Origin of the sequence: Sandaracinobacteroides sayramensis, assembly GCF_022014495.1 — a bacterium.
In the GTDB taxonomy this organism is placed as follows: domain Bacteria; phylum Pseudomonadota; class Alphaproteobacteria; order Sphingomonadales; family Sphingomonadaceae; genus Sandaracinobacteroides; species Sandaracinobacteroides sayramense.
On sequence record NZ_JAKLSQ010000010.1, the window covers coordinates 1 to 56,320 of the forward strand.

51 protein-coding genes and 1 pseudogene (1 of these 52 cut by a window edge) are annotated in these 56,320 nt (G+C 68.2%); 18 read left to right on the forward strand and 34 right to left on the reverse strand.

What is annotated here, in order from left to right; translation table 11 throughout:
• Positions 1-62: 62 nt before the first annotated feature.
• Positions 63-1,463, reverse strand: coding sequence for a helix-turn-helix domain-containing protein (locus tag L6Q21_RS08240; protein ID WP_237830270.1), 1,401 nt, complete (start codon positions 1,461-1,463; stop codon positions 63-65).
• A gap of 145 nt (positions 1,464-1,608) precedes the next feature.
• On the opposite strand from L6Q21_RS08240, the gene L6Q21_RS08245 reads away from it, so the two are divergent.
• Positions 1,609-3,204 (forward strand): isocitrate lyase, encoded by a 1,596-nt coding sequence (locus L6Q21_RS08245; protein WP_237830271.1) that lies wholly within the window; start codon positions 1,609-1,611, stop codon positions 3,202-3,204.
• Between the two features lie 353 nt (positions 3,205-3,557).
• Here L6Q21_RS08245 and L6Q21_RS08250 read toward each other — a convergent pair whose 3' ends face one another.
• From L6Q21_RS08250 to lepB, 10 genes and pseudogenes are all read right to left on the reverse strand, one after another.
• Complete coding sequence (locus L6Q21_RS08250; RefSeq protein WP_237830272.1) at positions 3,558-4,568, reverse strand: alpha/beta hydrolase; 1,011 nt, start codon at positions 4,566-4,568, stop codon at positions 3,558-3,560.
• Positions 4,565-5,893, reverse strand: coding sequence for a metal-dependent hydrolase family protein (locus tag L6Q21_RS08255; protein WP_237830273.1), 1,329 nt, complete (start codon positions 5,891-5,893; stop codon positions 4,565-4,567). The genes L6Q21_RS08250 and L6Q21_RS08255 overlap by 4 nt, the downstream gene beginning before the upstream one ends.
• A gap of 8 nt (positions 5,894-5,901) precedes the next feature.
• Positions 5,902-7,233, reverse strand: a complete 1,332-nt coding sequence (locus tag L6Q21_RS08260) for a metal-dependent hydrolase family protein (RefSeq protein ID WP_237830274.1) — start codon at positions 7,231-7,233, stop codon at positions 5,902-5,904.
• Positions 7,234-7,245: 12 nt separating this feature from the next.
• Entirely contained in the window at positions 7,246-8,052 is an 807-nt protein-coding gene (locus tag L6Q21_RS08265; protein ID WP_237830275.1) for a hypothetical protein, read from the reverse strand.
• A 61-nt stretch (positions 8,053-8,113) separates the two neighbouring features.
• Positions 8,114-10,375: a DNA topoisomerase IV subunit A gene (parC, locus tag L6Q21_RS08270; protein ID WP_237830276.1), complete on the reverse strand. Its 2,262-nt coding sequence runs from the start codon at positions 10,373-10,375 to the stop codon at positions 8,114-8,116.
• Positions 10,376-10,417: 42 nt separating this feature from the next.
• The gene (gene recO / locus L6Q21_RS08275) at positions 10,418-11,134 is read right to left on the reverse strand and encodes a DNA repair protein RecO (RefSeq protein ID WP_237830277.1); all 717 of its coding nucleotides are present in this window, start codon (positions 11,132-11,134) and stop codon (positions 10,418-10,420) included.
• 66 nt (positions 11,135-11,200) lie between these two features.
• Positions 11,201-11,296, reverse strand: a pseudogene (locus tag L6Q21_RS18230) (PEPxxWA-CTERM sorting domain-containing protein); the annotation flags it as partial.
• A 605-nt stretch (positions 11,297-11,901) separates the two neighbouring features.
• On the reverse strand, positions 11,902-12,822 hold the full coding sequence (gene era / locus L6Q21_RS08285) for a GTPase Era (RefSeq protein WP_237830279.1): 921 nt from the start codon (positions 12,820-12,822) through the stop codon (positions 11,902-11,904).
• Positions 12,812-13,516 carry a ribonuclease III gene (gene rnc, locus L6Q21_RS08290; protein ID WP_418895814.1) on the reverse strand — a complete coding sequence of 235 codons (705 nt, stop codon included), beginning with the start codon at positions 13,514-13,516 and terminating at the stop codon, positions 12,812-12,814. Before rnc ends, era begins: the two co-directional genes overlap by 11 nt.
• On the reverse strand, positions 13,470-14,219 hold the full coding sequence (gene lepB, locus L6Q21_RS08295; protein ID WP_237830280.1) for a signal peptidase I: 750 nt from the start codon (positions 14,217-14,219) through the stop codon (positions 13,470-13,472). The genes rnc and lepB overlap by 47 nt, the downstream gene beginning before the upstream one ends.
• 123 nt (positions 14,220-14,342) lie before the next feature.
• Here lepB and pgi point away from each other — a divergent pair, with 123 nt between their 5' ends.
• Entirely contained in the window at positions 14,343-15,866 is a 1,524-nt protein-coding gene (gene pgi, locus L6Q21_RS08300) for a glucose-6-phosphate isomerase (protein WP_237830281.1), read from the forward strand.
• A 121-nt stretch (positions 15,867-15,987) separates the two neighbouring features.
• Here pgi and L6Q21_RS08305 read toward each other — a convergent pair whose 3' ends face one another.
• The 3 genes from L6Q21_RS08305 to ykgO form a co-directional block, all read right to left on the reverse strand.
• Complete coding sequence (locus L6Q21_RS08305) at positions 15,988-16,290, reverse strand: hypothetical protein (protein WP_237830282.1); 303 nt, start codon at positions 16,288-16,290, stop codon at positions 15,988-15,990.
• An 82-nt stretch (positions 16,291-16,372) separates the two neighbouring features.
• On the reverse strand, positions 16,373-17,002 hold the full coding sequence (locus tag L6Q21_RS08310; RefSeq protein WP_237830283.1) for an HAD family hydrolase: 630 nt from the start codon (positions 17,000-17,002) through the stop codon (positions 16,373-16,375).
• Between the two features lie 7 nt (positions 17,003-17,009).
• Positions 17,010-17,135 (reverse strand): type B 50S ribosomal protein L36, encoded by a 126-nt coding sequence (ykgO, locus tag L6Q21_RS08315; protein ID WP_004210176.1) that lies wholly within the window; start codon positions 17,133-17,135, stop codon positions 17,010-17,012.
• Positions 17,136-17,260: 125 nt separating this feature from the next.
• Between ykgO and L6Q21_RS08320 the strand changes: the two genes are divergently transcribed.
• From L6Q21_RS08320 to L6Q21_RS08340, 5 genes are all read left to right on the forward strand, one after another.
• Positions 17,261-18,397, forward strand: coding sequence for a M14 family metallopeptidase (locus tag L6Q21_RS08320; RefSeq protein ID WP_237830284.1), 1,137 nt, complete (start codon positions 17,261-17,263; stop codon positions 18,395-18,397).
• Between the two features lie 14 nt (positions 18,398-18,411).
• On the forward strand, positions 18,412-19,098 hold the full coding sequence (gene gpmA / locus L6Q21_RS08325; RefSeq protein ID WP_237830285.1) for a 2,3-diphosphoglycerate-dependent phosphoglycerate mutase: 687 nt from the start codon (positions 18,412-18,414) through the stop codon (positions 19,096-19,098).
• A 157-nt stretch (positions 19,099-19,255) separates the two neighbouring features.
• Entirely contained in the window at positions 19,256-19,735 is a 480-nt protein-coding gene (gene purE, locus L6Q21_RS08330) for a 5-(carboxyamino)imidazole ribonucleotide mutase (protein WP_336246235.1), read from the forward strand.
• Positions 19,735-20,802 carry a 5-(carboxyamino)imidazole ribonucleotide synthase gene (locus tag L6Q21_RS08335; protein ID WP_418895815.1) on the forward strand — a complete coding sequence of 356 codons (1,068 nt, stop codon included), beginning with the start codon at positions 19,735-19,737 and terminating at the stop codon, positions 20,800-20,802. Before purE ends, L6Q21_RS08335 begins: the two co-directional genes overlap by 1 nt.
• A 173-nt stretch (positions 20,803-20,975) precedes the next feature.
• A complete protein-coding gene (locus L6Q21_RS08340) occupies positions 20,976-21,548 on the forward strand; it encodes a tetratricopeptide repeat protein (RefSeq protein ID WP_237830286.1) in 573 nt (190 codons plus the stop codon).
• Between the two features lie 10 nt (positions 21,549-21,558).
• Here L6Q21_RS08340 and L6Q21_RS08345 read toward each other — a convergent pair whose 3' ends face one another.
• Positions 21,559-22,620, reverse strand: a complete 1,062-nt coding sequence (locus L6Q21_RS08345; RefSeq protein WP_237830287.1) for a DUF2855 family protein — start codon at positions 22,618-22,620, stop codon at positions 21,559-21,561.
• Between the two features lie 81 nt (positions 22,621-22,701).
• Here L6Q21_RS08345 and L6Q21_RS08350 point away from each other — a divergent pair, with 81 nt between their 5' ends.
• Positions 22,702-23,052 carry a SnoaL-like domain-containing protein gene (locus L6Q21_RS08350; protein WP_237830288.1) on the forward strand — a complete coding sequence of 117 codons (351 nt, stop codon included), beginning with the start codon at positions 22,702-22,704 and terminating at the stop codon, positions 23,050-23,052.
• A gap of 76 nt (positions 23,053-23,128) precedes the next feature.
• On the opposite strand, the gene L6Q21_RS08355 is transcribed toward L6Q21_RS08350, so the two are convergent.
• On the reverse strand, positions 23,129-23,590 hold the full coding sequence (locus L6Q21_RS08355; protein WP_237830289.1) for an Hsp20 family protein: 462 nt from the start codon (positions 23,588-23,590) through the stop codon (positions 23,129-23,131).
• Between the two features lie 298 nt (positions 23,591-23,888).
• On the opposite strand from L6Q21_RS08355, the gene alaS reads away from it, so the two are divergent.
• Both alaS and ppx read left to right on the forward strand, forming a co-directional pair.
• The gene (gene alaS / locus L6Q21_RS08360; RefSeq protein ID WP_237830290.1) at positions 23,889-26,558 is read left to right on the forward strand and encodes an alanine--tRNA ligase; all 2,670 of its coding nucleotides are present in this window, start codon (positions 23,889-23,891) and stop codon (positions 26,556-26,558) included.
• A 2-nt stretch (positions 26,559-26,560) separates the two neighbouring features.
• Positions 26,561-28,105 (forward strand): exopolyphosphatase, encoded by a 1,545-nt coding sequence (ppx, locus tag L6Q21_RS08365; RefSeq protein WP_237830291.1) that lies wholly within the window; start codon positions 26,561-26,563, stop codon positions 28,103-28,105.
• Here the strand turns inward: ppx and rnd are convergent.
• A complete protein-coding gene (gene rnd / locus L6Q21_RS08370) occupies positions 27,990-29,282 on the reverse strand; it encodes a ribonuclease D (protein WP_237830292.1) in 1,293 nt (430 codons plus the stop codon). The two genes, ppx and rnd, sit on opposite strands and share 116 nt — an antisense overlap.
• A gap of 66 nt (positions 29,283-29,348) precedes the next feature.
• On the opposite strand from rnd, the gene aspS reads away from it, so the two are divergent.
• Positions 29,349-31,154, forward strand: coding sequence for an aspartate--tRNA ligase (aspS, locus tag L6Q21_RS08375; RefSeq protein WP_237830293.1), 1,806 nt, complete (start codon positions 29,349-29,351; stop codon positions 31,152-31,154).
• Positions 31,155-31,354: 200 nt separating this feature from the next.
• On the opposite strand, the gene L6Q21_RS08380 is transcribed toward aspS, so the two are convergent.
• The 9 genes from L6Q21_RS08380 to L6Q21_RS08420 form a co-directional block, all read right to left on the reverse strand.
• Positions 31,355-31,774: a hypothetical protein gene (locus tag L6Q21_RS08380; RefSeq protein WP_237830294.1), complete on the reverse strand. Its 420-nt coding sequence runs from the start codon at positions 31,772-31,774 to the stop codon at positions 31,355-31,357.
• Complete coding sequence (locus tag L6Q21_RS08385) at positions 31,771-32,115, reverse strand: hypothetical protein (RefSeq protein WP_237830295.1); 345 nt, start codon at positions 32,113-32,115, stop codon at positions 31,771-31,773. The genes L6Q21_RS08380 and L6Q21_RS08385 overlap by 4 nt, the downstream gene beginning before the upstream one ends.
• Before the next feature lie 223 nt (positions 32,116-32,338).
• Positions 32,339-32,938 (reverse strand): thioredoxin family protein, encoded by a 600-nt coding sequence (locus tag L6Q21_RS08390; RefSeq protein WP_237830296.1) that lies wholly within the window; start codon positions 32,936-32,938, stop codon positions 32,339-32,341.
• Between the two features lie 13 nt (positions 32,939-32,951).
• Positions 32,952-35,018 carry a protein-disulfide reductase DsbD family protein gene (locus L6Q21_RS08395; RefSeq protein WP_237830297.1) on the reverse strand — a complete coding sequence of 689 codons (2,067 nt, stop codon included), beginning with the start codon at positions 35,016-35,018 and terminating at the stop codon, positions 32,952-32,954.
• 278 nt (positions 35,019-35,296) lie between these two features.
• Entirely contained in the window at positions 35,297-35,881 is a 585-nt protein-coding gene (rpsI, locus tag L6Q21_RS08400) for a 30S ribosomal protein S9 (RefSeq protein WP_237830298.1), read from the reverse strand.
• Entirely contained in the window at positions 35,881-36,354 is a 474-nt protein-coding gene (gene rplM / locus L6Q21_RS08405) for a 50S ribosomal protein L13 (RefSeq protein ID WP_237830299.1), read from the reverse strand. Before rplM ends, rpsI begins: the two co-directional genes overlap by 1 nt.
• A gap of 120 nt (positions 36,355-36,474) precedes the next feature.
• Positions 36,475-37,746 carry an NAD(P)/FAD-dependent oxidoreductase gene (locus tag L6Q21_RS08410; protein WP_237830300.1) on the reverse strand — a complete coding sequence of 424 codons (1,272 nt, stop codon included), beginning with the start codon at positions 37,744-37,746 and terminating at the stop codon, positions 36,475-36,477.
• A gap of 237 nt (positions 37,747-37,983) precedes the next feature.
• A complete protein-coding gene (cutA, locus tag L6Q21_RS08415) occupies positions 37,984-38,319 on the reverse strand; it encodes a divalent-cation tolerance protein CutA (RefSeq protein WP_237830301.1) in 336 nt (111 codons plus the stop codon).
• The gene (locus L6Q21_RS08420) at positions 38,316-39,359 is read right to left on the reverse strand and encodes a COX15/CtaA family protein (protein ID WP_237830302.1); all 1,044 of its coding nucleotides are present in this window, start codon (positions 39,357-39,359) and stop codon (positions 38,316-38,318) included. Before L6Q21_RS08420 ends, cutA begins: the two co-directional genes overlap by 4 nt.
• A gap of 244 nt (positions 39,360-39,603) precedes the next feature.
• On the opposite strand from L6Q21_RS08420, the gene L6Q21_RS08425 reads away from it, so the two are divergent.
• Together L6Q21_RS08425 and L6Q21_RS08430 are read left to right on the forward strand one after the other, a co-directional pair.
• The gene (locus L6Q21_RS08425; protein ID WP_237830657.1) at positions 39,604-40,359 is read left to right on the forward strand and encodes a phosphatidylserine decarboxylase; all 756 of its coding nucleotides are present in this window, start codon (positions 39,604-39,606) and stop codon (positions 40,357-40,359) included.
• 53 nt (positions 40,360-40,412) lie between these two features.
• Positions 40,413-41,210 (forward strand): CDP-alcohol phosphatidyltransferase family protein, encoded by a 798-nt coding sequence (locus L6Q21_RS08430; RefSeq protein WP_237830303.1) that lies wholly within the window; start codon positions 40,413-40,415, stop codon positions 41,208-41,210.
• A 6-nt stretch (positions 41,211-41,216) separates the two neighbouring features.
• Here L6Q21_RS08430 and L6Q21_RS08435 read toward each other — a convergent pair whose 3' ends face one another.
• Positions 41,217-41,453: a hypothetical protein gene (locus tag L6Q21_RS08435; protein ID WP_237830304.1), complete on the reverse strand. Its 237-nt coding sequence runs from the start codon at positions 41,451-41,453 to the stop codon at positions 41,217-41,219.
• A gap of 150 nt (positions 41,454-41,603) precedes the next feature.
• Between L6Q21_RS08435 and L6Q21_RS08440 the strand changes: the two genes are divergently transcribed.
• Entirely contained in the window at positions 41,604-43,232 is a 1,629-nt protein-coding gene (locus tag L6Q21_RS08440) for a long-chain-fatty-acid--CoA ligase (protein WP_237830305.1), read from the forward strand.
• Between the two features lie 122 nt (positions 43,233-43,354).
• On the opposite strand, the gene L6Q21_RS08445 is transcribed toward L6Q21_RS08440, so the two are convergent.
• From L6Q21_RS08445 to L6Q21_RS08470, 6 genes are all read right to left on the reverse strand, one after another.
• Complete coding sequence (locus L6Q21_RS08445; RefSeq protein ID WP_237830306.1) at positions 43,355-44,626, reverse strand: MFS transporter; 1,272 nt, start codon at positions 44,624-44,626, stop codon at positions 43,355-43,357.
• A 222-nt stretch (positions 44,627-44,848) separates the two neighbouring features.
• Positions 44,849-45,445: a DUF4136 domain-containing protein gene (locus L6Q21_RS08450; protein ID WP_237830307.1), complete on the reverse strand. Its 597-nt coding sequence runs from the start codon at positions 45,443-45,445 to the stop codon at positions 44,849-44,851.
• Positions 45,446-45,630: 185 nt separating this feature from the next.
• Complete coding sequence (locus L6Q21_RS08455) at positions 45,631-48,042, reverse strand: zinc-dependent metalloprotease (RefSeq protein WP_272492459.1); 2,412 nt, start codon at positions 48,040-48,042, stop codon at positions 45,631-45,633.
• A gap of 97 nt (positions 48,043-48,139) precedes the next feature.
• Entirely contained in the window at positions 48,140-48,718 is a 579-nt protein-coding gene (locus L6Q21_RS08460; protein WP_237830308.1) for a DUF4136 domain-containing protein, read from the reverse strand.
• Between the two features lie 85 nt (positions 48,719-48,803).
• Complete coding sequence (locus tag L6Q21_RS08465; protein ID WP_237830309.1) at positions 48,804-49,913, reverse strand: SO2930 family diheme c-type cytochrome; 1,110 nt, start codon at positions 49,911-49,913, stop codon at positions 48,804-48,806.
• Complete coding sequence (locus L6Q21_RS08470) at positions 49,913-51,169, reverse strand: parallel beta-helix domain-containing protein (RefSeq protein ID WP_237830310.1); 1,257 nt, start codon at positions 51,167-51,169, stop codon at positions 49,913-49,915. The genes L6Q21_RS08465 and L6Q21_RS08470 overlap by 1 nt, the downstream gene beginning before the upstream one ends.
• A gap of 158 nt (positions 51,170-51,327) precedes the next feature.
• Here L6Q21_RS08470 and L6Q21_RS08475 point away from each other — a divergent pair, with 158 nt between their 5' ends.
• A complete protein-coding gene (locus L6Q21_RS08475; protein ID WP_237830311.1) occupies positions 51,328-51,954 on the forward strand; it encodes a TetR/AcrR family transcriptional regulator in 627 nt (208 codons plus the stop codon).
• Positions 51,955-52,088: 134 nt separating this feature from the next.
• Here the strand turns inward: L6Q21_RS08475 and L6Q21_RS08480 are convergent, their stop codons facing one another.
• On the reverse strand, positions 52,089-52,952 hold the full coding sequence (locus L6Q21_RS08480; protein ID WP_237830312.1) for an AAA family ATPase: 864 nt from the start codon (positions 52,950-52,952) through the stop codon (positions 52,089-52,091).
• A 196-nt stretch (positions 52,953-53,148) separates the two neighbouring features.
• Between L6Q21_RS08480 and L6Q21_RS08485 the strand changes: the two genes are divergently transcribed.
• The 3 genes in view from L6Q21_RS08485 to L6Q21_RS08495 are tightly spaced (each overlapping or abutting the next) and all read left to right on the forward strand, a layout consistent with a single transcriptional unit that may run on beyond the window.
• Complete coding sequence (locus tag L6Q21_RS08485; protein WP_237830313.1) at positions 53,149-54,726, forward strand: peptide MFS transporter; 1,578 nt, start codon at positions 53,149-53,151, stop codon at positions 54,724-54,726.
• On the forward strand, positions 54,726-56,123 hold the full coding sequence (locus L6Q21_RS08490) for an amidohydrolase (RefSeq protein ID WP_237830314.1): 1,398 nt from the start codon (positions 54,726-54,728) through the stop codon (positions 56,121-56,123). Before L6Q21_RS08485 ends, L6Q21_RS08490 begins: the two co-directional genes overlap by 1 nt.
• Positions 56,120-56,320: the 5' end (the start) of an amidohydrolase family protein gene (locus L6Q21_RS08495; protein ID WP_237830315.1), read on the forward strand. The gene runs 1,104 nt beyond the window's last position; 201 of the gene's 1,305 nt are visible here — the first part of the coding sequence; the start codon lies at positions 56,120-56,122; its stop codon lies off the right edge, out of view. The genes L6Q21_RS08490 and L6Q21_RS08495 overlap by 4 nt, the downstream gene beginning before the upstream one ends.

Sequence of the window (56,320 nt, forward strand, 5' to 3'; positions counted from 1 at the left end):
GGGCGGAAAGCTGGACCCCGGGTCAAGCCCGGGGTGACGGGAGAATATGATGGGTTCCCGACCTAGCCTTCCGAAAAGCCGAAGGGCGTGCTCGTCCGCCGATAGTCGTCGGGCAGCATGTCGCGGCCGATGGGCGGGGCTGCGCGCGCCGTGCATTCGGCGCGGTGGCACAGCCGGCAACTGATGCCGATGGGGGTCGCGGCTTCCGCCGCCGGCCCGGCGCGGGCATAGACCAGCCGTGCTGCATGCTCCTCGGCGCAGACCAGCGCGATGGCGCGTTCGGCGCGCGGGGAGCCGAAGCCGCCGATCCCCTGCGTGACGGTGCGGGCGACCGAGAAGAAGCGTTGCCCGTCCGGCAGCTCGATCCATTGGGTGACGATCTGGCGCGGGGTGCGGAACACCTGATGCACCGTCCACAAGGGGCAGCCGCCGCCATGGCGGGCGAAGGGGAAGCCGGCGCCGTCCAGCCGTTTCGAGACATTGCCCGCCTGGTCCACCCGCAGGAAGAAGAAGGGCACGCGCTCATGCCCCGGCTTCTGCAGCGTCGTCAGCCGGTGCGCCGCCTGCTCGAAGCTGGCGCCGAACTGCCGGCCCAGCGCCTCCACATCGTAATGCCGCTGGTCCGCCGCGCGGGCAAACGCGGTGTAGGGCATCAGGATGGCGGCGGCCGCATAGCTTGCCAGCGCCCGGTGCGTCAGCCGCTTGCCGTTGTCGGTGGCGAAATGCCCGTCGCGCAACTGCGCGTCGATCTCCGCGCGCAGTTCCAGATAGGCGACCTGCAAGGCCAGCTGGAAACTCTGGCTGGCGCTGTCCAGCTGGTCGTCCAGCTGCACCTCGCGGCCATGGTGATTGAGCCGCCGGATCGCCCCCATCATCACGTCCGAAGGCAGGCGCCGCACCCTGAGCCCGTGCCGCGCGCGCAGATAGCCGCTTAGCCCATCGGCCTCGGCGATGGTGGCCGCCAGCCGTTCCGCCGCGTCGTCCAGCGCTGGGAAGCAGTTCCGCCGCGCTGCCAGGAAGCGCCGCGAATCCGCCACCGGATCGGCCGGCTCCACACCGCCGCCTTCCCGCTCGGCGTTGCGGTCGGCCAGCGCTAGCTGCTCCTCCCGCCAGGCGGTGTGGAGGCGCAGCAGCGCTTCGGCAAAGCCGGGGTAGTTGGCCGCCACATCGGCCGCTTCCATCGGCGGCAGGTCGATGTCGGCGAAGATCGGGTCCTTCAGCACCGCCGACAGCCGCGACTGCTGCTCGGCGCCGCCATCGCCCGCCAGCCGGGCGATGTCGAGGTCGTAGGTCTGCGCCAGCCGGATCAGCAGATCGGCGGTCAGCGGCCGCTGGTTGCGTTCCAGCAGCGCCACATAGGAAGGCGAGATGTCGAGGTCGGCAGCCATATTGGCCTGCGTCAGCCCCAGATCGCGGCGGATGCGGCGCAGCCGCGGGCCGATATATTTGCTGTCCTGCGCCATGATCCGTCCTTGGGTGCAAATCCTTACAACATTACAATCCTATTTTGTAAAGTCTTACAGTTGAACGAAACGGCGATTTCCGCAGCGGTTGGCCGCGCCTACCACGGCTGTATCCGATGTTTTGAAGGGCCGAAGGAGCCAGCCGATGAAGACCTATTCCGAAAGCATTGCCGACGCGCAGAAGCTGATCGCCTCCAAGGGCGGCACCTGGGACGGGATCGGCGCCGAGGCCGTCGCCCGCATGCAGCTTCAGAACCGCTTCAACTCCGGCTTGGACATCGCCCGCACCACCGCCGCCATCATGCGCCGCGACATGGCCGCCTACGACGCAGACCCGGCGCAATACACCCAGTCGCTGGGCTGCTGGCACGGCTTCATCGGCCAGCAGAAGCTGATCGCCATCAAGAAGCATTTCGGCAGCACCAGGCGCCGCTACCTCTATCTGTCGGGCTGGATGGTCGCCGCGCTGCGCTCCGATTTCGGCCCGCTGCCCGACCAGTCGATGCACGAGAAGACCAGTGTCCCGGCGCTGATCGAGGAACTCTACACCTTCCTGAAGCAGGCCGACGCCCGCGAACTGGGCGGCCTGTTCCGCGATCTCGACAAGGCCCGCGCCGGTGGCGATACCGCGCGCGAAAAGGTGCTGCTGGACGCCATCGACAATTATGAAACGCACGTCGTGCCGATCATCGCCGACATCGACGCCGGCTTCGGCAATGCGGAAGCGACCTATCTGCTGGCGAAGAAGATGATCGAAGCCGGCGCCTGCGCGCTGCAGATCGAAAACCAGGTGTCCGACGAGAAGCAGTGCGGCCACCAGGACGGCAAGGTGACGGTGCCGCACGAGGACTTCCTGGCGAAGGTCCGCGCCTGCCGCTACGCCTTCCTCGAACTCGGCATCGAAGACGGAATCATCGTCACCCGCACCGACTCGCTGGGCGCCGGCCTCACCAAGCAGATCGCCTATTCCAACGAGCCGGGCGACATCGGCGACCAGTATAACAGCTTCCTCGACTGTGAGGAGATCGACCCCGCGACCGCCCGCAACGGCGATGTGGTGCTGAACCGCGACGGCAAGCTGCTGCGCCCGAAGCGCCTGCCGTCCAACCTGTTCCAGTTCCGCGAAGGCACCGGCGCCGACCGCTGCGTGCTGGACTGCATCACCAGCCTGCAGAACGGCGCCGACCTGCTGTGGATCGAGACGGAGAAGCCGCACATTGAGCAGATCGCCTCGATGGTCGACCGCATCCGCGAAGTCATCCCGAACGCCAAGCTGGTCTACAACAACTCGCCCAGCTTCAACTGGACTCTGAACTTCCGCCAGCAGGTGTTCGACGCTTGGGAAAAGGAAGGCAAGGACGTCTCCAGCTACGACCGCGCCAATCTGATGAGCGTCATCTACGACCAGACCGACCTCGCGGCCGAAGCCGACGAGCGCATCCGCACCTTCCAGCGCGACGCGGCGGCGCGGGCCGGCATCTTCCACCATCTGATCACGCTGCCCACCTATCACACGGCGGCGCTTTCCACCGACAATCTCGCCCGCGAATATTTCGGCGAGCAGGGGATGCTGGGCTATGTGAAGGGCGTGCAGCGCGCCGAGATCCGCCAGGGCATCGCCTGCGTGAAGCACCAGAACATGTCGGGTTCCGACATCGGCGACGACCACAAGGAATATTTCGCCGGCGAAGCGGCGCTGAAGGCCGGCGGCGCCCACAACACGATGAACCAGTTCGCCTGATCTTGCTTGTCCGAAGTGGCCGGTTCGCCGACCGGCCACGGCATCCCGAATCGCCGGATCTGCTGCCGGGGAGGAGGGGGAAGGGCCGGTGCCGCAAGGCGCCGGCCCTTTTCACGACGGAAGCGAAGCCACTCTTGAGGGGATGGCTGCGGGCTTTCCCTGCAACAGGGTGAGAAGGCCAGTCCGGCTTGAACCCGCCCCATCGTCACCCCGGGCTTGACCCGGGGGCCAGCTTTTCGACTGCCACAGCGCCGGAGAGAAAAGCCGGACCCCGGGTCAAGCCCGGGGTGACAGGGGTGGAATTTTGCAGTGATTCCCGAAGGGTATAGGCTTTCAGCCTTCAGGCTATCCGCTCAATTCCCCGGCGCCCAGGGCATGCGGCAATTCGGGATCGGCTTTCCCGCCTGATCGAGGCAAGGCACATGCGCCCCCTTGCCGCTGCCGGGCAGCGCCCATTCCAGCCCGGCGCGCACGGCCGGCACATAGACTGAGCCATGGTCCTCGCCCGGAAAGACCTGCTGCTTCACCCGAAAGCCGGGATAACGGCGCCCTTCCAGCGTCCGCACCATCTCGTCCATATCCTCCACCATCGCCATGCGGCTGGCCGAATGCGGCTCGGTGTCGGGATCGGGCACCGTTTCCTCGCCGCCGATCATGAAGAAGGCCTCCGCCGGCATGTCCTTGTGCTGCGAGGCATAGCCCCGCTCCCGGGCGATCATCAGCCGCCGCCCGTACCAGAGCGAGGGGGAGATCAGCACATATCTGCCGAACATCGCGGGTTCGCTCAGCAGCACATGCGTGCCGAACAGCCCGCCATAGCTGTGCCCCAGATAGATGCGCCGCGCCGGGTCGATCCGGTAGCGGCGCTCCAGCTCGGGAAACACCTCGTCGCGCAGATGCAGCCGATAGGCTTCCGCCTCGCCATAGGCGACGGCGCGGCCGGGCATGTCGGAGCGGGCGTCTATGTCGCCGTGCGGCGTGGGGGTATAGTCGCGCCGGCGGCTGTATTCGGCGGTGTCGCCGACGGCATAGCCGAGGCCGACGAGGATCGCATCCTCCAGCCCGCGCCCGCCCGCGCGCAGCCGGCGGTGCATGCCGGTGATGAGGTTCACGCTCTGCGGCACGTCGGTGTACATCAGCACCGGGTAGCGCCGCTCCGGGTTCGCCGCATAGCCGAAGGGCAGGGTGACGACATAGTCATAGTCCCGCCCCAGCGCTTTGGCCGGGATGCGGATCACTTCCGTGTTGGCGAGTGGGTAGGGCCGCGTGCCGGTCTCGGGCGCGGGCGTCGGCGCTTCCTGGGCAAGGGCGGGCGCGGCGGCCAGCAGGCCGGTCAGCAACAGCAGCAGCGCGGGCGACTTCACTTCGCGGGCTCTCCCTTCACGAACTTGCCGTCCTTCATGATCACCGCGAAATTCCGGCCCGGGTCGGCGATCAGGCCGAGATTGGCGATGGGGTCGCCATTCACCAGGATGAGGTCGGCGAGCGCCCCTTCCTCCACCACGCCCAGCTTGCCCTGATAGGGGCTGCGCGGGCCGGAAAGTGCCAGAAGGCGCGCATTGTCATGGGTCACCAGCTTCAGAACCTCGGCCGGCGTGAACCACTGCCTCAGTTCCAGAAGATTGGCATTCTGCGTGGCGTTCAGCGCCGGCTCGAACAGGAAGTCTGTGCCCCAGGCCAGCTTCACCCCCAGCCGCTTCGCCGCCGCCCAGACGCGCGGCTGGCCTTCGATCACGCCCTTGCGCTTCTCGATCCGCTGCGGCGCCATGTCCGGCGTGCTTTCCCGCAGCACCTGCAACGAGAGCCACACATCCTTGTCGCGCATCAACTGCAATGTCTCGTCCGACATCATCTGGCCATGTTCGATGCCCTTGACGCCGGCTTCGATCGCCCGGCGGACTGCCTTGTCGGTATAGGCATGGACGGTGACATAGGTGTTCCAGTCGCCGGCGGCGTCCACGGCGGCCTTCATCTCGTCCAGCGTATATTGGGCGACGTCCACGGGGTCATATTCCGAGGATGTGCCGCCGCCGGCCATCAGCTTGATCTGGCTGGCGCCGAAACGCAGATTCTCGCGCGTGGCCGTCAGCACGTCGTCGCGGCCGTCGGCGATGAAGGTCGCGCCCATTTCCTCCGCCCTCGACGCCTTGCCGAAGAAGCGGCGGGAGCGTTCGGCCGGGGTGCGGAAGTCGCCATGGCCGCCGGTCTGGCTGATGGTCGCGCCCGAGGGCCAGACGCGCGGGCCCTGATAGCGCCCCTTGTCGATCCCGGCCTTCAGCCCCCAGATCGGCCCGCCCACGTCGCGCACGCTGGTGAAGCCGCGCAGCAGCATCGCCTTCGCCTCTTCGGCCGCCGCCGCTTCCGCCTTGGCCGGAGTCAGGTCGGGCGACATCAGCTGCTCCATGCTCAGCGCGGAGAAGGTCAGGTGCACATGCGCGTCGATCAGCCCGGGCATCAGCGTGCGCCCGGCCCCTTCCACCAGCTTCGCGCCCGGCGCCGGGCGGGCCGCCGTGCCGATGGCGGCGATCCGGTTGCCGCGCACCAGCACGCTGGTAGGGGCGGAAAGCCGGGGCGATTGCCCGTCGAACACGCGCACGTTGCGGAACAGCGTCTCCGCCTCCTGCGCGCAGGCGGGGGAAGCGACCAGAGCCGCCAGGGCGGCAGCGATAAGCAGAGGGGAAGGGCGCATGCTGTACCTCACAAGCTGTTCTTGAAGATCTTGCCATCCTTCATGATCACGCGGAAGTTCCTGTCCGCGTCGGCGATCAGTTGCAGATTGGCGATCGGGTCGCCCTCCACCAGCAGCAGGTCGGCGAGAGCGCCTTCCTCCACCACGCCGAGCCTGCCCTTGTAGGGCGAGCGCTTGCCGGAAAGCGCCAGCAGCTCGCCGTTCACCGACGTCGCCTGCCGCAGCACTTCGGCGGGCGTGAACCAGCGGCTCATCCCCACCAGCATCGCGCCCTGCCGCCGGCCCATCGCCTCGGAGAAGAGCACATCGGTGCCGAAGCCCATCTTCAGCCGGTATTTCTTCACCAGCCTGAAGAGGTTGTCGGTGCCGGTGAACACCTCATGCGCCTTTTCATACTGGTCCGTGCCGGGCGGGAACATGCCGCCGAAATCCGCCTCGGTGATCGGCTGGGACGACAGCCATACGCCCTTTTCCGCCATATATTTCGCGGTGGCGTCGTCGATCAGATGCGCATGCTCGATCACCTTCACGCCGGAATCGATGGCGCGGCGCACGGCGACCGGCGTGTAGGCGTGCACCATCACATAGGTGCCCCAATTGTCGGCCGCCTCCACCGCCGCCTTCAGCTCCTCGGGCGTGAAGGTGGAGACGTCCAGGGGGCTGTGCGGCGAGGCAACGCCGCCGCCCGCCGTCAGCTTGATCTGGCTGGCGCCCAGCATCAGCTGCTCGCGCACCCGCTGGCGGACGAGGTCGGGGCTGTCCACCACCATGGCGCCGCCCAGTTCCTCGATGCGGGACAGCGGCCTGGAACCGTCGCGCGGCAATTCGGAGGTCTGGCGGAAATCGCCATGGCCGCTGGTGATGGTGATCATCGCGCCCGACGGCCAGATGCGCGGGCCGGGCACCACGCCCCGGTCGATCGCCTGCTTCAGGCCGAACACCGGGCCGCCGACGTCGCGCACGGTGGTGAAGCCGCGCATCAGCGTCGCCGTCGCCTCGGCGCCGGCCTGGATGTTGCCGAAGCCGGCATCGCCGAAGATCATCTGCTCGGGCGTCGGCCGCACGAACATCGCATGCCAATGGGCGTCGATGAGGCCGGGCATCAGAGTTCGGCCTTCGCCTTCCACCACCGTGGCGCCGGGCGCGGCCGTGGCGTTGGCGCCGATGGCGGCGATCCGGTTGCCGCGCACCAGCACGCTGGTAGGCGCCGAAAGCCGGGGCGATTGCCCGTCGAACACGCGCACGTTGCGGAACAGCGTCTCCGCCTCCTGCGCCAGCGCAGCTGGGGCGGGCGGAAGCAGCATCAATACTGCCATATACTTGAAAAGCCAGCGAATCATGCTGCCCCCTGTTCAGAAACGGATGCTGGCCCCAACCGCCGGTCCATGCATGCGCGTGTCCACATCCAGCCCATTCGACCGATGCACCTCGGCCGACAGATGCCGGTAGCCCGCCAGCAGCGAAGTCGAGCGCCCGGCCCTGAACCCCACCGCCAGCAGGGAGTCCGAACTGAAGCGCGAGCCCCCTGCACCGAACATGGCGTGGGCGTTCAGCGTGATCCGGGGTGCGAGATTGACGACGGCCTTGGCGCCCGCCATCGCATCGACCCAGTCGACCGTCTCGCGCCGCGAATAGCTGGGCGGGACGCCTGGTGGCAGCGGTGTCCCCGACGGGAAGGCGGCGTTTATGCTGGAGCCGAGCGACCAGAAGCGCGGGCCGGCCACCAGATCGAGGCTGCCGATGCCGTCGGCGACCAGGCGATACTGCACGCCGGCAAGCCCGGTGAAGCTGCGGACGCCCACTGCGACCGGAAGCCGGGCGCCGCCCAGCTGCGGGATCGCGACCATGCCATCTTCCGAGACCTTCACATAAAGACCGTCCAGCAATAGGCCCCAGCGGCCCCGGCGCGCCTCGAAAGCGACCATCGCTCCGAAATCGAGATTGCCGAGGATGTCGCCGAAGCTGCTGTCGGCTTCGACCGCAAGCGGAAAGGCGGGATGCGCCAGCCGCGTGCTGCTGCCCGCCATCCAGAGATAGGGCACGAGGTTGAATTCCCAGCCAGCGGATTCCTGGACGGATCGGGCGGCCGCGGGCGCTGCCGTCAGTGCCGCGAGCTGCGCCGCAATCAATATGGCGAAAGAAAGGTGAACCCTGCGCATGATCCTTACCCCTTCGCAGAGCCAGCTTGGCGTGCGCATGATGGCGCAGGCGCTGGCCAAGTCAAGCCGTGCCCGCAGGGCCGCAGCCGAAACGATTGTCCTTCGGAAAGCCCTGCGGCGGCAGGCGTCCAGTCGACGCGCGCGCGCCGCGCCAGGGCGTCATGTCCGCCTCGGTGCGGGTGCGGGCCGATTCGCCCTGCAGCTTCCAGCTCAGCCCGTCCGACAGTTTCAGCGTGATCGCATCCGAAAGCCCGCCGTCCCGGTATTTCTGCAAGGCGGCGCCTTGTCCGCGCACCATTTCCGGCAGCGCGTCCAGCGGGAAGACCAACAGCTTCCGGTTCTCGCCGATCACCGCCACATGGTCGTGGTCGTCGGCGATGGGGCGGACGATGGCGAGCTTCGCCGCGTCCTTCAGATTGACCACCTGCCGGCCCTTGCGGGTTTCCGCCAGCAGCTCCTCGGCGTTCGCCACGAACCCCCGCCCGTCGGAGGCGGCCAGCAGCAGCTTCAGCCCGGGCCGGAAGGGCAGGGCGGCCACCATCTCCTCGCCCTGCGGCCAGTCCAGCATCAGCGACAGCGGCTCGCCAAAGCCGCGCCCGCCGGGCAGGTCGTTCGCCAGCACGGTGAAGAAGCGCCCGCCCGACGCCGCCAGCAGCAGGCGGTCGGTCGTCTCGGCGTGGAAGGCGCGTTGCAGCGCATCGCCTTCCTTGAACTTCAGCCCGTCGAGCGCGGCGAGATCGGCATGCCCCTTCTGCGCCCGCACCCAGTAGCGCTGGGAGACGATCACGGTCACCGGCTCGCGCTCGATCATCGCTTCGCGGCTGATCGCCACCGCCACCGGCGCCTCGGCGAAGCTGGAGCGGCGGCGGCCTTCGGGCGTTTCAGCGCTGAATTCCTTGCCCAGCGCCGCAAGCTGCTTCTTCAGCACCGTCTTCTGCCGCGCGGTCGAACCCACAAGCGCCTCGAGATCGGACTGCTCGGCCAGCAGCTTCTCCTGCTCGCGGCGAAGCTCCATCTCCTCCAGCTTACGCAGGGACCTGAGGCGCATGTTGAGGATGGCTTCCGCCTGCCGCTCGGAAAGCTCGAAGGTGGCCATCAGCACCGGCTTCGGCTCGTCCTCGGTGCGGATGATGCGGATCACCTCGTCGAGGTTCAGATAGGCGACGATATAGCCGGCCACCAGTTCCAGCCGGTCGGCGATCTCGCCCAGCCGGTTGCGGCTGGCCTTCACCAGCACATCCTGCCGATGGTCGAGCCAGGCCTGCAGGATGGCGCGCAGCCCCAGCACCTTCGGAGTCCGGTCGGGCAGCAGCACATTGAGGTTGATCGAGATCCGGTTTTCCAGATCGGTCAGCTTGAACAGGCTTTCCATCAACTGTTCGGGATCGACATTCTTCGAGCGCGGCTCCAGCACCAGCCGGATTTCCGAATCCGATTCGTCGCGCACATCTTCCAGGATCGGCAGCTTCTTGTCTGCAATCAGTTGCGCGATCTGCTCGATCAGCTTCGCCTTCTGCACGCCATAGGGGATTTCGGTGACGACGATGGACCAGGTGCCGCGCCCATGCTCCTCCTGCGCCCAGCGGGCGCGCAGCCGGACACCGCCGCGGCCGGTGGCATAGGCTTCGGTCAGGTTCTGGCGCGGCTCGACGATGACTCCGCCGGTCGGGAAGTCCGGGCCGGGCATCCGCGCCATCAGCTCGGAAAGCTCGGTGGCCGGATCGTCGAGCAGCAAGGTGGCGGCGGCCGCGATCTCCGCCACATTGTGCGGCGGGACGGAGGTGGCCATGCCCACGGCGATTCCGGTGGCGCCGTTCGCCAGCAGGTTGGGGAAGGCGGCCGGATAGACTTCCGGCTCCTCCTCCTCGCCATTGTAGGTGGGGCGGAAGGGCACGGTCTCGTCGTCCACGCCTTCCATCAACAGGATGGCGGCGCGGGTCAGCCGGGCCTCGGTGTAGCGCATGGCGGCGGCGTTATCGCCGTCTATGTTGCCGAAATTGCCCTGGCCTTCCACCAGCGGGTAGCGCAGCGCGAAATCCTGCGCGAGGCGCACCATGGCGTCGTAAACGGCGGTGTCGCCATGCGGGTGGTATTTGCCGATCACATCGCCCACCACGCGGGCGCATTTCTTCGGCGCCGAGGCCGGATCCAGCTTCAGCAGGCGCATGGCCCACAGCAGCCGGCGGTGCACGGGTTTCAGCCCGTCGCGCACGTCCGGCAGCGAGCGGGCGGTGATGGTGGACAGCGCATAGACGAGATAGCGCTCGGAAAGCTCGGTATCGAAGGGGGATTCGACGATTCCCTGAGTGGCGGCGTCGGTCATGAAAAGGCTTTACGGCCAGCCGCCGGGGCTGCCAAGCGAAGTTCAGCGTTCCGCCGCCGCCCGGCCGCGCAAGCCTTCCAGCCGCGCGCCCGAAAGCCAGTGCCGGGCGAGGAAATGCCGGGTGAGCGCTAATGCCGCCCGCGCCTCCTCCGCCGTCGCTGCGCCGCCCTGCCGCAGGAAGCGGGGCAGGGGAAGCAACTGCCCCTCCCAGGGCTGGCCATCGGCCTTTTCGCGGCTGACCGCCCGCCCACTTTTCGGGCTGACGAAGGCGAGATCGTCCACTGGACCGCCCAGCGCGCAAGAGGCGAGGTCCAGCCCGAACCCCTCTTCCTCCAGCAGCAGCAGCTCATAGCGCGCCAGCGCCGCGCGGGCCGAAACCGGCTGCAGGCCTGCGGCAAGCCCCTCCAACAGCGCGTCCAGCGCTTCCGCCAGGCGCGGGTGCGGCACGGCTTCCGCCAGCGCCGCCGCCGTCAGTTCCGTCACCCAGGCGAGGATGGCGGCACCGCCCGGCTCGAAGCCGATCAGCGCCCGGCTTTTCACCAGTTCCAGTGTCGCGCCCGCCAACTGCCCCTCCGCCCGCGCGCGCAGCGAGAGCGCCACGCGGTTTCCCGGGTGCAGGGCGGCGCGCTTCGCCTTGCCGCGCGCGCCGGGCACATAGCCGGCGCGCAAGCCATGGCCCATGGTCAGGAAACGCACCACGGCGCCATTCTCGCCATGGGGCAGGCTGGTCAGCACTAGTGCCTCGTCCGCCAGTTCCATGCCGCCTCAGGTGGCGCGAAACCGCCCCGGGGGCAAGAGCCCGCGAAGGTGGCCGACGGAAAGCCGTCAGGCGCTTTGCCGCACCCGCCTGCGCAGGCTGGCGCCGACTAGCCCGAAACCGGCGATCATCATCGCCCAGCTCGCGGGTTCGGGGACGACGGCGGCGCCCGCCGTCTGGAAATCGTCGATCGCGAACAGGCTGCCGTCCGCCGTGAACATCCGCACCTCGACGATCTCGGTATAGCCGGGATAATAGCCTTCGGGGTCGAAATCGGCGGGCGTGCCGAAGGACAGGAACTGGGACTGGCCGCTCACCACCGTGCTCCAGGCAAGCGCGATATCCTCATACTCCAGCCCGTCGCCATGGGTGTAGAATTCGACCGTCACCGCCGCCGGGCTGGAAATATAGAAGCCCAGATAGAAGAAACCGCAGCAATGCTGTTTGTCCGGCCCGAGATAGGTGGTGTAGAGGAGGTCGGTGCCGGCATAGACCTTGCTGCCGTTGATCTGGAACCAGCCGTCCAGATTCTGCCCCGGAGTCGCCACCTGGCCGCCGCTCAATATCCCGAAATCGGGGTCGTTGCCGACGAACGGATAGACGATGGCGGTGCCGTCGGCGTAGCTTTCGAACGTCTCCACATCGTCCGGAACAACGCTGGCGGACAGGATCGCAGGCCAGGCCAGCGCCGCGGCGACGGCGATTGCACGCAAATGCATGATGATTCTCCCCCTTGGAGAGCGCAGCCTAGCAGAAAAGGCCGCCGGAGTCAGTCCACCCAGTCCATGCCCAGGTCGCGCCAGCTGTGCCGGTCGTCGGCCCAGCCGGGCTTCACCTTCACATGCAGGAACAGATGCACGCGCCGGCCGAGCAGCGCTTCCATCTCCGCCCGCGCCGCCTCGCCGATGGCCTTCACCTTCGCGCCGCGCGCGCCGACGACGATCCCCTTCTGGCTGTCGCGGTCGACGAAGATCTGCGCGTGCACGGCGGCGGAGCCGTCCGGCCGCTCCTCGAACTTCTCGCACTGCACGGCGGTGGCATAGGGCAGTTCCTGCCCCAGTTGCAGGAACAGTTGCTCGCGCACCAGCTCGGTCGCCATCATCCGCGCCGGCGCGTCCGAAAGCTGGTCTTCCGGGAACAGCCACGGCCCTTCCGGCATGGCGCGCGCCAGCGCCGCCTTCAGGTCGGCGACACCGTCGCCCGAAAGCGCGGAGACCATGAAGGTTTCGGCAAAGGGCGCGATGGCATTCGCCTCGGCCGCCAGCGCCAGCAGTTTCGCCTTGTCGGCGATGTCCACCTTGTTCAGCACCAGCCAGCGCGGTTCCGGCCGGGCGGCGATCGTTTCCAGCACGGCGCGCACCTCGTCGCGCAGGCCGCCGCGCGCGTCCACCAGCGCCAGCAATATGTCGGCGTCGGCGGCGCCTTCCCAGGCGTTCTGCACCATGGCCCGGTCCAGCCGGCGCTTCGGCTGGAAGATGCCGGGCGTGTCCACCAGCAGCATCTGCGTGCCGCCCTCCAGCGCCCCACCCTGCAGCGCAACGCCGGTCAGCCGGACGCGCGTCGTCTGCACCTTGGGGCTGACGATCGCCACCTTCTGGCCGACGATGGCGTTCACCAGCGTGGACTTGCCGGCGTTGGGCGCGCCGATCAGCGCGACGACTCCGCAATGGGTTTGGGGTTCAGCCGGCATGGGCCTCCAGAAAGGCGTGCGCGGCCTGCGTTTCGGCGTCCTGCTTGGAACTGCCTTCGGCCACGACGGGGGGATAAGGGGCTATGGTCAGCTCCACCTGGAATCGCGGGTTGTGGTGCGGGCCGGATCGGCCGACCATCAGATAGACGGGGGCCTTCAGATTCTTCGCCGCCGCCCATTCCTGCAGCCGCATCTTCGGATGCTTGGGCGCTTCGCTGGCGGTGCCGGCGTCGCCCCAGAGGCGGCGGATCAGGGCGTGCGCCGCTTCCAGCCCCTGGTCCAGATAGGTGGCGCCGATCAGCGCCTCCATCACATCGCCCAGGATATTGTCGCTGTCGGCGCCGCCGTCGGCCCGCGCCTGCGCGCCCAGTTGCACCATGGAGGGAACACCGATCCGCCGCGCCACCTCGGCGCAGCTTTCGCGGCTCACCATCTGGTGGAAGCGGCGGGTCAGCTTGCCTTCCGGCTCGGCCGGGAAGGCGGCGATCAGCCATTCCGCCACCACCAGCCCCAGCACCCGGTCGCCCAGGAACTCCAGCCGCTCGTAATTGTCCGGCCCGGCGCTCTTGTGCGTCAGCGCCCTGCCCAGAAGGCAATTGTCGGTGAAGGCGAACCCCAGGGAATTCTGCGCCCAGTTTCGCATATCGTCAGTCAATGGCCTGCCCGATCCGGTTCCAGCGCATGCCGCCCTCATGGGCGGAGAAGAAGATGCGGCTGGCGCGGCCGATCACATGCGCGTCCGGCACCAGCCCCACGCCGCCATCGGCGCGCGAAAGCCGGCTGTCGGCGCTGTTGTCGCGGTTGTCGCCCAGCACGAAATAATAGCCCATCGGCACGGTGATTTCCGGCATGTCGGAAAATGGCCCGCGCCCGTCCGAGCGGATCAGATGGCTGGCGCCGCCAGGCAGGGTCTCGCGGCAAAGCCCGCCGCCCTGGGGCACGCAGGGCACGGCCCGGCCGTTCAGCACCAGTTGCCCGCCGCGCATCGCCACCCTGTCTCCGCCTTCGGCCACCATCCGCTTCACATAATCCTGTCCGCCCGGAGACACAAAGACGATCACGTCGCCCGCCTTCACGTCGCGCCCGAACAGGCGGCCGCCGTCCGCCTCGTCGGGGCTCAGCAGGGTCGAGAGCGGAAGCGAGGCCATGCTCCAGCCATAGGCGGCCTTGTCCACGAACACGAAGTCGCCGGCTTCCAGCATCGGCGACATGGAGCCGGAGGGGATGGCGAAGGGCTGCACCAGGAACACGCGTATCAGCAGCGCCGCCACCAGCGCCGCGCCCAGCAGCCGGGCGAAGCGCGCCAGCCTGGCGGCAAGGCGCTCGCCGGAAAGCCGGTGCGCCAGCCGTTCGGTTTCCATCCGGTCGGCGGCGCTGTCGGGCGGTGTGGAAAGCATACCGGTCCGCCGGTGGCCCGCAGGCGAAAAACTGTCAAGCCCATGGACATTGTGCATATGGCTGGGTTCATGGGGCCTGGTCCGGACTCGCGCTTGTCACCGGCTTGCGCTACCAAGCGGCCCATGCTTCCGCACCAGAGTCAGGCCTGGGCCGCGCTCAACGCGCTCGCCCGCACCGAACCGCCCCGGATTCTCGACCTCTACGCGGCCGAGCAGCAAAGGCTTTCGGCGCTGGCGCCCGAAGTCGGCGGCATCCGCTTCGATCTTTCGAAGCTGCCGCTCTCGGCGACCCATTTCGAGGCGCTGGAAGCGCTGGCGGAAGCGGCCGACCTCGCCGGCTGGCGCACGAAGCTGGCCGGCGGCGAGGTGGTGAACCCGTCCGAAGGGCGGGCGGCCACGCACATGGCGCTGCGCGCGCCCGAGCATCGGGGGGAACAGGCGGCGCTCCTGGAAACCGCCGCGCGCATCCGCGCCGGCGCGCTGGGGCCGATCCACCACATCATCCATATCGGCATCGGCGGCTCGGCGCTCGGCCCGCAACTGCTGGTGGATGCGCTGGGCGCCCGGGGCGACGGCCCGGAGGTGCATGTGGCCGCCAACATAGACGGCACCGCGCTCGCCCGCGCCTTCGCCGCCTGCAATCCGGTGGAGACGCTGCTGATCGCCGTTTCCAAAACTTTCACCACGCAAGAAACGCTCACCAATCTGAAGAGCGCGCTCGACTGGCTGGCCGCGGGCGGAGTCGCCGATCCGGTCGGCCGGGTCGTCGCCGTCACCGCCGCCCCGGACAAGGCGCGGGCGCATGGAATCGGCGAAATCCTGCCGTTCGCCGAGTCGGTCGGCGGCCGCTACTCGCTCTGGTCGGCGGTCGGGCTGCCGCTCGCCATCCGCGCAGGCCCGCAGGCCTTCGAGGCGCTGCTGGACGGCGCGCATCGGATGGACCGGCATTTCCTGGAAACGCCCTGGCTTTCCAATGCCCCGGCGCTGGCGGCCATGGCCGATGTCTGGCTCGCCGCCTTCGCCGGCAAGCCCACTCGCGCCATCTTCGCCTATGACGAGCGGCTGCGGCTGCTGCCGCCCTATCTCCAGCAGCTGGAGATGGAGAGCAACGGCAAGTCCGTCGCCCGCGACGGCACGCCGCTGCCGTTCGACACCGCCGCCATCAGCTGGGGCGGCACCGGAACCGACGCGCAGCACGCGGTGTTCCAGCTTCTGCACCAGGGCACGCACGCGGACCCGATCGAATTCGTGGCCGTCAGGGAACCCGGACATGATCTGGACCCGATTCACCACCGGCTGCTGCTGGCCAATTGCTTCGCGCAAGGGGCGGCGCTGCTGAAGGGCCGCACCCGCGCGGAAGCGCTGGCGGAAGCGAAGGGCGACGAGGCGCTGGCGAACGCCAAGGGCTTCCCCGGCAACCGCGGTTCGGCGACCATCCTCCTCGACAAGCTGACGCCCGACCGGCTGGGGGCGCTGCTCAGTTTCTACGAAGCCCGCACCTTCGCGGCCGGCGCGCTGATGGGGCTCAACAGCTTCGACCAGTGGGGCGTGGAACTGGGCAAGCAGGTGGCGAACCAGCTGGCCTCCGGCGACACCGGCGGCTTCGACCCTTCGACCGAAGCGCTGATGCGGGCGGCGGGGCTTTAGATTTCAGGCGCCGGCAGGGTCGCCGGCCTTATCCGCTCCTAGGTTGGGGACTGATATTTCTTGTCCCTTCGTCATCCCAGGATCACGGAAAATATATCAATTACTTCTATGGGTTCTCAACCTAGCATTGGCGTATGGTGCAGATGGCGCGAGCCATGTCGATTCTCGACTGCATGCCCCTTTCCATGCCCTTTTTGTCGACTGAGGTGCCCTCGCTGTTCCGGACCTGCTTCACTTGCGATTCCAGTTTCTTGTTGATCGCGTCGAAGTTCGTGGGCTGCGCAGAGGCCGTCAGCAACTCAGTCTTCGCCTCTATGGCCGTGGGGGTCTCAGCTACCGTAGGGGTTTGCGCAACCGCGATGCCAGCCGTCGCGAGCGCGGTCGATGCGAGAATGGCCGAAAGAATATGGGATGTGGCTATCATATGCTCCGCTGCCTCTGGCCGGGTAGTCGATGGTCCTTCTCCCTATCAGTTCGTCATGGAACGAACAATCGCCAGTGAGGTGTCAGACGGGAAATCCGTGGCCGCGGAGGGTTTCGGACAGATCGTCCGCAGCGGTGAAATGATGGGCAAACCAGCCGGCGTCGCGCGCGGCCGCCACATTGGCGGGGTTGTCGTCGATGAAGATCGCCTCGCCGTCGCCGAGGCCGAAGCGCGCGCGGGCCAGGGCGTAGATCGCCGGATCGGGCTTCATCAGCTTTTCATGGCCGGAAACCACCACATCCTGAAAGCGGTCGAACAGCGGCGCGGTCGGCCGGAAACGGTCCCAGAACTCGCCGGAGAAATTGGTGATTCCGAACTGCGGCACGGCCGCCTCCGCCAGCCGCTCGACCAGCGCATGGGTGCCTGCGATCGGGCCGGGAATGGTTTCCAGCCAGCGCGGCCCATAGGCGCCGATCAAATCCGCTTCCTGCGGGTAAAGGGCGATCAGCTCCGCCGAAGTCTCGGCGAAGGGGCGCCCGGCGTCATGCTGGAAATGCCAGGCGCGGGTGACGACATTGCCAAGGAACCAGTCGAGCCTTCCAGCGTCCGGGATCAGCTTTTCATAGAGAAAGCGCGGATCCCAGTCGTAGAGGACATGCCCGACGTCCCACACCACTGCCCGGGGTTTGACCACAGCGGAAAGCCGGGCCATGGCCGGTTCAGCCTTGGCGGGCCTTGAAGCGGCGGTTGGTCTTGTTGATCACATAGGTGCGGCCGCGGCGGCGGATGACACGGTTGTCGCGGTGCCGCCCCTTGAGCGACTTCAGGCTGTTACGGATCTTCATGATTCTACCCCGGGGGATTCGAAATGCTGGAAATGAGCGGCGGCGCATAGTCGGCGAGCCCGCGAAAGTCAATCGCCGCCACCGCTTTGCAGGGCGGGCATGGCCCTGCTAGGCGCTTGCCCGCCATGGCCATCCAAATCTCCTCCGCCTTCGATTCGGGCAACATCGAACTGGTGGACCAGCCCGCGCCCGACCATTTCCGCCTCCGGATCCGCCTCGACGCCGGCGGCGAATTCTTCCAATGGTTTCACTTCCGCGTCTCGGGCGCGAAGGGCAGGGCGCTCCGGCTGGACATCGTCGGGCTGGAGAAATCCGCCTATCCGGGCGGCTGGCCGGACTACCGCGCGCGCATCTCGGCCGACCGGCAGCGCTGGACGCAGGCCGACAGCAGCTACGACGCGAAGGCCGACGGCGGCACGTTGACGATCCGCGTCACGCCGGAGAGCGACAATCTCTGGTGCGCCTATTTCGCCCCCTATTCGATGGAGCGGCACCACGACCTCGTCGCCCGCATCGCCGGCCGGCCGGGGGTCGAGGCGCGGACGCTCGGCCATTCGCTGGACGGCCAGCCGATCGACTGTCTGTCGATGGGCGACGGCCCGTTGCAGGTGTGGCTCTACGCCCGCCAGCACCCCGGCGAGACGATGGCCGAATGGTGGATGGAAGGGGCGCTGGAGGAACTGACGGACCCGGCCTCGCCGGTCGCCCGCACGGTGCGGGCGAAGGCGCGGTTCCACATCGTGCCCAATATGAACCCGGACGGCTCGCGGCGCGGGCATCTGCGCACCAATGCCGCTGGCGCCAACCTCAACCGCGAATGGGCGGAACCGACGCCCGAGCGCTCGCCCGAAGTGCTGGCGGTCCGCAACCGCATGGACGAGACGGGCGTGGATTTCGCGCTGGACGTGCATGGAGACGAAGCCATCCCGCATGTGTTCATCGCCGGCTTCGAGGGCATCCCCTCGCTTACCCCGCGCCAGCTGACCGGGCTCAACCGCTATGTGACGCAGCTTCTCGTCCACAGCCGCGATTTCCAGCGCAAGGTCGGCTATCCGGTCGCGCCGGCGGGCAAGGCCAACCTCACCATGTCCACCAACCAGCTGGCCGAACGCTTCGGCTGCGTCTCGGCCACGCTGGAAATGCCCTTCAAGGACGCGAACGACCTGCCCGATCCGGTGGAGGGCTGGTCGCCCGGCCGCTCCCGCCATCTGGGCCGCGCCTGCCTCGCCGCCCTTGCCGACATCATCGACGAACTTCGCTGAGGAATTTCAAGACTATGGTGCAACTCGTGCTGATCCGCCACGGCCAGTCGGCCTGGAATCTGGAAAACCGCTTCACCGGCTGGTGGGACGTGAACCTGACGGAGAAGGGCGTCGCCGAGGCCCGCGCCGCCGGCGCGGCGCTGAAGGCCGCCGGCCATGATTTCGACGTGGCCTTCACCAGCCTGCAGACCCGCGCCATCAAGACTCTGAACCTGGTGCTGGAGGAAATGGACCGCCTCTGGCTTCCCGTCACCAAGGACTGGCGCTTCAACGAGCGCCATTATGGCGGCCTCACCGGCCTCGACAAGGCGGAGACGGCGGCGAAGCATGGCGACGCGCAGGTGAAGATCTGGCGCCGCAGCTTCGACGTGCCGCCGCCGGTGCAGGAGAAGGGCACGGAATATGATGTCTCGGCCGACCGCCGCTACGCCGGTATCCCCATACCGCAGACGGAAAGCCTGAAGGACACCATCGCCCGCGCCCTGCCGGCGTTCGAGGAGCTGGTGGTGCCCGAGCTGAAGGCCGGCAGGCGGGTCGTCATCGCCGCCCACGGCAATTCGCTGCGCGCGCTGGTGAAGCATCTGTCCGGCATTTCCGACGCGGACATCGTCGAATTCGAAATCCCCACCGGCGTTCCGATCCTCTACACGCTCGACAGCGAGCTGAAGGCGGTGGACCGGCAGTTCCTGAAGCTCGGCTGAGCCTCCGCCGCGAAAACAGCGCACTCCCCCAATGCCTCGTCACCCCGGGTCAAGCCCGGGGTGACGAGGGAGTTGTCGCTCCGCCGCCGAAACCCGGCAAACCCTTGCCAATCCGCCAGCCTCTCTTTAGGGGCGCCTTTTTGCCGGGGATGAGCCAGTGACGGTTCGGGTTGCCATCATCATGGGAAGCGTTTCCGACTGGGAAACGATGCGCCACGCCGCCGACACGCTGACGGCGCTCGACGTGCCGCATGAAGTGAAGGTGGTTTCCGCCCACCGCACGCCCAAACGCATGGTGGCCTTCGCCGAGGGCGCGGCGGAACGCGGGCTGAAGGTGATCGTCGCCGGGGCCGGCGGCGCGGCGCATCTGCCGGGCATGGTCGCCAGCCTCACGCATCTGCCGGTGCTGGGCGTGCCGGTGCAGTCGGCGGCGCTCTCCGGGCAGGATTCGCTGCTGTCGATCGTGCAGATGCCGGCCGGCATTCCCGTCGGCACGCTGGCGATCGGCAAGGCGGGGGCGGTGAACGCCGCGCTGCTCGCCGCCGCCATCCTCGCCACCCACGACGAAGCGCTCGCCATCCGCCTGAAAGCCTGGCGGCAGGCGCAGACCGACAGCGTCGCCGATTCCCCGCTCTGATGCGGATCGCGCCGGGCGCCACCATCGGCATATTGGGCGGCGGCCAGCTCGGCCGGATGCTGGCGCTCGCCGCCGCGCCGCTCGGCTACCGCGTGCATGTCTACGCGCCGGAGAACGAGCTGGTGGCGGCCGAAGTCTCGGCCCATTGCACCCGCGCCGCCTATGAGGACCGGGAAGCGCTCGCCGCCTTCGCCGCAGGCTGCGACGTCATCACCTACGAGTTCGAGAATGTGCCGGCGGAATCCGTCGCCTTCCTCTCGGCCCTGAAGCCCGTCCGCCCCGGTGCTGAACCTCTGGATGTCGCGCAGGACCGGCTGAGCGAGAAGCGCTTCGTCACCGGCCTCAGCGGCCGCACCGCGCCCTTCCGCGCCGTCGACACGCTGGACGAACTGCAAGCCGCGCTGGTGGAACTCGGCACCCCCGCCATCCTGAAAACCCGCCGCTTTGGCTACGACGGCAAGGGCCAGGCGCGCATCGAGCATGCGTCCGAAGCGGCCGGGGCCTTCGCCGAACTGGGCGGGGAGGGGCTGATCCTCGAAGGCTTCGTGGCGTTCGAGCGGGAATTCTCCATCCTCGTCGCCCGCACGCCGGAGGGGGACGAAGCGCATTACCCCGCCTGCCTCAACCACCACCGCGACGGCATCCTCGCCGAAACCCGCCTGCCGGCCGAAGGGCTGAGCGCGGCGCATGTGGAGGAGGCGACCGCGCTCGTCGTCCGCATCGCCGACGCGCTCGGCTATGTCGGCGTGCTCGCCTGCGAATTCTTCGCCTGCGCCGACGGCCCGCTGTTCAACGAAATGGCGCCGCGCGTGCACAACAGCGGCCACTGGTCGATCGAGGGCGCGGAAACCTCGCAGTTCGAGCAGCATATCCGCGCCATCTGCGGCCTGCCGCTCGGCCCCACCGGACTGACGGCGCCGGAAGTGGTGATGCGCAACCTGCTGGGCGCGGAGATCGACGGCTGGGCGGACATCCTCGCCGAGCCGCGCGCGCATCTGCACCTCTACGGCAAGCGCGAAGCCGCACCGGGCCGCAAGATGGGCCACGTCACCCGCCTCTCCACCTGAACCCCCCACCCCGCTACCCTACCACCCCGTCACCCCGGGCTTGACCCGGGGTCCAGCTTTTCCAGCGGCGCAAAGCCGGAAGAATGCAGCCAGCCCCAGGCCCCATAAGGACGGGGCTGGCGACCAGCGCCAGTTGTGATATCCTCCGGAACCGAGAGGGAATGGAGGGACGGATGAAAGCATCTGCTATCCTTGGCGTCGCCCTTCTGGCCGGCGCCGGCGCCGCCCAGCCCGCGCAGGCGGCGGTCAGCATCATCGGCGGCGGCATGGGGCGAGGCTGTTTCCTGGCGGCCGAGCTGAAACGCGAGACCCGCGCCAGCCTCGACATCTGCGAGCGGGCGCTGGAGGAAAGCCTTTCCCGCCGCGACCGCGCCGCCACCCATGTCAATCGCGGCATCGTCTATATGCAGGCGCGCAACATGGAAATGGCGATGCGGGACTATGAAAGCGCCATCCGGCTGGAGCCGAAGCTGGCGGAGGCGCACATCAACCTCGGAATCGCCCTGCTGCACCGGGGCGGCCGCGACCGGGAGGCGATCGCGGCGCTGACGCGCGGGATCGAGATGAAGCCGGAACGGCCGGAAGTGGCGCTCTACAGCCGCGCCGTCGCCCATGAACTGATCGGCGACAACCGCGCCGCCTACGAGGATTACAGCGCCGCCGCCGCCGCCCGCCCCGGCTGGCAGGAGCCGGTGGAGCAGCTGAAGCGCTTCTCCGTCGAGCGGCGGCAGGTCGGCAACGGCTGAAGCCGGGCCTTCAGGGCCGCCAGATCAGCCCTTCGCGCGGCGACACCTCGCCCGCCATCAGCCGGTCGAAGGCGGCGATACCGGCGTCGGCGCCGGAGACATGCTCCAGCTCCAGCCAGCCGCGGGTGCTTTCGGCGAAGGCGTCGCGGCTTGCGGCGAGATCGGCCTCGAACGCCGCCGGACCCTGCGCGCGAGCCTGCGCCTCCCAATGGGTGGGGGCGAAGAAGAATTGCGGCTGCGGTCCCGGCAGGCCGGCCGCCGGCGGCGCCTTCCAGTCGGTGTCGCCGATCGCATGGCTGGCCGTCAGCGCCTGCAGATGCCTGTGCAGCGCCGTCCGCAGCGCGCCATTGCCGGCGAAATCCACCAGCACCGAGGGCGCCCCGCCGTCCAGCTCGCCCAGTTCCTCATAGCCCAGCACCGCCCGGTAATAGCCGGTGGCTTCCACGAACTCCCGGTTCCGCGCCGACGTCAGCCCGATCGGCGGATGCCCGGCCCGCGCCAGGTTCCAGGCGGTCGCCAGCGCCGTTTTCGAGGAGGCCGACGTCAGGATCAGATGCCGCCCGGCCTCCGCGTCGGCCCGCAGCGCTTCCGCCAGCACATGGCCGGTGCCGTAGAGCGGCTGGAACAGCGCCATCAGCTCGTCGCTCCGCCGGTCGGCGACACCGCCGGCCGGGCGGTAATGGTTGTAGACGGGCGCCAGCCCCTGCCGGTGCGGCGCCATGTCGGCGAAGCCGCCCGCCTTCAGCGGCCCGGGCTGCAGCCGCAACTGCGTGGCGGAAGGCCAATAGCCGAAGAAGCGCGCGCCGACGGCGATGTCCGGGCGGCGGCTTTCGGCGACCGTCGCGAAGCCCCACACCGGCACCACACCCCATTCGGGGCCGGAAGCGGGAAAGAAATCCCAGTAATGAAGCGGCGCCCCGCCATGCACGGCATAGGTGACGTTGTTGGAGGTCAGCGACACCATTTCCACATGCGCCACGATCTCCCCCTCGCCCGGCGCGAGGTCGATGGGTTCGATCCGGGCTTCCGTCAGACGGTCCCTGCGGCGTTCGATTCGGTAGCCTGGCGCCATGATGCTCGCTCCTTCAGCCTCTTCGCAGCATAGCCGATTTCAGGCATGCTGCGACTCCGATCCTTCAGAGGGAGAAGCGCGATGGACGTGCGCGAACTGGCGGCGGATTACGCCGCGCTGCTGGCGGCGGGGAAGATGGAGGAAGCCGCGCGGAAATATTGGGCGGAGGATGTTGTCACCCGCGAGGCGATGCCGGGCGAATGGGGCGAAACCCGTGGCCGGGCGGCGGCGGTGGAAAAGGGCGAATGGTGGGTGGGCAATCATGAGGTGCACGCAATCCGCACCGAAGGCCCCTTCGTGAACGGCGACAGCTTCCTTATCATCATGGAGCTGGACGTAACGCCCCACGGCGGCGAGCGAACGCAGATGCGGGAGATCGTCGGCTACAAGGTGGCGGACGACCGGGTGGTGGAGGAACGCTACTTCTACTGAAGGCCCGTTCTTTCGAATGCCGGAACGCGAAAGGGGGCCGGTTTCCCGGCCCCCTTCCTGGCTGGTCTGCAGGCGCTTACGCGGTCTGGCCGTCGATCAGCGTCGCTTCCTCGGCGATCTCCACCTTGCGCGGCTTCTTGTGCTCGGGCACCTCGCGCTGCAGCTCGATGTTGAGGAGGCCGTTCTCGAACGAGGCGCCGGTCACCTTGATCACGTCGGCTAGCTGGAAGCGGCGCTCGAAGGCGCGCTTGGCGATTCCGCGATGCAGGAAGGTGCGCTCGGCCGGCTGCGCCTCGTCGGCGGCCTTGCCGGTCACCAGCAGCGTGTTTTCCTGCACGGTGATGTCCAGTTCCTCGCGGGCGAAGCCGGCGACCGCCATGGTGATGCGATAGGCGTCGTCGCCCAGCTTCTCGATATTATAGGGCGGGAAGCCGACATCGCCTTCGGCGGCGCGGGTGACGCTGTCCAGCAGGCGGTTCAGATTCTCGAAACCGATCGAGGAGCGGAGAAGGGGGGCAAAATCGAAGTTCGAACGCATGTCTCGTTCCATCCTTTCAAAGCAATGGATAGGTTCGCCCGCCAAATGGCCGGGCTTCTTGTCTCGGCGACCCCATGAAGGCTGTCGCTTCCACGCTTGTGAATCTGGTTTTTCCTCTTCGCCTTTCAAGGGGACTGGCAGCGGTTTTCATGAAAGCCCGAGGCGACGAACTATGGCGTGCAATTCCCGAAGAACCCCCTGTCCGGATTCCCCTTCCACTTGCGCAGGAAGCATCCACACCCCTAATGGAGCGCACCGGCAACTTGCCCGGCGCACGACAGGGTCAGAATCAACGCGCATGACATCGACCGCCGATATCCGCTCCTCCTTCCTCGGCCATTTCGAGGCGGCCGGGCACAGTGTCGTGCCCTCGGCGCCGCTGGTGCCGCAGAACGACCCGACGCTGATGTTCGTGAACGCCGGAATGGTGCCGTTCAAGAATGTCTTCACTGGCCTCGAGAAGCGCCCCTATTCGCAGGCGGTCTCCAGCCAGAAATGCGTCCGCGCCGGCGGCAAGCACAATGATCTCGACAATGTCGGCTACACCGCCCGCCACCACACCTTCTTCGAGATGCTGGGGAATTTCTCCTTCGGCGACTATTTCAAGGAGCAGGCGATCACCCTCGCCTGGGATCTCCTCACCGGCACCTGGGCGATCCCGAAGGACAGGCTGACCGTCACCGTCTACCATACGGACGACGAGGCTTATGCCCTCTGGAAGAAGATCGCCGGCCTGCCGGACGAGCGGATCATCCGCATCGCCACCAGCGACAATTTCTGGTCCATGGGCGACACCGGCCCCTGCGGCCCCTGTTCCGAGATCTTCTACGACCATGGCGCCCACATCCCCGGCGGCCCCCCAGGCAGCCCGGACGAGGACGGCGACCGCTTCGTGGAGGTGTGGAACCTCGTCTTCATGCAGTTCGACCAGCAGCCGGACGGCACCCGCCTCACCCTGCCGCGCCCGTCGATCGACACCGGCATGGGGCTGGAGCGGATCGCCGCCGTGCTGCAGGGCACGCACGACAATTTCGAGATCGACATCTTCAGGCAGCTGATCGCCGAATCCGGCTCGCTGACCCGCACCTCGACCGAGGCGCCGGAAACCCGCGCTTCGCACCGGGTGATCGCCGACCATCTGCGCTCGGCCGGCTTCCTGGTGGCGGACGGGGTGCTGCCGGCGAACGAAGGGCGCGGCTATGTGCTGCGGCGCATCATGCGCCGCGCCATGCGCCACGCGCATCTGCTGGGCGCGAGCGAGCCGCTGATGCACCGGCTGGTGCCGTCGCTGGTGTCGGCGATGGGCGGCGCCTTCCCGGAACTGGTGCGCGCGCAGCCGCTGATCGCCGAGACGCTGAAGCTGGAGGAAACCCGCTTCCGCCAGACGCTGGACAAGGGGCTGAAGCTGCTGGACGAGGCGACCGCCGGACTGAAACCCGGCGCGGTGCTGCCCGGAGACGTGGCCTTCCGCCTCTACGACACCTTCGGCTTCCCCTACGACCTCACCGAGGACGCGCTGAAGGCGCAGGGGCTGGGCGTCGACCGCGCCGGCTTCGAAGCCTCCATGGCCGAGCAGAAGGCCCGCGCCCGCGCCGCCTGGGCGGGAAGCGGCGCCAACGCCACCGACAGCCTCTGGTTCGATCTGGTCGAGAAGCTCGGCACCACCGACTTCATCGGCTATGCCGCGACCGAGGCGCAGGGCGAGATCGTCGCCATCCTGAAGGATGGGGCGGAAGTGCCCGAACTGTTGGCCGGAGACGAGGCCACCATCCTCACCAACCAGACGCCATTCTACGCCGAATCCGGCGGCCAGGTGGGCGACACCGGCACCATCGCCACCGCCGACGCCCGCTTCGAAGTGGGCGACACGCAGAAGCCGCTGGGCAAGCTGCACGCGCATTTCGGCAAGCTGGTTTCCGGCCGGCTGAAGGTCGGCGAGGCGGTCGAGCTGAAGGTGGACGCCGAGCGCCGGGCGGCGGTGAAGGCCAACCATTCCGCCACCCACCTGATGCACGCCGCGCTCCGCCGGGTGCTGGGCGAGCATGTGGCGCAGAAGGGCTCGCTGGTCGCCCCCGACCGGCTGCGCTTCGACTTCTCGCACCAGAAGGCGCTGACGGCGGACGAGATCGCCGCCATCGAGCAGCAGGTGAACGCCGAGATCCGCGCCAACCTGCCGGTCGGCACGCGGCTGATGACGCCCGACGCCGCGATCGAAGCCGGGGCGCTGGCGCTCTTCGGCGAGAAATATGGCGACGAGGTGCGGGTGCTTTCCATGGGCCGCGCCGCCGATACGGGCCGCGCCTATTCCGTCGAGCTTTGCGGCGGCACGCATGTGGGCGCCACCGGCGACATCGCGCTGTTCCGCATCGTCTCCGAATCCGCCGTCTCGTCCGGCGTCCGCCGGATCGAGGCGCTGACGGGGGCGAATGCCCTCCACTATCTGGTGGGGCAGGAAGGGCTGCTGAAATCGGCCGCCGCCGCGCTCCGCACCCGGCCGGAAGAGCTGCCCGAGCGGGTGGCGACGCTCGCCGACACGGTGAAGAAGCTGGAACGCGAGCTCGCCGAGACGAAAAAGGCCCTGGCGCTCGCCGGCCCGGCGACGGGCGGCGGCGCCGAACCGGAAAAGCTGGGCGCAGCGAGCTTCCTCGGCCAGTTGCTGGAAGGCGTGGAGGCGAAAGCCCTGCGCGGGCTGGTGGACGAGGCCAAGGCGAAAGTGGAAAGCGGAATCGCCGTCGTCGTCACCGTGAACGAAGGCCGGGCGACCATCGCCGTCGGAGTCACCGACGATCTCGTGGGCCAGCTCTCCGCCGTCGATCTGGTGAAGGCCGGAGTCGCGGCGCTGGGCGGGCAGGGCGGCGGCGGCCGGCCGGACATGGCGCAGGGCGGCGGCCCCGATGGCGGCAAGGGCGCCGACGCCATCGCGGCGGTGAAGGCGTCGGCGGCGGCCGCGCTCGGCGTTCCGGCCTGACCATGGCCTCGCTCGCGGTCGATGCGCTTTCGCTCCCGCTGGTGAACCACGCCAGTCCCCGGCTCGCCATCGTCGACATCGGCTCCAACTCGGTCCGCCTCGTCGTCTACAAGGGCCTGTCGCGCACGCCCGCCGTGCTCTTCAACGAGAAGGTGATGGCCGGCCTCGGCCGCGGCCTCGCCAACGGCGGCGAACTGACGCGCGAATCCATGGAGATGGCGCTGACGGCGCTCGCCCGCTTCGCGCAACTGTGCGAGGCGATGGCGGTGGACAGCATCCGCGTCGTCGCCACCGCCGCCGTCCGCGACGCCGCGAACGGCCCGGCCTTCGTGGCGCGCGTGCGCGCCGAAACCGGCCTCGACGTGGAGATCATCGACGGCGAAATCGAAGCGCGCGGCGCGGCCTATGGAGTCATCGCCGGAATCCCGGACGCCGACGGCGTGGTCGGCGATCTGGGCGGCGGCTCGCTGGAGCTGGTCCGCGTCTCGCGCGGGGAAATCCACGAACGGCTGTCGCTGCCGCTCGGCGCGCTGCGGCTGGACGCGCACCGCAAGAAAAGCCGCCGCAACCTGCAGCAGCAGATCGACGAGCAGCTCGACCGGCTGGACTGGGCGGAACTGGGCCGGGGCAAGCCCTTCTACGCCGTCGGCGGAAGCTGGCGGGCGCTGGCGCAACTGCACATGCACCTCATCGAATGGCCGCTGCCGGTGATCCACCAATATGCGCTGCCGGTGGACGCGCCTGAACGCCTGGTGCGAACATTGGCGCGCATATCCATGAAATCTCTGAAGGAAATTCCGGCGATTTCCAGTTCGCGGGTGCCGCAGCTTCCCGGCGCCGCCGCCCTGCTGCGGGAAGTCACGCGCAAGCTCGGCAGCAGCAGCATCGTCGCCTCCGCCTATGGCCTGCGCGAAGGGCTGCTCTACCAGGCGCTCCCCGCCGCCGCGCAGCAGCAGGATCCGCTGCTGGTCGCCGCCGAGGATTCCGCCATCCGTTCCGGGCGCTTTTCGGACGGCACCGACGCTGCCGTCGGCGACGCGCTCCTCCTCTTCACCGACGCCGTCTTTCCCGGCGAAACCCAGGCGCTGCGCCGCATCCGCCACGCCGCCTGCCTGCTGGCCGACACCTCCTGGCGCGCCCACCCGGACATGCGCGCGGAAGACGGGATGGACCGGGCGCTGCACGGCACCTGGGTGGGGATCGACGCCGCCGAACGCGCCATGCTGGCGGCTGCCCTCTGGGTGGTGAACGGCGGCGGCATCCCCGGCCCGCACGACGAGCTTCTGGCCCGTCTCGCCGGCCCGTCGCAACTGGCGCTCGCGCGCCTCTGGGGGCTGGCGCTGCGTCTCGGCCAGCGGCTGGGCGGTGGCGCGGCGGAGCCGCTAGCGGCCGCCCGGCTGGAGCGCGGCTCGGACGGGCGGACGCTCTGGCTCAGCCTGGAGCGCGAGTCCGCCGCCCTTTACGGCGAGCCGGTGGCGCGTCGGCATCGGGCTCTGGCGCTGGCGCTGGGGCTGGAGCCTCAGCTTCGTCTCGTTCCAGCGCTTTAGCCGCTCCCGGCTGATCGGGCTGCAGCGCCCGCATCCGCATCCGGCCGCCGGAAACCGAAAAGCCCAGCCGGCCTTCCACCAGCGCCAGCGCATCCTCGCCGAACTGCTCGCGCCGCCAGCCGCTCAGCATCGCCAGCCCCTCGCGCTGGCCGCCCGCCAGCGCCTCCATCTCCTCGGAGCGGGCGATCAGCCGCGGCGCCACCCCGGATTCCTTCGCCCGTACCTTCAGCAGCAGCTTCAAAAGGTCGGCGATCAGCGAGGAGTCGGAGGAAAGCCCCGGCCGGTTGTCCCGCGCCGGCATTTCCGCTTCCGGCAGCGGCACCGCCCCGGCGATCGCATCCAGCAGCCGCTGGCCGATGGCGTTCGAGGCCCAGGTCGGCGAAAGCCCGCGCACCCGGGCCAGATCGGCCTGCGCCGCCGGCGGCGAGGCGGCGAGATCGGCCAGCGTCTCGTCCTTCACGATTCGCCCGCGCGGCACATTCTTGGAAGAGGCTTCGAGTTCCCGCCATTTCGCCAGCGCCTTCAGCCGCCCCAGCACTTCGGGCTTGCGGTTGGGCAGCTTCAGCCGCTGCCAGGCGTTTTCCGGGTTCACGACATAGTTGGAAGGATCGGAAATGCGCGCCATTTCCTCGTCCAGCCATTCCCCGCGCCCGGTTTTCCTGAGCTTCGCCAGCATTTTGGGGAAAAGCTGCGCCAGATAGGTGACGTCGCCGATGGCGTAATGGATCTGCCGGTCGGAAAGCGGCCGCCGCGCCCAGTCGGTGAAGCGCGCGCCCTTGTCGATCTGCTGGCCGGTGAAATGCGCCACCAGATTGGCGTAGCTCACCTGCTCGCCCATCCCCATCGCCATGGCGGCGATCTGCGTGTCGAACAGCGGGAAAGGCACTTTCCCGGTCAGGTTCATGAAAATCTCGATATCCTGCCCGCCGGCGTGCAGCACTTTCAGGATCGATTCGTCCGACAGCAGTTTCAGGAAGGGCGCCATGTCCAGCCCTTCCGCCAGCGGATCGAAGGCGAAGGCTTCTTCGCTGCTGGCCACCTGAACAAGGCAAAGCTCTGGATAATAAGTATTTTCCCGCATGAACTCAGTGTCCACGCAGATGGTGTCATGGGCTTTCAGGCGCTCGCAAAGGCTTTGAAGCGTCGCGGTGTCGGTGACCAGCGGGTGAATCTGCATGCAAGGCGCGATAGCGGAGCCGCGCGCGCTTGACAAAAGGCACGTTGCGCTCTTCACCCCCGCCCCATGACCAGCACCGATTTCCACGTCTATCGCTCCCACAATTGCCGGGAACTGAGCGCCTCCAACGTCGGCCAGACCGTCCGCCTGTCGGGCTGGATCCACCGCAAGCGCGACCATGGCGGCGTCCTCTTCATCGACCTGCGCGACCATCATGGCCTGACGCAACTGGTCGCCGCCGCCGGCTCGCCGCACCTCGAAACGCTGGACGGCCTGCGCGTCGAATCCGTGGTGACGGTGGATGGTGAAGTGGTCGCCCGCGAGGGCAGCACGGTGAACCCCAACCTGCCCACCGGCGAAATCGAAGTGCGCGTGCGCGGCGTGACGGTGCAATCGGAAGCGGCTGAACTGCCGCTCCCCGTCGCTGGCGAAGCGGAGTATCCGGAAGACATCCGCCTGCGCTACCGCTTCCTCGACCTCCGGCGCGAGCGGCTGCACCGCAACATCCTGCTGCGCTCCAACGTGGTCGCCTCGCTGCGCCGCCGCATGCAGGACCAGGGCTTCACCGAGTATCAGACGCCGATCCTCACCGCTTCCTCGCCCGAAGGCGCGCGCGACTTCCTGGTGCCGTCGCGCCTCCACCCCGGCAAATTCTACGCGCTGCCGCAGGCGCCGCAGATGTTCAAGCAGCTGCTGATGGTGGCCGGCTTCGACCGTTACTTCCAGATCGCCCCCTGCTTCCGCGACGAGGACGCCCGCGCCGACCGTTCGCCGGGCGAATTCTACCAGCTCGACTTCGAGATGAGCTTCGTGACGCAGGAAGACGTCTTCCAGGCGATCGAGCCGGTGCTGGCCGGCGTGTTCCGCGAATTCGCCGGCTGGGGCCGCGAAACCCCATGGGCGATCACCGAAGGCGCCTTCCCGCGCATCCCCTACCGCGAGTCCATGCTGAAATATGGCAACGACAAGCCGGACCTCCGCAATCCGCTGCTGATCCGCGACGTAACGGATCATTTCCGCCAGTCCGGCTTTGGCCTGTTCGAGAAGATCGTCGGCTCGGGTGGCGTGGTGCGCGCCATCCCGGCGCCGAACACCGCCGACAAGAGCCGCAAATTCTTCGACGACATGAACGAATGGGCGCGTTCGGAAGGCCATGCCGGCCTCGGCTATGTCACCCGCAAGGGCGGCGAGTTCGGCGGCCCCATCGCCAAGAACCATGGCGAAGCGGGTATGCAGGCCCTCTACGAAGCGCTGGGGCTCGGCCCGGACGACGGCTGCTTCTTCGCCGCCGGCAAGGAACTGCCCGCCGCCCGCCTCGCCGGCTTCGCCCGCACCCGCGTCGGCGATCAGCTCGGCCTCGTCGAGCAGGGCGCCTACCGCTTCTGCTGGATCGTCGACTTCCCGATGTTCGAGGCGGACGAGGAAACGGGGAAGATCGACTTCTCCCACAACCCCTTCTCCATGCCGCAGGGCGAACTGGAGGCGCTGGAAACGAAAGACCCGCTGGACATCCTCGCCTGGCAATATGACATCGTCTGCAACGGCGTAGAGCTTTCCTCCGGCGCGATCCGGAACCACAAGCCGGAAATCATGTACAAGGCGTTCGAAATCGCCGGCTACACGCAGGAGCAGGTGGACAGCAGCTTCCCCGGCATGATCAACGCCTTCAAATATGGCGCCCCGCCCCACGGCGGCTCGGCGCCGGGCGTGGACCGCATCGTCATGCTGCTCGCCGACGAACCCAATATCCGCGAAGTCACCCTCTTCCCGCTGAACCAGAAAGCGGAAGACCTGATGATGAACGCGCCGTCGCAGGTCAGTGACAGGCAGTTGCGCGAACTGCACATCAAAGTGGCGCAGCCGGCCAGATGAATCTTCGAGCCGGGAGCCGCTCTCGTTCCGATTGCATCAAGAGAGCCGCTCCGCTGCCGAACAGGCTCCAGGCTGAGAGCCCATGCTATTCTCCGTCATCCCGGGCTTGACCCGGGATCCCGCTTTTTTCCCACGCCGGAGGGAAAGCTGGACCCCGGGTCAAGCCCGGGGTGACGAAGGGGAATAGCAGTGTCCTCAACCTAGTCGCGTGGCAGATGTATTTTGCCGTCGATGAGCGAGGGGCCGCCCGGAATGATGAGGTTTTCGCCCTCGACAAAGCCGCTGTTCGGCCAGTGGCCGACCCAGCGGCCGTTCGGCGGCGCGCTCGCCATCCGCTTCAGGATATTCTCCAGCTCACTCTCGGCGCTGGCAGCCTGCTGCCCTTGCAGCTTGACGGCAAGCGTGCTGAGTTCCTGGATGGAGGCGACGAGATCGGTCGGCGGTGGCGCCTGATGGGCGACCGGCTGCCAATCGTCCAACAGACCGATGGTTTCTTGGGCGCGCTGTCGGAACCTGCGCTGGCGGCTTCTGACGACCGCCACCGCCATGACGGTTGTGAAGACGAGGCCGCCCAGAGTCAGCAGCAGGATCGTCAGCAACAGGTCGAATATGTCGTTCAACGGCGATACTCCTCTGCCATGGCCCGGTTCATCGGATCGCGGCCTTTGCAGCGCGCTGCCGGCGCCAGATCGCTGAGGCCGAATCGGCTGGTGCCGTCGAAGACGAGGCTGGCGCGACAGGTGCCCGCGCCAAGGCCGGCCTGGTCGAAGGTCGGCCAGTTGCCGGAAAGATGGTCGCCGCCTTCCAGCCCGGCGAACGCCTGGCCGGAAAAGCCGTAGCCCGGCGCGCCATCGAAGGGGAAGGCGCCGGCCAGCGTTTCGGCATAAGCGGTGCCTGGGATCATGTTCAGCACGAAATCGGCGGCCGACACGCTGACGTCGGGCGCGCGGATGTTCTGCACTGCCCCGCCCAGGGTCGTCTGCCCGCCGCGGCCGACGGCGGCAAAGCGAGGGCGACAATGGCGATCGACGCCGAAGCCGCGAGAATGGCCTGCATCACCCTGTCTCCCAGAAAGGCCGCACGCGGCGGCTGTCGGGGCTGATCATAGGGCGATTCGGGTGCGCCCCGCGTCATGCGATTGCATGACGCGGGGCGACGATATCAGGCGCCGCCTGCCGCGGAACTCAGTATTTCACCGAGCAGCCGTAGGGGCGGCTGGTGGGGGTTTCGACGGCTTTGCCGGCCTGCACGTCGGCCAGCGCCAGTTTCACCAGCGGCCGGGCCTTGGCGATGTCGGCCGGGTTGGCGGTGGGCACGTCGTCGATGCCGCCGGCGTAGGCGAGCTTGCCGTCCGGGGCGATCACATACATGTGCGGAGTGGTTTTCGCGCCATAGGCGCGGCCGATGGCGCCGTCCGTGTCCAGCAGATAGGCGGTGGAGCCGAAGCCCTGCGCCTTCACCTTGGCGTTGGCTTCGGCGCCGGTCACATGGCCCTGCTTGCCCGGCGCGCCGGAATTGACGGTCAGCCAGACGGCGCCGGACTTGCGGGCGTCGGCCTGCAGGCTCTGCATGTTGCCGCTGGAATAATGCTTCTGCACGAAGGGGCAGTCGGCGTTGGTCCACTCCAGCACGACCGGCTTGCCCTTGAAGTCGGCGAGGGAGACGCTCTTGCCGTTGCTGTCCTTGGCGGTGAAGGCGGGCGCCGGCTGGCCGACGACGGCGTTGGCGGAAACCGGCGCGGCGAGGGTGGCGACGGCGGCGGCTGCGATCAGATACTTCATCATGGCAGTCTCCTTATCAGCTTCTGGGTGAACCGGGGCTTGCAAGCGCGGTCAGCGTGTCGACGGTCAGCAGTTGCGGCAGTTCCTTCACCTGCCCGTCGGCGCCGTAGAAGAGGTAGAGCGGGATTCCGGCCCGGCCGCGCTCTTCCAGAAAGCGGGCGATGGCGGGGTCGGGGCGGGTCCAGTCGCCCACCATCACCTGAATCCCGCCGTTCCGGAAGGCCTCGGCGACGGCCGGGTCGGACAGCGCGCCTTTCTCGTTCACCTTGCAGGTCAGGCACCAGTCGGCGGTGAAATAGAGGAAGGTGGGGGTGCGCGCGGCCTGCGCCGCGCCGAGGGCCTCGCGGGAGAAGGGCCTGGCGTCGAGGGCGGCGGGGCCATGCGCCGCGGCGCCGGTCGCGGCTTCGGCCGGCAGGCTGCCCAGCGCCAGCGGCGCCCCCAGCGCGACGACCGCCGCCAGCGCCAGCGGCACGGCGTTGTTGCGTCCGTCCTGCTGGCGAATCCCGAACACCCAAAGGGCGATGGCGAAGGCGAGCGCGGCGCCGAGGCCGGCGATCAGCCCTTCCAGCCCGGCTTGGCGCCCCAGCACCCAGGCCAGCCCCAGCGCCGTCAGCAGCATCGGCACGGCGAGGATGCGGCGGAAGGTCAGCATCCAGGCGCCGGGCTTCGGCAGCCGCCGGCGCAAGGCCGGCACGAAGCCGACGGCGAGGAAGGGCAGGGCAAGCCCCAGCCCCAGCCCGGCGAAGACCGCAAGCCCGGCCACCGGCGGCAACACCAGCGCCGCGCCCAGCGCGCCGGCCATGAACGGCCCGGTGCAGGGCGTGGCGACGAAGGCCGCCAGCGCCCCGGTGAAGAAGGCCCCCTTCGCCCCCGGCTTGGAGGCAAGGCTGGCCCCGGCATTGGCCGAGCCGAGGTTCACTTCGAACAGCCCGGCGAAGTTCAGGCCGATGGCGAAGGTCAGCAGCATCAGGAACAGGATCACGCGCGGATCCTGCAACTGGAAGGCCCAGCCGGCGCCGGCGCCGGCCCGCGCGATCAGGATCGCCGCCAGCCCCAGCAGCGTCGTCACCAGGATCACGCCGCCAGCATAGGCCAGCCCCTCGGTCCGCGCCGCGCCTTCGGAATGGCCGGATTTCGCGAGGCTCAGCGCCTTCAGGCTGAGGATCGGGAACACGCAGGGCATCAGGTTCAGCAGCAATCCGCCCAGCACCGCCAGCCCGAAGGCCGGCAGGAAGCCCGCCATGGCCGAAGCGCCGCCGGCCGCCCGGCCCGCCGCCACTTCGCCCGGCACCGCTGTCAACGTCAGGCCCAGCACCTCGCCGCCGCGCTCCACGCGCAGCAGGCCGGGCACCTTCTCGGGCGTCGCCCCGGCGACCGCATCCGTCTCGATCACCAGCGCATTTTCCGCGACCGAAAGGCTCTGCGGGCTGGCGAAGCCGACGGCATCGTCCGAAAGCGCGAAGAAATGCGCCTTGGTCACGCTTTCCGGCCCGGCGAAGGGCACGGAGATGCGGATTCGCTTGCCGTCCGTCTGGAACAGCGCCTGTTCGGACAATTGCCTCGGCAGCGCCGCCCGCGCCGCCTCGAACCGCGCTTTCTGCGCCGGGTCGGCGGCGCCGTCGCCGATCGTCAGCGGCAGTGTCAGGTCGGTGCCTTCGGGAATGCAGATGCTGTCGTCGCACACCAGCCAGTCCAGCCGCACCTTCAGCGGGAACGCGCCGGAAGCGCCCTGCGGCACATCCACCTCGGCCAGCAGCACATTTTCCTGCGAATAGACATGGTTCATCAGCCCGGCGACCACATAGGTCTCCGGCACCGGATAGCGGAAGGCGGAGGCGCTGGCGCCTTCCGGCAGCTTCCAGTCGGCGCGCGTCGGCATACCGCTGTCGCCCGGATGCTCCCAATAGGTGTGCCAGCCCTTCTTCGGCGTCATCACCACGCCGATGGTGAAGCGCTGCCCCGGCGCCGGGGCCTTCGCCTCCGAGACCAGCTCGACATGGGTGTTTTCCAGCTGCGTCGAGGATTGCGCAAAGGCGGGCGCGGCGAAAAGCGCCGCGATCAGGAGGAGGAAGCGGGCAAGCATTGCGTGCCTGTAATAAGGCGTGCCGCCGCCGGGGCAAACCCCTTGCGGGTTCGGTTCGTCCTGCTTTGGCTTGGGGCCGGAGAAGCTGGGCTTCGGATGCGGCCGCCGGCAAAGCCGGTGAGTCCGCTGCGTGAGGCCATATGATTCCAACGAAAAAGGCCCGGCAAAGCCGGGCCTCTCCGTCGGACGGGTCGGGGATGGATACCCCCGGCTCCGCCGGCCGCTTCTGCGGCAAGTCCGCGAGACAGCGCTGCGCGCTGTTCGCGGCCGCCTTCGAATCAGCGCTTCGAGAACTGGAAGCTGCGGCGGGCCTTGGCCTTACCATACTTCTTCCGCTCGACCGCGCGGCTGTCGCGGGTCAGGAAGCCGGCCTGCTTCACGGCGGTGCGCAGCGCCGGCTCGTAGCGGCTCAGCGCCTGGGCGATGCCATGCTTCACCGCGCCGGCCTGGCCGGAAAGGCCGCCGCCGACCACGGTCGCCACCACATCATATTGCTCGCGGCGCTCGGCCACGTCGAACGGCTGGTTGATCACCAGACGCAGCGTGGGGCGGGCGAAATAGACGGTCTGGTCGCGGCCGTTGACGATGATCTTGCCGGAGCCGGGCTTCAGCCACACGCGGGCGACGGCATCTTTCCGACGGCCGGTCGCATAGGCGCGGCCGAACTTGTCCAGCTGCTGCGGGCGCAGCGCGACCGGCTCGGCCTGAACCGGGGCAGCAGCGGCCTGCGGGGCGGCGGCAACGGCAACGGCTTCCGGCGCGGCTTCCACGGCCGGGGCCGGGGCGGCTTCGGCTTCCGCCTTCAGCCGGGCGAGGTCCGCCAGGCTCATGCGGGTATCTTCCTGCGGGGTGTTCTCGCTCATTACGCGGCAACCTTGTTCTTGCGGTTCATCGAGGCGACGTCGAGCACCTCGGGGTTCTGGGCGGCGTGCGGATGCTCGGCACCCTTGAAGATGCGCAGGTTCTTCATCTGCTGGCGGCCCAGCGGGCCGCGCGGCACCATGCGCTCGATGGCCTTTTCCAGCACGCGCTCGGGGAAGGCGCCTTCCAGCACCTTGTCCGCACGGACTTCCTTGATGCCGCCGGCGTAGCCGGTGTGGCGGTAATACATCTTCTGCGAGAGCTTGCGGCCGGTGAAGCGCACCTTCTCGGCGTTGATGATGATCACATTGTCGCCGCAGTCGACGTGCGGGGTGAAGCTGGCCTTGTGCTTGCCGCGCAGGCGGTTGGCAACGATGGATGCCAGACGGCCGACGACGAGACCTTCGGCGTCGATCAGGATCCACTTCTTTTCCACTTCGGCGGGCTTCGCCGAGGCGGTAATGCGGGTCAACATGGGTGTAGCGTCCTTCACGCTTGGTATTCGCGATTGAAGGCGCGCCCCTAAGCCAAGCCTTGCGAAAAGGCAAGGAAAAGGCGTGTGGTATTATAATACCCCATGATTCCGCCGAGGCTTTCAGCCGTCCTTCCGAGCGCTATCCTTCCGTCCTTTGCCGGTCAGCAGCCGGGCGCCGCGCCCATAGGTGAACCACGCCCAGGACCAGTTCGTATAGACCATCACCCGGCTGCGGAAATCCACCAGCAGCATCAGGTGCACCAGAGACCAGGCGAGCCAGGCAAGGAATCCCCGCATCTGGAAGCGCCCGAAATCGGCAATCGCGCGGGAGCGCCCGATCACCGCCATGGTGCCCATGTCGCGGTATCGGAAAGGCGGCGGCGCGGCGCGCCCGGCGATCCGCGCGGCCAGCAGCTTCCCCACATATTTCCCCTGCTGCTTGGCCACGGGCGCAAGGCCCGGCAGCGGCCTGCCGTCGCCGGCCTCGAAGCTGGAGACGTCGCCGATGGCGAAGATGTCGGGATGGCCGGGAACCGAACAGTCGGGCCGCACGCGGACGGCGCCGTTGCGCGCGGCGTCGGCCGCAAGCCATCGCGCCGCCGGCCGGGCCTGGGTGCCGGCGCACCACAGCACATTGGCGGCGTCGATCCGTTCTTCGCCCAGCACGATTCCGGCGGAATCGACCAGCGACACCGCCTGCCCCAGGCGGACCTCTACTCCGAGCGAGCGCAGCGCTTCGGTCGCATAGGCGGGCAGGTCCGCCGGAAAGGCGCCCAGCACATGCTGGCCGGCCTCGCACAGCAGGATGCGGGCGGATTTGGGGTCGATCCGGCGGAAGTCGCGCGCCAGCGTCGTCAGCGCCAGTTCGGCGATGGTGCCCGCCATCTCCACCCCGGTCGGCCCGCCGCCCACCACCACGAAGGTCAGCAGCCGCCGCACCTCTTGCGGATCGTCGGTCCGCTCCGCCTTCTCGAAGGCGAACAGCAGGCGTTCCCGGATCGCCAGCGCGTCGTCCAGCGACTTCAGCACCTGCGCATGTTCGGCCCATTCGTCATGGCCGAAGAAGCTGTAGGCGGCCCCCGTCGCCAGCACCAGATGGTCGAAGGGAAGGGGGTCGCCGTCCGCCAGCCGCAACAGCTTTTCCTTCGGATCGACCCCGACCGCCTCGGCCATCAGCACCCGCACCTCCGGCTGGCCGCGGGTGAGCACCCGGCTCGCCGTGGCGATGTCGGCCGGCGACAGCGCGGCGGTCGCCACCTGGTAGAGCAGCGGCTGGAACAGATGGTGGTTCGTCTGGTCGACGAGGGTGATGTCGGCGGCCGCGCCTTTCAGCGCGCGCACGGCGGCCATCCCGCCGAAACCCGCCCCCACGATCACGATCCTCGGGCGCATCGCAACTCCTTCGACATCTCCGGCCGCAGCCTGGATTGAGGATGCCTATTCCCCATGCCTTCGTCTTCCTCGTGCCTTCGTCTTCCTCGTGCCTTCGTCTTGCCGGTGCCTTCGTCACCCCGGGCTTGACCCGGGGCCAGCTTTTCTGCTGGCGCCCAGCTTGAGGAAGAAAGCTGGACCCCGGGTCAAGCCCGGGGTGACGGAAAAATAAAGCAAGGGCTCGTATAGGCTCCCAACCTAGCGGGCAGGGCCGTCCGGCCCGGTTTCGGCCCGCACCCAGGCGGCATAGGCCGGGTGGCAGGCTTCTATCCCCCAGGAGACTATGGCCGGAATCTCATACCCGTGCGCCTCGGCGATCGCCTCGATCAGCGGCTGCACCAGCGCCGTGTCGGTCTTGAACAGCGCCGGCACTTCCGCCGCTTCCAGCACCTCGCCCTCCCAGCGGTAGATGGAGGCGCAAGGGCTGAGGATGTTCACGCAGGCCGCCAGCCGCCGCTCCACCATCGCCCGGCCGATCCGGCGGGCGTCCGCCTCCGTCTCGAAGAGGGCCTGGACGCTGGCGATGCCGCTCACCGCCGGCGGCCGATCACATGCGCGCCCCAGGCGGTGGCGGCCACCACCAGCGCGCCGACCGCCTGGTGCAGCACGGCGAGCGTGATGTTCATCTCGCTCATCACCGTGGCGATGCCCAGCAGGATCTGCGTGCCGAAGGCGCAATGGATGGCGATGGAGGCCGGCCGGCTGCCGGCGCGGCGCGCCAGCCTCGCCAGCCAGATCAGCGCGCCGACCGTCACCCAGGCCCACCAGCGGTGGATGAAATGCAGCAGATGCGGGTCGTTCACGAAGGTGGAAAGGCCCGCCCAGCTTATATTCTCGGGAACGAAGCTGCCGTTCATCAGCGGCCATGTGTAGGCGGCATGCCCGGCGTTGAGGCCGGCCACCCAGGCGCCATAGAGAAGCTGCACGAAAAGGATCAGCGAAACCAGGGCCGCCGGGCCGGTCAGGCGCGCCGGCCGGGCGCGGGGGTCGGCTTGCAGGCGTTTCAGATCCAGCGCCGTCCAGATCAGCCCGGCGAGGATGAAGAGCGCCGCCAGCAGATGCACCGCCAGCCGATAGTGCGACACGTCGGTGCGTTCGGAGAGGCCTGAAGTCACCATCCACCAGCCGATGCCGCCCTGCAGCCCGCCCAGCGCCAGCAGCGCGACCAGCCGCCAGCCATAGCCCTTCGGAATGGCGCGGCGCGCGGCGAACCAGGCCAGCGGCAGGGCGAAGGCGAGGCCGATCAGCCGCCCCAGCAGCCGGTGCGCCCATTCCCAGAAATAGATGAATTTGAACTCGGCCAGGGTCATCCCCCGGTTCAGCTCCTTATATTCGGGAATCTGCTGATATTTCAGGAATTCCGCCTGCCAGTCGGCTTCGTTCAGCGGCGGGACGGCGCCCGTCACCGGTTTCCATTCGGTGATGGAAAGCCCGGATTCCGTCAGGCGGGTGATCCCGCCCACCACGATCATCACGAACACCAGCAGGGCGACGCCCAGCAGCCAGTCGGCGAGGAGGGCGGGGCGGGCGGTGGGGGGGGTGAAAGCCCGCAAGGGGGCGGCGTTGCTGGCCATTTTCACCCCTTAGCCCCGTCCGCGCCCGGGTAAAAGATGCGGCATCGTCGCAACGGCCCTTTCCGTTTGCCGACAGTCCGCCTAGTTTCCCTTCATGCCAGAAGAGCCAAAACCCCAGTCGCCCGTGCCGCCCGCCCCGCCGGAGCCTCAGACGGTCGCATCGTTTCCCGAGCCGCAACCGCCGCAGCCCGACGAGCTTCCGGCAGCGGGCGAGAATGAGGTCGCTTCGACTCCGGCGCCGGAAATGCCCGCCCCGAAGCCGGCTGCCCCCCCTCCCGCCGCCCATTCGGCCGGCTCCGAGCCCGTCGCCTGGAGCTGGCCCAGCATCCACCCGGAAGCCTGGCGCTACGCCGGCGTCGCCGGCGCCGTCACCGCGCTCGCCTTCCTCGCCGAATGGGGGCCGCTGGGCTGGATATTCCTGGCGCTAACCCTCTTCATCCTCGCCTTCTTCCGCGACCCCAGGCGGGCGTCGCCGGCCGGCGACAATCTCATCGTCTCGCCGGCCGACGGGCTCGTCAGCCAGATCATGGAAGTGGAGCTGCCCCGGCAGCTGCTGGGCGAGGACGCGCTCCACCCCGGCACCGCCACGCGCATCTCGATCTTCATGTCGGTGTTCGACGTGCATGTGAACCGCACCCCCATCGCCGGCGTGGTGAAGCGCATGGTCTATGTGCCGGGCGCATTCCTGAACGCCGACCTCGACAAGGCCAGCGAGGAGAATGAGCGGCAATATTTCCTGGTGGAAGCCGCCGACGGCACCCGCGTCGGCTTCACCCAGATCGCCGGGCTGGTCGCGCGGCGGATCATCGCCTTCGTGCGCGAAGGCTCCAGCGTCGGCGTCGGCCAGCGGGTGGGCCTCATCCGCTTCGGCAGCCGGGTGGATGTGTTCCTGCCCGCCGGCTATGCGCCGCAGGTGGTGAAGGGCCAGCGCGCGATCGCCGGGGAAACGGTGCTGGCCGCGCGCGGCGCCGCGCCCGCGCTTCCCGGTCCGCGCCAGTGAGGCCGCGTCCGTGAGTGTGTGCCAATGAGTCCGTGCCAGTGCGCGAGGGGCCAGTGAGCGGGGCGCCACCGAACGAAAAGGGGGGGACTCCGGCGCTGCCGCTCAGGGCGCTGATCCCGAACGCCATCACCATGCTGGCGCTCTGTTCGGGGGCGACCGGCGTGCGCTTCGCCATTTCCGGCGAGTTCGACAAGGCCGCCGCCGCTATCGTCATCGCCGGGCTTCTGGACGGGATCGACGGCCGGGTGGCGCGGCTGCTGCGCGGCACCAGCCGCTTCGGCGCCGAGCTGGATTCGCTGTCCGACGTGACGGCCTTCGGCGTCGCCCCGGCGCTGATCCTCTACCTCTGGGCGTTGAACGACCTCGGGCGCTTCGGCTGGGTGGTGGCGCTGGCGCTGGCCGTCTGCTGCGCGCTCAGGCTGGCGCGCTTCAACGCCGCGCTCGATCAGGAGGATCTGCCGAAGAAGCGGCTGGGCTTCACCACCGGCGTGCCGGCCCCGGCCGGCGCCGGCATAGCGCTGATGCCGCTGTTCTGGAGCCTGGCGTTCGACGGGGCGCTGGACCCCGATCCGCACACGCAGGCGCTGATCGTCGCCGCCGTCACCGCCGTCACCGCCTTCCTGATGGTGTCCTCCCTTCCGGGCTGGGGCTTCAAATCGGTGCATGTGCCGCGATCCGCGCGGCTGTTCGTGCTGGCCGCCTTCGGCCTGTTCGCGGCGGCGACCGCGCAAAGCCCCTGGCTGATGCTGTTCCTGGTCGCCTTCGCCTACACGGTGGCTTTCCCCTTCGCCAGCCTGCGCTACGCCCGCTTGCGCAAGGCGGAGCGCGCAGGCCGCGAAACCGCCGCCTGAACCGCCTCAGGCCGCGAGGCGGAAAGGAGCGGGGGCGATCATGGGCCGCGCGGCGCGTCGGCCGGCGAACGGCAGCACATTGGGTTCCCCGCCGCTGCCGACAAAGGCGGGATGGGGTTCCGGCCGCAGTTCAAGTGCCGCCGCCAGTCGTGGCGCATGGCGCCAGAGCATCCAGCCGTTCACCGCCAGGACGGCGAGGAGGGCGGCGGGGCCGATAAGGCCGAAAAGCGTCGGGTCTGCCATGGCAATCGTCTTTCCTGCGGCTGATTCGTGGAACGATGTTCTTCTTTTGTTCCAAAGCTGTCAAGCGCCCTCTGAAAAGCGCCGGTTTTCCGCATCTTCGCCCTTTCCAGTCGGCGCGCCCGGCGGCTAGGATCGGCCGCGAGGGAGAGGATGATGACCAGCGGAACGATGCAGGAATGGCCGCTCAACGTATGGCGGCTGATCGACCATGCGGCGCAGAATCACGGCGAGCGGGAAATCGTCAGCCTGACCTGCGAGGGGCATGAAGTCCGCACAGACTGGCGGCAGGTGCAGGGCCGGGCGAAGCAGGTGGCGGAAGCGCTGCGGAAGCTGGGCGTGAAGGCCGGCGACCGGGTGGGGACGCTGGCCTGGAACACTCACCGGCATATCGAAAGCTGGTATGGCATTTCCGGCATGGGGGCGGTGGCGCACACCATCAACCCGCGCCTGTTCGAGGAGCAGATCGCCTATATCGCCAACCACGCCGAAGACCGGGTGCTGTTCTTCGACCTGACCTTCGTGAAGCTGGTGGAGGCGCTGGCGCCGAAGCTGAAGACGATCGAGCATTATGTGCTGCTGACCGACCGGGCGCATATGCCCGCCGACAGCTCGCTGAAGCTGATCTGCTATGAGGAGATGATCGGCGGCGAGGATGCCGACGCCGCCTGGACGGCGATGCCGGAAACCGCGCCTTCGGGGCTTTGCTACACCTCGGGCACCACGGGAAATCCCAAGGGCGTGCAATATTCCCACCGCGCCAATGTGCTGCACAGCTATGGCGCCTGCATGGGCGATGTGCTGGACATCCGCTCGCGCGCGGTGGTGCTGCCGGTGGTGCCGATGTACCACGCCAACGCCTGGGGCGTGCCCTATGCGGCGGCCGCCACCGGGGCCAAACTGGTGATGTGCGGCCCGCATTTCGACGCGCCGACGATCGCCAGCGTGATCCGCAAGGAGGAGGTGACGCTGACTCTGGCGGTGCCGACCATCTGGCTTGGCATGTTGCAGCATCTGGAAGCGACCGGCGCCGACCTGAAGCCGCTGGAGCGGGTGGTGATCGGCGGCTCGGCGGCGCCGCGCTCGATGATCGAGGCGTTCGAGGAGAAATATGGAGTCGACGTCTGCCACGCCTGGGGGATGACGGAGATGACTCCGCTCGGCACCATCGGCTCGCTTTCGGCCGACGCGCTGAAGCTGCCGCGCGAGAAGCAGATCGACCTGAAGTGCAAGCAGGGGCGCGGCATCTTCGGCGTGGAGCTGAAGCTGGTGGACGATGAGGGCCGGGAACTGCCGCGCGACGGAGTCGCCTTCGGGCGGCTGCTGGTGCGCGGTCCGTGGATCGTCGCCAGCTATTTCAAGGGCGACGGCGGCGAGATCCTGGACAAGGACGGCTGGTTCGACACCGGCGACGTCGCCACCATCGACCCCGGCGGCTATATGCAGATCACCGACCGTTCGAAGGATGTGATCAAGTCCGGCGGGGAATGGATTTCCTCCATCGAGATCGAGAATATCGCTATCGGCTGCCCCGGAGTCGCGGAAGCCGCGGTGATCGGCGTGCGGCATCCGAAGTGGGACGAGCGGCCGCTGCTGGTGGTGATCCGCAAGGAGGGCTCGGTGGTGACGGCGGCGGAGATACTGGAATATCTGCAGGGCAGGATCGCCAAATGGTGGATGCCGGACGCGGTGGAGTTCGTCGACTCCATTCCGCACACCGCCACCGGCAAGATCCAAAAGGTGGCGCTGCGCGAGCAGTTTGCCGGATACCAACTGGCCTGAGGCCGTGGAACAATGGGTTGGATGTTCCACGTGGAACATCCAACTTTTCTTTGTTTTCAGGTGGATGGGCTAAAATTCTGTAGGGAAATGTTCGCGGTGCGCCCCCACCCCAACCTCTCCGTTCAAGGGGAGGGGCTTTGGTGCCGCCTTGACCAGATCAGCGCCACCAGGCTGAGGATGGCGGCGGCTGCGAGGTAGAGGCCGACCGGGGCGAGGCCGCCTTTCAGCGCCAGCGCCTGGGCGATGAGCGGGGTGAGGCCGCCGCCGATGACTCCGGCGATGTTGAAGGTCATGGAAGCGCCGGTGTAGCGGACGCGCGGCGGGAACAGGCCGGGAAGCCAGGCGCCCAGCGGGCCATAGACGAAGCCCATGCCGAACAGTAGCAGCGACAGGAACAGGAAGGCGCCCATCAGCCCCGCGCCCATCAGCGGCGCGATCAGAAGGCCGATCAAGGCGATCAGAACGCAACCGCCCGCCAGCACCCGGCGGGGATCGGAGCGCACGTCCGCCAGCCAGGCGGCCAGATAGATGCCCGCCGCCATGAACAATATGGCGACCAGTTGCACGGCGAGGAAATCCTGCATCGGATAGCCGAGCGACTTGGTGCCCCAGCCCAGCAGGAAGGCGGTGGCGATATAGTAGGTGGCGAAGCAGCAGACGGCGCCGATGGTGCCGGCCAGCAGCGCGCCGCGATGCCGCTTCAGCACTTCGCCCAGCGGCACACGCGGCGGCGGCGCCTCGGCGAGCGCGGCCTTGAATTCCGGCGTTTCGCCCAGCCGCAGGCGAATCCACAGGCCGACCGCGACCAGCGCCGCCGACAGCAGGAAGGGAATGCGCCAGCCCCAGGCGGCGAATTCCTCAGGCGTGAGCCACAAGCCGAGGATCAGGAACAGGCCGTTGGCGGCGATGAAGCCGGCGGGCGCCCCCATCTGCGGGGCGCTGCCGAAGCGGGCGCGCCAGCCGGGCGGCGCATTCTCCACCGCCAGCAGCGCCGCGCCGCCCCATTCGCCGCCGAGGCCGAAGCCCTGCCCGAAGCGCAGGACGCAAAGCGCGAAAGGCGCGATCCAGCCGGCCATGGCGTAGGTGGGCAGGAAGGCGACGAGCGTGGTGGAAAGCCCCATGGTGAGGAGCGAGGCGACGAGCGTCGCCTTGCGGCCGATGCGGTCGCCATAATGGCCGAAGACGGCGGCGCCGACCGGCCGCGCGAAGAAGGCGACGGCAAGCGTGGCGAAGGCCGCCATCTGCTGCACGCCCGGGTCTCCGGGGGGGAAGAAGATCTGCCCGAACACCAGGCTGGCGGCGGTTGCGTAGATGTAGAAATCGTAGAATTCGATGCCCGTGCCGACGAAACTGGCCCACAAGGCGCGCCGATGCCGTATCCGGTCCGCTTCCAAAGGCGGTTCCTCCCCCCGATGTTTCCGGCCGGTTGCCAGCTATCCGGCCGGGGCGTCAACCGCTTCCGGGCGAATGCGCCCGGGTTTGGGACGGATACTTCCCTTCGTCATCCCGGCTTGACCAAGGGCCCGCTTTCCAGCCGGCGGGGACCCGAAGCTGGACCCCGGGTCAAGCCCGGGGTGACGGAAAAGAATATCCCATTATGTCTGTGGGGCTTTGGCCTAGCGGATGGGGACCTGCACCGTCTGCCCGGCTGGGCCGGGGAAGCCCTTGAACATCGTCTGGGCGAGGACCGGCGCCAGCGTCGTGCCCTGCTGGCCGCCGGCTTCGGTGTCCAGGCTGGAGCGGCCTTCCCAGACCGACTGGTTGCCCGGATTGCTGACGATGGCGACCGAAAGCGTGGTGGTGGTGGCGACATTGGCGCGCGGCTGGCTGCCGCCGACCGGCACGTTGACGCTGGTGCCGACTCCGACATTGCCCGACGAGAAGCCGCCGCCGATGCCGATCGAAAGGCCGGACTGGCGCGCGGGCGCCATCCGCTCGGACGTCTGCACATCGACGACGGCCGCGAACTGCGCCGTCTGCGGTGTGGAGACGACAGTGAAGCCCTGCGCCTGGAGCTGGCCGCCGACGGCGTTCGCCTGCGCCTGGAATTCCAGGCTGCCGGCCATTTGCGGGTTGGCCGGCCGGATGTAGATGGTGCCGCGCTCGATCGCCTGATTCTGGTGGAAGCGAAGCACATTCGCCTTCGGAGTGGAGCTGCAGGCGCCCAGCGAAAGCATAAGGGCGGCGGACAGGATGGCGGCTGCGGTCTTCATGTGGTCGTCCCGACTGTTCTGGTTGTAGCTTCAGTCTAGAAGCCGCCGTTCTGGTTGAACAGAGGCTGAAATCGGCCTTAACCTTGTTGGGGGGGCCGGGGCGGGGGAGAGGAAAAAGCTGGACCACGGGTCAAGCCCGGGGTGACGGCGGTTTTTGGGTTGGATGGGTTTGCCGGACCGCGGCTTCAGCCGGGGCCGTCGCTGCCGATCGGCATTCCGGGCGGCACCTTCAGGGCGCTGTCGGGCCGGGCGAGAAGGGCGTTCAGCGCCTCGCGATCCTGGAGCAGGGCGGACATGGCGCGGTTCCAGTCCCGCTGGATGGGGGAATCCCCGGCCTTTATGGCGAGCTGGCGGCCATGGTCCGCCAGATGCGCTTCCAGAAGCCGCGCATTGCTGGCGGCGAGTTCGGGGTTCCGCGCGGCGCGGGCGAGCGTCAGGAGGGTGCGGGTGCCGATGCGGCGGCGGACCTCGGCCAGCGCCGCCGAGCCGGCGGGGGCGTTGTCCAGCGCCAGCAGGCGGCGGGTGAGCGAGGCGAGCGAGAGCGTGGCGGGGTCGTGGCGGCCGGCCTCCGCCAGCCGGTTCAGGCGGGCGGGGTGGAGCAGCGCCTCCAGCGTGACGGTCGCCGCCGCGTCGGTTGCGGCCAGCGGGTCGAAGACGGTGCCGCCGGCGGTCTGGAATATCTCGATCTCGAACTGGCGGTCGCGCTCTCCGGACCAGCCGGCGGAAAGCAGCGGGGTGAGCGTCGCCGGCACGTCCAGTTCGGCGGGGTCCAGCGTTTTCAGCAGGGCGTCGAAAGCCGAGGCCTGCACCGCCGCGGCCACCGGCTCCGCGCGTTCCTGGCCGGCGCCCGCCACCGCGTAGCGGCTGTCCACCCCGCCGATCAGCTTGGCGGCGGCTTCCACCTGATAGCGGTGCATCAGCCAGATCGGCACGAACTTGCGGCGCAGGTTGCTGACCGGCTCGCCCGGATAGAGGGCGGCGAGGCCGAAACGGTCGACCGCGACGCGGCGAACCGCCATCATCCGGCCGAGTTCGGCGACCGGGTCGGCGCCGTCGTCCCACAGGCTGCCGTGGGGGTGGGCGCTGCCGACGTCGCGCGCCTGCTCGTCGCCGACGAAGCGCAGGCCCTGTTGCGTGGCTTCGGTGGCGCGGGCGAAGGCGGCGGCATCGGCGTTTTCGCCGGGCGGCTCCTCGTAGAGCCAACGGATGGCGAAGACGTCCCAGCGGCCGACGCCGGTGCCATAGGCGTCCGACAGGTCGGGGGCGCCGTTCGCCAGTTGCACGCGCGGGGCGGGATAGTCCATCACCGAGGCGCGGTTCTGCGTGCTGCCGGCGAAATTGTGCGCGAGGCCGAGCGCGTGGCCGATTTCATGCGCCGACAACTGGCGGATCCGTTGCAGCGCCACCTGCGCCGGGTCGTTGGGGCCGCCGCTGCCGGTCTGCGCCGCGCCGACGAGGCCTTCGTAGATCAGCATGTCCTGCCGGACGCGGAGCGAGCCGAGCAGCACCGTGCCCTTCAGGATTTCCCCGGTGCGCGGGTCGGTGACGGCGTAGCCATAGGACCAGCCGCGCGTCGCCCGGTTGATCCAGTTGACGACGTTCACCCTTATGTCGAGCGGGTCGACGCCTTCGGGCAGGATCTCCACCTTGTAGGCGTCGATGTAGCCGGCGGCCTCGAACGCCTTTTCCCACCAGCGGGCGCCTTCCAGCAGCGCGGTGCGGATGGGTTCGGGGGCGGCGCTGTCGATGTAGAAGAGGATCGGCTTCTTCACCCGGGAGCGGGGGGCCGAAGGGTCTGTCTTTTCCAGCCGGAAGCGGTTGGCGACGTCGCGCACCACCGGTTCGCCCAAGGGGGCGGCGAAGTCGACGATCTGGCTGGAGAAGCTGCCGCCGCGCGGGTCGAAGCGGCGGGGCTGGTAGCCGGCGATGTCGGGCAGGCGGATGAAGCTGTGGCGGACGGTGATGCCGATCTGGCGCGGGTCGGGCGCGATGTTGCGGATTTCGGCGCCGGGCGTGTCCGAGACGAAGGTCTGCAGCGCTTCGAATTCCAGATTGTCGGGGAAGACGCGGGTGGCGGCCGGGTCGGCGGCGCTGAGGTCCGGCGCGAGCTTCCAGCCGGCTTCGCCGGCGCCCTTCAGGCTGCCGCCGATGTTCTGCGCGTCTTTGGTGAGGAAGGGGGCGATGTCCACCAGGAAGCCGCCGTTCGCGGTGGGGATGGCGTCCCCCAGCCAGAGGGTGGAGGTGGCGAAGGCGTCGCGCGCGGCGGCCTGCTCGGCGGCCGGGGCGCCGGTGGCGCGGAAGCGGGGGTTCTCTAGCTCGAAGGCGACCTTCTTTCCCAGCCGGCGGACGGCGAGGATGTGCGCGGGGCCGGGGCGGGAACGGTCGAGGCCGAGCGGGGCGGAGCCGACCCCGGTGCGGAGTTGCGCGGCGTAGAGGAGGCGGGTGGAGACGCCGTCCGCGCCCGGCGGCGGGAAGGCGATGAGGATGCGGCCGTTGGCCTTGTCGAGATGCACCGGGAGCAGCCCCTGGTGCAGTTCGGTGCCGGCCGTGGGGGAAGCGGGCTTTGCCGCCGTTGCGGGCGCGGACAGCGCCAGCATGAACACGAGGGTGGCGGCCGGGAAGAGGCGGTTCAGCTTCGGTCTCCGAAGAAAATCGCCCCGCCGGACGGGCCGGCGGGGCGACTGGTCTTTCAGCTCAGAGGCGGACCTGCTGGGTGACGCCCGGCTTGCCCGGGAAATCGCGGAAGAGGGCTTCGGACAGCACCGGCACCGCCCAGGTGAGGGTGGCGCCCTGCGAGCCGGCCTGCGCCGTCTTGGAGGCGCGGCCTTCCCAGATCTTCACGCCATCGGCCTGGCGCTGGATCTGCACGGCGACGGTGGTGGTGCGCTCGGTGCTGTTGCGCGGGCCGCGGCCGACCGGGGTGGCGATGACGGTGGGGCCGACCGGCACGCCGACCGTGGTGCCCGGGCGGGTGACGGTGGTGCCGTCCGTCTGGGCGATGTCGAGCACGGCGATATATTGCGCCTGGGCGGCGTCCGGCACGGTCTGGAAGCCCTGCCGGCGCATTTCGACGGCGACGGATTCCGCGTGCGTGCGGAATTCGAGGTTGTTGGCGATCGAAGGGTCGGACGGCTGGATGAAGAGGGTGCCGCGGTTGATCGGCTGGTTTGTGTGGAAGCGCGCGACATCGGCGTAGGTGCCGCCACGGCCGCAGGCCGAAAGGGCCAGCATCAGCGCGATCGAAGTGGCTGCGAGGATTTGCCGGTTCTTCATCTGTTGCCTCCTGTTAAAGTGTCAAAAAGAACAGTATTTCGCCATCCCTAGACCCACTCAGGGTCAGGCGCCAGTGGCGATGCGATCAATTCGTCGATTTCACTTCGCAGGCGCCTTCGAGCGCGCGGATCCAGGCGGAGACGAGGGCTGTGCCTTCGGCGTGGGAAGTGCTTCGGCCGATCTCCGGCATCATCTCGCCGGGGGCGACGCTTTCCATCCGGTAAACGAGGATCGACTGGTCCGGGTGGCCGGGCACGATGGCGAACGTCCGGTCCCCCGTGCCTTGTCCGGCGGCGACCGGCGGCTTGCAGAAGCCCAGTTCGCGCCGGTCGCTGGTCGCGGCGTCCAGATGCAGGCCGGAGGTGCGCGCCGGGCCTGCGGGGTTGTGGCAATGGCCGCAGTTCACGTCGAGATAGGCCCGCGCGCGGGCTTCAAGCGGCCGGGCCGTGTCCGTCCAGACCGCGCTGGCGGGGGCGGGGGTTTCCGGCAGGCCGGCGAGCCTGCCGGCTTGCGCCAGCCATCGCAGCTGGTCGGGGTGGCCCGGGGCGAAGGGGGAGGGGATGCCGAGGCCGCGCGCGGTGGGGCCGATGGGCTGGAGCTTCCGGCTGGCGGCGTCGGGCACATGGCAGGCGCCGCATTGGGTGGCGTTGGGGATGACATAGGTGAACTCGTCGCCGCGGCCGGCGAGCCGGACTTTGGCGATGCCGCCGATGCGTTGCAGTTTCGCCCGCGTGCCCTCGGCGTTCCAGACATAGGGAAGGGCGACCCAGCCCTGTTCGCGGTGCACGAGGAGCCGGGTTTCGATCAGGCGGACACGGGTGAGGTCGAGCGCGCCGTCTTCCAGCCGGGCGGGGCCATCGGCGGGGAGCGCGCGGCCTTCGGCGTCGGTCGGGTAGTAGAAGCTTTTCGAGATGATGGTGCCGACGGGGAAGTCGAGCGCCTGCGCCGGGTGGTAGCGGGCCTGCTGCCCGTCCGGCATCCAGATCGTGCGCAGTTTCGAGGCATGGTCGGTGAAGAGCGGGGTGGCGAGCTCATAGGGCAGGCTGCCGTCGGCCAGGCGCAATTTGCCGCCTTCCACGCGGAGCACGCCCCAGTCGGCGAGGTCTTCCGGGTCGTCTTCGGCGTGGAAGGTCACTCCGCCGGGCGGGGAGCAGGCGGCGAGGAGAAGCAGTGCCAGCGCCGCCAGCCAGCGCATCAGCGGCCGGCGCCTTCCGCCCAGCTGAGGTCCAGCGTGACGGCGGGGAGCCGCGGCAGCGTGCAGCCATGTATCGCGCTGATCTTCGGATTGCGGAACCTGTTCGGGCCGTCGGCGTTCAGCACTTCGGCCGGCGCATTGTCGACGCAGAGCGCCGGCGGCGTGCCGGGCGGCGGGCTGGGGTTCACGAAACCGTCCCACAATATGTCGGGAAGGCGGCCGTCGAGGCCGAACTTCAAGGTTTTGAGTGCGAGCAGTTCCGTGGTGCCGGGCTTGTCGCCGCCGCCCTGGAAGCGGTTGCCATGGACGTGGATTCCCTGCGCCCAGGGATCGAACGTCTTCGCCACCCCCTCCTTCGTCATGTAGCCGGTGGAGAAATAGCTGGAGACGATGACGTTCGCCGTGCGGTTGTTGCCGATGTCGTTGTCGAAGATCTCGACCAGGTCGTTGGAGTTGACGATGACGCCACTGCCGGTGGGAACGGTGGCGACGACCGTGCCTTTGGCGGCGAAATTGTCGGTGTTGTTGTGGTTCACCCGATTGTGGAACACCCGGGTGCTGTGGCCGGCCTGCGGCAGGTTCGGCATGTTGAAGATGAGGATGCCGCCGCTGTTGTTGGTGGCGACATTGTCGTGCACGTCGGCGTTCACGCTGTTTTCGATTTCGATTCCGGCGACATTATATTCCGCGCGGCTGTTGCGGACGACGATGTCCACCGACTGGCCGACATAGATTCCGGCGTCCGACGCGCCGATGGCGACGGCGCCGTCGATCAGCACGTTCCTGGTCTGCACCGGATAGATGCCATAGGCGCCGTTCTTCGTGTCCGGCCCGTTCGTCCATTCGGCGCGGACGCGGCGGATGATCACATTCTCGACGCCGTTCACCTTCAGGGCGTCGCCCTTCGAATCCTCGATGGCGAGATCCTCGATGAGGAAGTTGCCGCCGGTGACCAGCAGCCCCTCGGCGCCGGCGATCTGGCCCTTGAAGCTGAGGATGGTCTTGTCCATTCCTTCGCCGCGCAGCGTGACCCCGGGGGTCGCGAGGCTGAGCGAGCGGTCGAAGCTGTAGAGGCCGGCGGGGATGGCGATCACGTCGCCCGGCTTCGCCGTCACCAGTTGCTCCATCAGCTTTTCCGTGGCCTGCTGGCTGGCGGGTGAAGGCCGCCCTTCCTGCGGCGAAGCCGGCTTCTGCTGGTTGCAGGCGGCGAGGAAAAGCGCGATCGTGGCGCCGGCCGCGAGGCGATGCTGCATCATGTCTCCTCCCTCCCCGGAATTTTTCGGGATATTTGCATCCAGCCTGTCATAGAGGACTGGAGGTGGCAACGATAAAGTGAGCGGAGTTCATTTTGCCCGCGGAAAGCGCCCTGGGGAGAGGGCGGCGGGTGGGAAGTGCATGGGAGGTAAGCGTATTTATGAGCCGCAGGACACCGACGCAGCCGCGCGCGCAGGCGACCCGTCGTTCCATCCTGGACGCGACCATGAGCCTGATGGAGCGGAATGAGCCGGAAGCGATCACCACCGGCATGGTGGCGGATGCGGCGGGCGTGCCGGTCGGCTCGGTCTATCGCTATTTCCGCGATCGCGGCGATATTTTCCGGGCTTTGTGCCAGGAACTGATGGACCGGGTGGACGAGCCGCTGGAAGCCCTGCTGCGGCGCGACGAGCCGGTGGAGGCGTTGATCGAGGAGACGCTGGAACTGCTGGTGGCGACCAGTTCGGAAGCGGATCTGCGGCTTGTGCGTGTTCTGAAGACTTCGCCGGAACTGGCGGAAATCGAAATGAAATCCAATCAGCGGGTCGGGGAAATCCTGGCCGGGGCGCTGGGCGCGCGCAACCCGGCGCTGAAGCCGGTGGAGCGCCGGGCCGGGGCGACCGTGCTGATGCGCGCCGTGCTGTCCTTCGTGGAGCCGATCATGGCGGAAGCCGATCCGGCCATGCGCGACGCCGTGCATCGGGAGGCGGTGCGCATGGCCGGGGTCTATGCCCGGCTGCTGACGGAGGAGGGCCGGGCTGGGTTGAGAAGCCATGGAAGTGACTGATCTGTTTCCGTCATCCCGGGCTTCATCCGGGATTCCGCTTCTTGTCCGCGCCGGGCGGAAAGCTGGACCCCGGGTCAAGCCCGGGGTGACGAAGGGGAATAGCGGGGTAGTGAAGGGGAGTGGGAGGCCCCGGCCTAGCTCTTCGCGCCCTCACGTCGCGACATGAAGGCGAGGCGTTCGAACAGCATCACGTCCTGCTCGTTCTTGAGGAGGGCGCCGTGGAGCGGCGGGATCAGCTTCTTGGGGTCGCGCGATTGCAGCACGTCGAGCGGCAGATCCTCGTGCAGGAGGAGCTTCAGCCAGTCCAGCAGTTCCGAGGTGCTGGGCTTTTTCTTCAGGCCCGGGACTTCGCGGATGTCGTAGAAGACGCTGAGCGCCTCGCGCACCAGCGCCTTCTGGATTCCGGGGAAATGCACTTCGATGATCGCCTTCATCGTGTCGGCGTCCGGGAAGCGGATATAGTGGAAGAAGCAGCGGCGCAGGAAGGCGTCCGGCAGCTCCTTCTCGTTGTTGGAGGTGATGACGACGATGGGGCGCTGCTCGGCCTTCACCGTCTCGCCGGTTTCGTAGACGTTGAATTCCATCCGGTCGAGCTCCTGCAGGAGGTCGTTCGGGAACTCGATGTCGGCCTTGTCGATCTCGTCGATCAGCAGGACGGGGAGGCGGGGCGAGACGAAGGCGTCCCAGAGCTTGCCGCGGCGGATGTAGTTGGAGATGTCGGCGACGCGCGGGTCGCCCAGCTGGCTGTCGCGCAGGCGGGCGACGGCGTCATATTCGTAGAGGCCCTGCTGCGCCTTGGTGGTGGACTTGACGTGCCATTCGAGCAGCGGCGCGTCGAGCGCCTTCGAGATCTCGTGCGCGAGGACAGTCTTGCCGGTGCCCGGCTCCCCCTTCACCAGCAGCGGCCGGCGCAGCGTGGCGGCGGCGTTGACGGCGACCTTCAGGTCGTCGGTCGCGACATAATGGTCCGTGCCTTCGAAGCGGGTGGGAGAGTTCATCGGGGGTCCTTTCCCGGCCCTTCTGCGCAAGCGCCGGGCAAATGCCAATCCGCCTTTTGCTAGGGGCCGCGGTTCGCGTGCTGAAATGCAGTCGCGCAAAACTCTTGCACTCGCGCGCCATGGGCCGCATCAAAAGGGCATTGCACGGGGTCCGCGGCCAAGACGGACCCCGATCAGGGATACGCAGGAGACCCATGTGACTGATGCAACTGCGCCTAGCGCGGAGGAAGCCGGCCGGAAGACCTGGCTCGGCCACCCGCGCGGACTGTTCGTGCTGTTCTTCGCCGAGATGTGGGAGCGCTTTTCCTATTACGGGATGCGGGCGCTCTTGATCTTCTACCTCGTCCAGCACTGGATGTTCTCGGACGGCGAGGCGAGCGTGATCTATGGCGCCTATACGGCGCTGGTCTATATCACCCCGGTCATCGGCGGCTATCTGGCGGACCGCTGGCTGGGGCAGAGGAAGGCGGTGCTCTATGGCGCCGTGCTGCTGACCTTCGGTCATGTGCTGATGGCGGTGGAAGGCGATGGCGGGCAGGGCGACCCGGCGATGAACGTCTTCTGGCTGGCGCTGTCGTTCATCATCGTCGGCTCGGGCTTCCTGAAGGCCAATATCTCGGTGATCGTCGGCCAGCTCTACAAGCGCACCGACCCGCGCCGCGATCCGGCCTACACCATCTTCTACATGGGCATCAATCTCGGCGCGGCGCTGGGCGCGCTGGGCGCCGGCTATCTGGGGCAGACCTATGGCTGGGCTTGGGGCTTCGGCGCGGCGGGGCTCGGGATGCTGCTGGGGCTGATCGTGTTCGTGGTCGGCAAGCCCTGGCTGGAAGGCCGGGGCGAACCCGTCAACCCGCAGGCGCTGGCGGCCCGCCATGCCGGACTGCCGCTGGAATGGTGGCTGTACATCTCCGGCCTGGTGGCCGTGGCGGTGAGCTGGGTGCTGGTGCAGAACCAGGCGGTGGTCGGCACGCTGCTGGGCGTCGCCGGCGCCGTGCTGGTGGGCTATGTGCTGTGGACGGCGGTGGTGAAGCTGCCGCGCGAGGACCGGGACCGGATCTTCGCCGCCATGTTCCTGATCGTCGGCTCCATCCTGTTCTGGGCGCTGTTCGAACAGGCGGGGTCGTCGCTGAACCTCTTCACCGACCGCTCGGTCGACCGGCAGATCCTCGGCTGGGACGTGCCGGCCTCGATGTTCCAGTCGATCAACGCCATCTATATCGTGACGCTGGCGCCCTTCTTCGCCATGCTTTGGCTGGGGCTGGCGAAGCGCGGGCTGGAGCCGAGCGCGCCGGCCAAGTTCGGGCTGGCGATGCTGCAGCTGGGGCTCGGGTTCCTGGTGCTGGTGTGGGGCTCGCAGGGCGGCGGGCTGACTCCGGTGATCTTCATCTTCCTGATCTATCTGCTGCACACCACGGGCGAGCTCTGCCTGTCTCCGGTGGGGCTTTCGGCGATGAACCGGCTGGCGCCGGCGCATATGGCGAGCCTGATCATGGGCACCTGGTTCTTCGCGTCGGCCACCGGCAATTTCGCCGCCGGGCTGATCGCCAGGGCGACGGGCGGCAGCGAAGGCGCGGCGACCACGGAATCGACGCTGGCCGTCTATTCCAACGTGGGCTGGCTGGCGATCGGCGCCGGCGTCCTCGTGCTGCTGCTCAGCCCCTTCATCAAGAAGCTGATGCACCTTGAAAGCCTGCGGGACGAAAGCCTCGCCGGGGAAGGCGGGATCGGCGAAGCGCAGGCGGCTGGCGTGCACCCTGGAAAGGCGAACTGATGCGGATTGCAGCAATAGGACTTCTGGCGGCCCTGCTGGCGGGCTGCGCGACAACGGGCGGCGGCCAGACCTCGGCGACGAGCACGCCGCCGAGCCCGAGCCTGCCGGGCGGAAGCCCGGACGCCGAGGCCGCGGTCGCCTCCACCTACCGGGCCTGGCCCGGGGTGCCGACGGTGATCCGCAACGTCACCATCTACGACGGCAAGGGCGGGCGCATCGACAATGGCGCGGTGCGCTTCGAGGGCGGCAAGCTGGCCGCTGTCGGCAGGAGCGTGGACGAGGCCGGCGCCACGGTGATCGACGGGGCCGGCAAATGGGTGACGCCCGGAATCATCGACATCCATTCGCATCTGGGCGACTACCCCTCGCCCGGCGTGCCGGCGCATTCGGACGGCAATGAGATCACCGGCCCGGTCCGCCCGGAAGTGTGGGCGATCCATTCCGTCTGGCCGCAGGATCCGGGCTTCGGCCGGGCGCTGGCGGGTGGGGTGACGGTGCTGCATGTGCTGCCCGGTTCCGCCAACCTGTTCGGCGGGCGGGGCGCGACGCTGAAGAATGTCTATGGCCGCACCGCGCAGGACATGCTGATGCCGGGCGCGCCCTGGAGCCTGAAGATGGCCTGTGGCGAGAACCCCAAGCGGGTCTATGGCAGCCGCAACCAGATGCCGGGCACGCGGATGGGCAATGTCGCCATGACGCGGCAGACCTGGGCCAATGCCCGCGACTATCAGGCGAAGCTGAAGACGGCGAAGGGGCCGCAGAAGCGCGACATGCAGATGGAGACGCTGGCGGGCGTGCTGGACGGGAAGATACTGGTGCAGCACCATTGCTACCGCGCCGATGAGATGGCGAATATCATCCAGCTTTCCAAGGAGTTCGGCTATAAGGTGACGGCGTTCCACCATGCGGTGGAAGCCTATAAGATCAACGATCTGCTGAAGGCGGAAGGCATTTGCGCTGCCCTGTGGGCCGACTGGTGGGGCTTCAAGATGGAAAGCTATGACGGGATCCAGGAAAATCTGCCCTTCATGCACGCGGCCGGCGGCTGCGCCATCACCCACAGCGACGACGCCGACGGCATCCAGCGGTTGAATCAGGAAACGGCCAAGGCGCTGGGCCATGGCCGCAGGATGGGCCTGGAGATCAGGGACGAGGAAGCCTGGACCTGGCTGGCGATCAACCCGGCGAAGGCGCTGGGGATCGCCGACAAGGTGGGCAGCCTGGAACCGGGCAAGCAGGCGGATGTGGTGCTTTGGAACGGCGATCCGCTTTCCGTCTATTCCCGGCCCGAGAAGGTCTGGGTGGATGGGGCGCTGCTTTACGACACCAACGATCCGAAACGCCGCCCGGTGAGCGACTTCGAACTGGGCCAGCCGGGTGAGGGAGACCGCAAATGAGGAAGCTTCTTCTGGCCCTGCTGCTGGCGGCGTCTTCTCAGGCGGTGGCGCAGCAGGAACGCATCGCCATTACTGGCGGCAAGGTCGTCACCAACGGTGGCGCGCCGATCGAGGGGGGCGTTGTGCTGATCTCCGGCGGCTCGGTGGAGCGAGTGGGGCCGGCCGGCACCGCCGTGCCCGCCGGCTACCGGGTGATC

Bases quoted from the DNA above. Each gene is read 5' to 3' on its own strand.
- L6Q21_RS08350 (WP_237830288.1), top strand. From the start codon at position 22,702: ATGGACGTGCGCGAACTGGCGGCGGATTACGCCGCGCTGCTGGCGGCG.
- L6Q21_RS08440 (WP_237830305.1), top strand. From the start codon at position 41,604: ATGATGACCAGCGGAACGATGCAGGAATGGCCGCTCAACGTATGGCGG.
- L6Q21_RS08475 (WP_237830311.1), top strand. From the start codon at position 51,328: ATGAGCCGCAGGACACCGACGCAGCCGCGCGCGCAGGCGACCCGTCGT.
- rnc (WP_418895814.1), bottom strand. From the start codon at position 13,516: ATGAGGGCGGCATGCGCTGGAACCGGATCGGGCAGGCCATTGACTGAC.
- L6Q21_RS08340 (WP_237830286.1), top strand. From the start codon at position 20,976: ATGAAAGCATCTGCTATCCTTGGCGTCGCCCTTCTGGCCGGCGCCGGC.
- L6Q21_RS08355 (WP_237830289.1), bottom strand. From the start codon at position 23,590: ATGCGTTCGAACTTCGATTTTGCCCCCCTTCTCCGCTCCTCGATCGGT.
- ykgO (WP_004210176.1), bottom strand. From the start codon at position 17,135: ATGAAGATCCGTAACAGCCTGAAGTCGCTCAAGGGGCGGCACCGCGAC.
- L6Q21_RS08420 (WP_237830302.1), bottom strand. From the start codon at position 39,359: ATGGCCAGCAACGCCGCCCCCTTGCGGGCTTTCACCCCCCCCACCGCC.
- L6Q21_RS08450 (WP_237830307.1), bottom strand. From the start codon at position 45,445: ATGAAGACCGCAGCCGCCATCCTGTCCGCCGCCCTTATGCTTTCGCTG.
- ppx (WP_237830291.1), top strand. From the start codon at position 26,561: ATGGCCTCGCTCGCGGTCGATGCGCTTTCGCTCCCGCTGGTGAACCAC.
- alaS (WP_237830290.1), top strand. From the start codon at position 23,889: ATGACATCGACCGCCGATATCCGCTCCTCCTTCCTCGGCCATTTCGAG.
- L6Q21_RS08345 (WP_237830287.1), bottom strand. From the start codon at position 22,620: ATGGCGCCAGGCTACCGAATCGAACGCCGCAGGGACCGTCTGACGGAA.
- L6Q21_RS08480 (WP_237830312.1), bottom strand. From the start codon at position 52,952: ATGAACTCTCCCACCCGCTTCGAAGGCACGGACCATTATGTCGCGACC.
- L6Q21_RS08465 (WP_237830309.1), bottom strand. From the start codon at position 49,913: ATGCGCTGGCTGGCGGCGCTGGCACTGCTTCTCCTCGCCGCCTGCTCC.
- rnd (WP_237830292.1), bottom strand. From the start codon at position 29,282: ATGCAGATTCACCCGCTGGTCACCGACACCGCGACGCTTCAAAGCCTT.
- L6Q21_RS08265 (WP_237830275.1), bottom strand. From the start codon at position 8,052: ATGCGCAGGGTTCACCTTTCTTTCGCCATATTGATTGCGGCGCAGCTC.
- L6Q21_RS08435 (WP_237830304.1), bottom strand. From the start codon at position 41,453: ATGGCAGACCCGACGCTTTTCGGCCTTATCGGCCCCGCCGCCCTCCTC.
- L6Q21_RS08240 (WP_237830270.1), bottom strand. From the start codon at position 1,463: ATGGCGCAGGACAGCAAATATATCGGCCCGCGGCTGCGCCGCATCCGC.
- rplM (WP_237830299.1), bottom strand. From the start codon at position 36,354: ATGTTGACCCGCATTACCGCCTCGGCGAAGCCCGCCGAAGTGGAAAAG.
- aspS (WP_237830293.1), top strand. From the start codon at position 29,349: ATGACCAGCACCGATTTCCACGTCTATCGCTCCCACAATTGCCGGGAA.
- L6Q21_RS08410 (WP_237830300.1), bottom strand. From the start codon at position 37,746: ATGCGCCCGAGGATCGTGATCGTGGGGGCGGGTTTCGGCGGGATGGCC.
- L6Q21_RS08455 (WP_272492459.1), bottom strand. From the start codon at position 48,042: ATGCTGGCGCTGTCCGCGCCCGCAACGGCGGCAAAGCCCGCTTCCCCC.
- L6Q21_RS08390 (WP_237830296.1), bottom strand. From the start codon at position 32,938: ATGATGAAGTATCTGATCGCAGCCGCCGCCGTCGCCACCCTCGCCGCG.
- L6Q21_RS08310 (WP_237830283.1), bottom strand. From the start codon at position 17,002: ATGGCCCGGCTTTCCGCTGTGGTCAAACCCCGGGCAGTGGTGTGGGAC.
- L6Q21_RS08260 (WP_237830274.1), bottom strand. From the start codon at position 7,233: ATGATTCGCTGGCTTTTCAAGTATATGGCAGTATTGATGCTGCTTCCG.
- L6Q21_RS08305 (WP_237830282.1), bottom strand. From the start codon at position 16,290: ATGATAGCCACATCCCATATTCTTTCGGCCATTCTCGCATCGACCGCG.
- L6Q21_RS08245 (WP_237830271.1), top strand. From the start codon at position 1,609: ATGAAGACCTATTCCGAAAGCATTGCCGACGCGCAGAAGCTGATCGCC.
- L6Q21_RS08320 (WP_237830284.1), top strand. From the start codon at position 17,261: ATGGCCATCCAAATCTCCTCCGCCTTCGATTCGGGCAACATCGAACTG.
- lepB (WP_237830280.1), bottom strand. From the start codon at position 14,219: ATGCTTTCCACACCGCCCGACAGCGCCGCCGACCGGATGGAAACCGAA.
- L6Q21_RS08255 (WP_237830273.1), bottom strand. From the start codon at position 5,893: ATGCGCCCTTCCCCTCTGCTTATCGCTGCCGCCCTGGCGGCTCTGGTC.
- L6Q21_RS08425 (WP_237830657.1), top strand. From the start codon at position 39,604: ATGCCCGCCCCGAAGCCGGCTGCCCCCCCTCCCGCCGCCCATTCGGCC.
- gpmA (WP_237830285.1), top strand. From the start codon at position 18,412: ATGGTGCAACTCGTGCTGATCCGCCACGGCCAGTCGGCCTGGAATCTG.
- L6Q21_RS08490 (WP_237830314.1), top strand. From the start codon at position 54,726: ATGCGGATTGCAGCAATAGGACTTCTGGCGGCCCTGCTGGCGGGCTGC.
- recO (WP_237830277.1), bottom strand. From the start codon at position 11,134: ATGGAACTGGCGGACGAGGCACTAGTGCTGACCAGCCTGCCCCATGGC.
- L6Q21_RS08395 (WP_237830297.1), bottom strand. From the start codon at position 35,018: ATGCTTGCCCGCTTCCTCCTCCTGATCGCGGCGCTTTTCGCCGCGCCC.
- rpsI (WP_237830298.1), bottom strand. From the start codon at position 35,881: ATGAGCGAGAACACCCCGCAGGAAGATACCCGCATGAGCCTGGCGGAC.
- L6Q21_RS08460 (WP_237830308.1), bottom strand. From the start codon at position 48,718: ATGAAGAACCGGCAAATCCTCGCAGCCACTTCGATCGCGCTGATGCTG.
- era (WP_237830279.1), bottom strand. From the start codon at position 12,822: ATGCCGGCTGAACCCCAAACCCATTGCGGAGTCGTCGCGCTGATCGGC.
- pgi (WP_237830281.1), top strand. From the start codon at position 14,343: ATGCTTCCGCACCAGAGTCAGGCCTGGGCCGCGCTCAACGCGCTCGCC.
- L6Q21_RS08470 (WP_237830310.1), bottom strand. From the start codon at position 51,169: ATGATGCAGCATCGCCTCGCGGCCGGCGCCACGATCGCGCTTTTCCTC.
- parC (WP_237830276.1), bottom strand. From the start codon at position 10,375: ATGACCGACGCCGCCACTCAGGGAATCGTCGAATCCCCCTTCGATACC.
- L6Q21_RS08335 (WP_418895815.1), top strand. From the start codon at position 19,735: ATGCGGATCGCGCCGGGCGCCACCATCGGCATATTGGGCGGCGGCCAG.